Genomic DNA, 41,047 nt, shown 5'->3' with positions numbered 1-41,047 from the left:
CGCACACTGATCCCGGACCGCTCCGCCAGCCCCTGCTGGCTCAACCCGGCGTCACGCCGGTACCGCAGCAACAACTCGCCAAAGGTCGCCTGGCCATCCGAGACGCGCATCGGCCCAAAGTAACCGCCACTTTTAGGCCGATCGAGCGTGCCGCACCCGTTCAGACCAGTCCGTCTTCATCACACTCGGATGTGCGGTGCTCCGTCAGCCCGGCCAGCTCGGCGTCCACCCGTTCACGATCGGTCCGGTAGACCGGACCGTCCAGCAACTCACGGGCGAGGAGCAGGCAGCACCGCGCGCGGTCCGGTTCCCCCGCCGCGCGCCACGCGAGTCCCTCCCTGATCGCCTGGTCCGCCTCGCGGTGGGCCGCCTCGTTCTCGACGCACAGCCGGCGCGCCTCGTGATGGCTCGCAGCCGCCTCCCGCCACCTGCCGAGGCCGGCGAGGCAGAGACCGATGTTCTCCATCAACAGCATCATCACCCAGCGCACCACCTCCGGACCGGCCTCGTCCCGGTGCCGGCACGCCTCGGTGAGCAGCGCCTGGTGCACCGCGAGCGCGTCTCCGTAGCGGCCGGCGTCCTGCAGGGCGACACCGAGGGTGCTGCACACCCAGTACCGCAGTTCGAAGAAGTCGTACTCCGCCGACAGGTCGTGGGCCGTGCGGAGGTGCGCCATGCCCTTCTCCCCCTGCCCGAGCCGGGTCAGCTCGACCCCGATGTAGCAGTGCGCGAAGACCCTCCCGCGGTGGTCGCCGATCTCCTCCGCGAGCGCCAGCGCACGGGAGTTCGTCCGGAGAGCGAGCTCGTTGTCGTTGCGGCACAGGTACTGCGCCCAGCCGAGCTGGTTGAGCATGTCCACCTCGGCCACCTGGTCACCGAGGTGCCGTGCGGCCTCGAGACCGAGCCGGTAGACCTCGTCCCAGCGATAGTCGAACTCCTGGCTGTCCGCGAACCAGTGCATGGCCTTCGCCAGACCGAGCACCTCGGTGTGCCAGCCGAGCGCCGCCGCTTCGCGCTGCGCGGCCGACCAGTTCGTGCCCTCCCGCACCAACCAGTCCCCCGCGTGTTCCTGGGAGTGGAACGGCGAGCCGTCCGCGCCGGCCGGGCCGCGGTGGAACGTGGCCGCACCCGCGGCCGTCGCCATGCCCAGCAGGTGCCGGAGTGTGCGATCGCGCAGCAGTTCCCGCTCCTCCTCGGGTTCCTCCTGGGCCAGCCGCTCGGCGGCGAAGAGCCGGAGCAGGTTGTGGAACCGCAGGCGTCCCGGCGTCCGCGCGGTGTCCAGCAGGGATGCCTCGACCAGCTCGTCGAGCAGTGCGCCGACCTCCGGCTCCGGCGCACCCGTGGCCACCGCGGCGAGCGCCTCGTCGAAGTGCTCGCCGGGGATCACCGCGAGGCGCCGGAGCACCCGGCGGGCGAACGGGGACAGCCGCCGGAACGACACCTCGAACGCGGACCGCAGCTGGAGGTCGCCCGCCGACAGGGAGCTGAGCCGCATCCGCTCGTCCCGCAGCTGTGACACGAGGTAGGACAGCGACCAGTGCGGCCGCGTCGCCAGCCGGTTGCCCGCGATCCGGATCGCCAGCGGCAGGTTCCCGCACAGTGTCACGAGCTCGGTGGCGGCACACGGTTCCCCGCGCACGACGTCGTCACCTGTGATGGAGGCGAGCAGGGCCACCCCGCTCTCCGTGGGCAGGGGCGAGACCGAAACCCAGCTCGCGGCCGCCAGCCCGGCCAGGACACGGCGGCACGTCACCAGGGTCAGGCCGCGGCTCCCCGTGCCGAGCAACGGCCGCACGTGCGCCTCGTCGACCGCGTTGTCCAGCAGCACGAGCACACGCCGGTCGCGCAGCAGTGCCCGGAACAGATCGACGCGGTCCGCCTCGGACTCGGGAACACCCCTGACGGGCACGCCGAGGGCGTGCAGCATCCGCTCCAGCGCCTCGCTCGGCGCCATCGGCCGGTCACCGGAACCGCCCAGGTCGAGTGCGAGACATCCGTCGGGGAAGGCGTCGGCCAGCCGGTGTGCCGCGGCGACGGCGAGTGAGGTCTTCCCGACACCGGGCGGTCCGGTCACCACGACGACACCGGCGGGTACCGCGGTACCGAGCCGGGTCAGCTCGCGCAGCTCCTCCTCCCTGCCGATGAGCTCGGTGACGGCGGGCAGCGCGTGGAGCATCGTGGAGTCGACCGGTTTGGCCGTGCGGCGGCGGCCCTCCCTGGCCAGCAGGAGGAAGATCTCCCGGTCCTCACCGGTCAGCTCGAGGGCGTCCGCCAGCACTGCGGCCGAGCGCTCCTGAGCGGAGTTCGCCCTCCCCCGTTCGAGATCCCGCAGGGCGCGCACGCTCATTCCGGACGAACGGGCGAGGTCGGCCTGCGACAAACCGGACGCCCGCCTGAGCCTGAGCAGCACCTGACCGAAGGCGGGAATCGCGTCATCCGAGACGCTCACGGTCGACATTCGAAAGAAAATAGTGACTTGACAATTACTTGAGGTTCACGCGAATTGTCGCCACCATCGGCTCTCCGCACGGCCCCTAACAGCAGAAATGCCAGCGGGACCAGAGCCGTGCGCGCGACGATGACCCATTCGGGGTGATTCCACTCTGCACGTCCACACCATGATCGATGTACGTTCGGACACGACTCGCGGGCCAGAGCGGCGGATGAGCGCGTGCCGCATTACTCCTTTTCAGTGAATTTGTCCGGGGGCCGGGGGAATCTCTCCCCCACCGTTCTCCGGCTCCCACCGCACCACCCTCAGCTCCGGCTCGCGCAACCGACGCGCGTACAGGCCGGCGACCTCGTCGCCGGCCTGTACCAGCGTCTCGCGCAGGAAGTCGCCGGTGAGCCGCAGCGAGGCGGGACCGCCCGGGTTGAACAGCACGTCGACGCCGTCCGCGAGCAGGGCCACGAGGTCGTCGAGGTCGATGCGCCGCCACCGCGGTGAACTGATCCGCGTGCGATGCGCCTCACCCGTCGCCACGACGACGCACGGAACGTCGTCCGGCGACAGGGTGACCAACGGCCGGCCGTCCCCGTTGACGGCGATGTCGAAGAGGCTGTCGCGGAGCATCAGCCTGGTCTGCTCCGTCTCCGCCCTGCCCTGCGACACCAGCCGGAACACCGCGTCCAGCGGATCCGACGGCGCCCCGCTGTCCACGGGCACGTGGTCCGGGTTGGGCCGGAACTTGCCGAGCGTTCCGTCGTCCTCCAGGGGCCAGACCCCGACGACCGCCTCCAGCGGCGGGGCCTCGTTCTCGTGCCGGGGACTCCACGCGGGGTCCATCAGCAGGAACCAGTTGCCCAGCGCGCTGTTCTCCGGCCGGGCGGCGGTCGAGTCGGTCATGGTGACCATCCTCGCCGCTCCTCCGGTCCGGCCGCCGATCACGAACCGCACGGGCAGGTGTTGCCGGTGAATCGGGCATCCGCTCACCGCTCGCGGCCCCGCCAGGTCGAGGAGCGCGCGACGAGCGGGCCGAACACCTGGCCGAACACCTCGTCGAGTGCCGCCACGACCGTCTCGGACGCCCCTGCGTCCGGCACGAGCCGCAGTGCTTCCTCCCCGAGTTCGTGCCGGCTCAGCTCGACCGCCACGGTGGTCTGCGCGCTGCGCACGGAGGCCGAGGCGTGCCCGGCGATCCGCAGCTCGACCTTGCTCCGGCCGCACCACCAGCCCCAGCCGGGCCAGCATGCGTGCCGTTCAACGACATGCCGCGTTGCCCCGCGGGTTTTCCGCGAGATCCTCACCGCGGCAGGGTCAGCGGCGGCCGTGGTGCTCGCTGCCGTCTTCCGGCCACTGGCCGGGAATGGTGCCGGGATCAGGCTTGCCGTTGAGGTTCAGCGCGTTCTTGGCGACGTGGGTGTTGTTCTCCTCCGTGGACACGCAGTAGGCCGCGAACTGCTTCAGGCTTTGGCCGAGCATGTCGATGCCCTTCGCCAGTGCGCTGATACCGCCCAGGTACTCCGCCCCGCGCTTGTAGTACTTGGGTGCGAACGCACTCCAGCTGTCGTCGCCCTCAGGGGACGTCAACGGCGCGTAGGAAGCGAGGTCCTCGTTGCCGGTCATGTAGTGGTAGAACCGGGAGCTCGCCGACTGGAAGAGCGCCGCGCACTTCAGCAGCTCGTCGGTGTTGATCGAGACCCGCCCCGAGCCGAGACCGAAGTTGAGCAGGGGAGCCGAGCCGCCGTTGTGCTCGTCACCGCCGGGGACGTCCTCGCCAGGGCCATCTGACTTGATCATCGCATTCAGTCCCTGATGTTCATGACGTCACGGGTGGTGGGGCGCAGCTCGGGTTCGGTGGGCAGCAGCGACTGCAGGTCCACGTCACCGGAGAAGAGCTTGCGGGCGTCGACTCCGGGAGGGAGCGTCGGCGCGATCACGTCGGCGGCCTCGTTCGCCACCTGCTGCTGCGCGTCCATGATCGTCTTCAGGACGGCGGACTCCAGTTCTGCCGGCGTCATGCGCTTGTAGGCGCCGCTCGGGAACTTCACGTCCTTCACCACGCCGCCGTGCCCGACGGTCACCGCCACGACCCGCCGGGGGGCGCTGACCGTGCACGACAACTCGCTGAGCCGCTGCTGCGTCTCGCGCAGCTGGGCGAACTGCTGCTCGTACTGGCTCTTCAGCTGCTCGATCTGCTCGGACTGCGGATAGGACACCGCACGCCTCCCTCGGCCTGCTCGGCGTGACCCGACATCAGCAGTAAACGGGCGAAAGCGGAGGGCTTGACACGAACGACCTCGTTCCGAACCTGAAAGGAACCGCATGGTGCCCTAACGCACCCGATGTCGCGTCACCGATTGAGACACGATCCGCGAACGGGCAGGGTTCGAGGCGGAAGGTCCGGCCACCGCGCGGCCGCCACCACTCGTGCAGCTCGCCTTCTCGCCGGTCGCCACAAGTGGAATGGGTCCGAACGGCCGCGTTCGCACCGTTCGACACCGGTGTAGGTTCGGACATCCGGCAGACGCGTTCGGGCAGGTGCGGTGCACCGGCGGCAGACAGGCAGCTTTGTCGTTTCGCAAACCTGCCCCCCGTTCTGACTGGCCTTCCGCGAGGCTCGCACGGTCTCCTGAGAGCATGACTTCGCAGACCGCCTGGCCGGACGGCCGGCGCCCCCTGGCCCCAGGGCACGCAAGCCGCACGACCATCCGGGTCTTGGTTCACGCGTCCGACCCGCTGATCGCATCGGGCCTGCTCACGATGCTGCGGCCGACACCCGGCATCGAGATCGTCACGGACCCGCAGCAGGCCGACGTCACCGTGGCCGTGGCGGACGCCTGCCTGCACGAGGTGCTCCAGCCCGGCACGTCACGCCTGGTCCTCATCGCGGACGAGCTCCGCCAGGCGGAGCTGTGGACGGCCATCGAACACGGGTTGATCGTGCTGGTGCCGCGAGCGGAGGCCACGGCCAGGACCAGGCTGCTGCGCGCCATCGCCGACGCACGCGAGGGACGGGGTGACCTGCCCGCCGAGCAGCTGGGCAGCGTCCTGCGCGGACTCAAGCAACTGCAGGAGACGACGCTCGGGCCGCGCGACCTCACCCTCGCAGGTCTGTCCCTGCGCGAGACCGAGGTGATCAGGCTCCTCGCGGACGGGCTCGACACCGCCGAGATCGCCGAGAGGCTCATCTACTCCGAGCGCACGGTCAAGAACGTCCTGCACAACCTGCTCAGCAGGCTCAACCTGCGCAACCGCGCCCACGCGGTCGCCTACGCGTTGCGCCACGGTCTCATCTGAGGCCCAGCTCGGCACCGGTCTCGCACCGCGGACGGTCTCGCACCGTCCGCGGGTCACAACGCCGTGGCTCCGACCAGGAGGGGCCTCAGCAACGACTCCAGCCACGTCTCAGCGCTCGTAGGCCCGTCCTCGGCATCACAGCAGTCGCCGTGCGGGTGGAGAGCGGCGAGCACGTCGCCGATCAGGCGGCACCAGGCGTCGACGTCCTGGGCGCTCTCGAGCAGCACCACGGTTCCGGACTGCGGCAGCGTGCCGAGGACCCGCCGCGCCGCCGCCGCGGTCTCCGGCAGGCACACCGGCGCCCACCACGAGATCTCCCAGTCGGCAGCACCTGCCGGAACGTGCTCACGCACGATCGCGGCGATCCGCTCGTCGTGCACCGGTTCGTCGGCGAACAGCCGGCCCGATCCGCGGGTGCTGCCGGTCACCCACCGGCACCGGGCCAGCCACCGCTCCGCCAGCAGGACGAGGCCGTCCGCGTAGGACCGCAGCAGTTCGATCTCGTCCCGGGACATCACTCCGATCATGCCTTCGCCGCCACATCGGTCCCAACGGTTCACCGCTTCGTCTCCTCGCAGCGCGTGATCTCGGCCTCTCCGCGTCCACCACGTGAGCGGACCAGGTCTTCCGGGGTGCGGAGAGATCAAGTTAACCGGTGGCGAAGGCCCAAACGAGACCCGAGGACGCGATCGGCCTTTCCACCCTTCGAAACCTGCACTGAAGATCGCGCTCCGCCACAAACCCGTGGCGGAAGCCGGGTGCGCCGACGGACGGCACGCCAAACGGAAAGGCTCGCTCGTGGACGGAGACACCCCGTCGCCCAGCGGAATCGACCCCCGGTCGCTCCGGCGCTGCGCCGCGGAGCACCGAGGCCCGCCGGACGCCCCGCAGACCGATCCCGCGCAGGCCACGGCTGACCCCGGACCGGAACCCCCGGCCCCGGAACTCTCCCGTCCATCCTAAGAGGACGGTCCGGCTTCCGCGATCGGCAAGGTCTCGGTGAGCACGCCGAGCCCGCTGTCGCGGAGGGTCGCGCACACCTCGGCCGCTTCCCGGTCGTCCAGGAGGCCCGCGGCGCGGACGAACTCGCCGACGAGCCGGACCGACCTGACCCCGCCCGGGTTCACCAGCACGTCCAGGTCGCCCAGGTGCTCGACCAGCTCCTCGAAGCCGACCGGCAGCCACCCGGCCGCGCGGGTGCGCCGGTGCACCGCGGACGTGGCGGCCACGACGCACGGGACCTCGTCCGGCGACCACGCGACCAGCGGGCGGCCGTAGGCGTTCAGCGCGATCTCGCAGGTGGACTCGCGCAGGAGCAGCTGGAACTGCCGGGCGTCGAGCCGGCCGTCGAGCAGGAGCGCGAGGGCGGCGTCCACCAGGTCGGACGGCGAATCGGGACGGCCGGGCACGTAGCCGGGGTTGCCGAGGAACCGGACGGGCCTGCCGTCGTCGAGCAGCCAGCCGCCCAGCACGCTCCGGATCGGCGGGACCTCGCCGGCGTTCTCCCGCACCCACACGGGATCGACGAGCAGGAACCAGTTCTCCCGCACCGCGGTCACGGCCGTTCCGCCTCCGGTGCGGGCGGTGCCTCCGTTTCCGTGCTGAACCGCGGCGCGGTGGCCTGCGCGGATTCCCAGGGAACGATTCGCGCGCCGGACTCCTGCCGATACCTCTCGTAGGCGGCGGACGCGTCGTCGTCGCTCATCATGAAGGTCTCGCGCATGAAGTCGCCGGTGAGCCGGACGGAAGCGGGACCTCCGGGGTTGAACAGCACGTCCACGCCGTCGGCCAGCGTCATCACGAGCGCGTCGAGGTCGATGCGCCGCCATTGCGGCGAGCTGACCCTCCTGCGGTGCGGCTCCGCGGTGGCCACGACGACGCAGGAGATGTCGTCCGGCGACTGCACGACCAGCGGCTTGCCGTCCCCGTTCATCGCAATGTCGAACAGGCAGTCGCGCAGCATCAGCTGGATGTGCTCCGCCTCCGCCCCGCCGTGCAGGACCAGCCTCAGCACGGCGTCCAGCGGGTCCGTCGGCGAGTGCTCGTCGGCGGGCACGTAGTCCGGGTTGGCCCGGAACCGGCCGACGCGGCCGTCGGCCTCCACCGGCCACAGCCCGACGACGGCCTCGACCGGCGGCAGTGCGTCCTCTTCGGACGGAGCCCACGCCGGGTCCATGAGCAGGAACCAGTTCTCGAGCGGTCCGCTGTCCTGGGCGTCCTCGGTGGTGTCGGTCGTGTTCGCCATCCTCGTCCTCACGTTCGCGTCGCCGGTGTGCCGACGCCCTGTTCCCGGAGCATTCGCGCACGGCGGAGGTGCACGAAGCAGTGCGACGACGCGGTTCAGAACCCCGAGTGAAGCAAAGAGTGCCTCAACGCGCCGGATCGAACTCTCCGCGGCCCCGGCTCGGCCGTCACCGCGTCGGACCGCGCCACACGCTCAGCTTTCTTCCGGTTCTTCCTTGATCTGCGGGTCGGCCCTGCGCTTGGCCTTGGGGGCACCGACCTTCAGGATCATCTTCGTGTCCTGGCCGTAGTGCACCCAGAGGATTCCGTAGGGGTTCTTGAGGGGATCGGCGAGGTTGTCGAGCCCCACGAAGGTGGCGAAGCCGTGGGTGATGAAGCCTTCGGGGTCGTTCGGATCCGGGATGTCCAGCTCACCCTGGACCGGCAGGGTGTTGATGTAGTTGTTGTCGACCGTGCCGCGGGCGTTCAGGGCGGTGTTGGCGAAGGCGAGCGAGTTGCCGGCTCCTTCGGCGCTGATGAGGACCTCTTTGGGGTCCTTCGGACCCGGGATGCCGGCTCCTTCGGCGCTGAGGACCTCTTCTTGTTCGTTGGCCTTTTTGTTCTTCTTTTCGCGACCACCACCCGCGATCCGGTAGGACGGGAAGTGCTCGTGATCTGCCTCGTACCGAGCCTGCTGGAGCTCACGATCCTCGGGGTTCAGGAGCGTGTTGGGCACGGCACCCGCGTAGAAGAGGATGTTTCGTCCCTGGCTGAACAACGGCTGCTCCTCCACCGGGACGCTGCCCGGTGCTTTGGCGAGAACAGTCTGGTTCTGGCCGACCAGAACACCGTCCTTGCGCCTGACGTGGCTCGGCTTCACCCGGCAGACGTAGACCGGGCTGTCCTCGTGCGTGGGCCGCATCGGCGCGATGGTGACCTCGCCGGGGTTCGGGTTGACCGAGCGGAGCACGTGACGGCGCGCGCTCTCGGTCACGTTGCGCTCGGTCCTCTCCCACAGCTCGTCGAACTCGGCACGGCTCATGTTCGGCAGACGGTCGTCCCTGGGGTTGTTGGCGATCGCCCAAAGAGGTTTCTTGCCCACGGTGAAGCGCGCGACGATCTCGGCGGCACGCCGGCGGATCTCGGGGTGGATGTCGCCGTCCGGCCCGGCGAAGAGCTCTGCGACCCGGAAGAGCGGATCGGCAGAGGAGCGGAACATGAACATCCGGTCCATCCCCACGATCGGGAGCAGGCCGTGGGAGACGAGGAACAGCTCCGGGGAGGGCGTTTCCCCGTCGGGGCCGAGAACCCGTTCTCGCCGCCCCTGGTCCACCCACCTCATGCCCGCGACGTCAGGCGGGGTGTCGTCGGAGGTGTTGTAGAGATGCGCGACCTGGTGGGCAGCGATCAGGCCGCCGGAGAGCTCCGCGACCTGCGCGGGCCGGTACGTGGGTGATCGGCGTTCCAGCATGACCAACGCCCACTGGCCCACCAGCTCACGGGTGGCGGGATCAGCCGGGGCACCGCTGTCGTCCCTCGTCAGGTCCAGAGCAGGGTACTCAGTGGCTTTGACGTGGATCAGCGCATCGAGCAACGTGCCCAAGCCCTCCGCAGATGGCTCAAAATCGATCACCTGCTCACGCACCACGACCGGCATGCCGGTGTTCACCGGTTCAGCGGGTTCGGCGACGGCCTCAGCCGGAGTCCCGTACAGGTAGGCGCGGATGCTCTCGACCTCATGCGCAGCGATCAGACCGCCGGAGAGCTCCGCGACCCGCGCGGACGTGAACCCGGACGGTTGCGCCAGCATGCCCGACACCCACTGACCCACCAGCTCACGGGTGGCGGGATCAGCCGGGGCACCGCTGTCGTCCCTCGTCAGGTCCAGAGCGGGATGCGCAGTGGCTTTGACGTAGATCAGCAAATCGAGCAACGTGCCCAAGCCCTCCACAGGCGGCACAAAAGCGATCACCTGCTCACGCACCACATCCGATATGCCCGTACCCACCGGTTCAGCGGGTGCGGTGACGACGTCGGACGGGGTCTCGTGCTGGAGGTTGGGGATGTGCCCGGCCAGCTCCTCGGCGAGCACCAGACCGCCGGAGAGCGCCGCGACCTGCGCGGGCGTGAACCCGAGCCGGTGCTTCAGCATGGTCGACGCCCATTGGCCCACCAACTCACGGGTGGTGGGATCGGTCGGGACACCGCTGGAGTCCCTCGTCAGGTCCAGGGCCGGGTGCACGTTGGCTTGGACGTGCTCCAACGCATCGCGCAACGTGTCCAGGCCGTGTGCAGGGGGCACGAAAGCGACAACCTGTTCGCGCACCCAGTCCGGCAGCTCCGCTCTCACCGGCACAGCGGACTCCACAGGGTCAGCCGCGACATCAGCCGGGGTGCTGCCAGGGACGTCGCGCATGCGTTCGTCCTGCCGCACAGCGATCAGGCCGCCGGACAGTTCCGCAACCTGCGCGGGCGTGAGCGCGGGCTGGTGCTCCACCATGGACGACGCCCACCGGTCCACCAACTCACGGGTGGCGGGATCGGTCGGGACACCGCTGGCATCCCTGTCCAGCCCCAGAGCGGGAAACGCCTTGGCTTTGACGTCCTTCAGCGCATCGAGCAACGTGGCCAAGCCGTACGCGGGCGGCACGAAACCGATCACCTGCTGACGCACCGCGGCCGGCATCTCCACGAGCTCGGTCGCCCGGTAGTTGTCGTCACCGTCGTAAACGACGTAATGGGTGGGGGCGCTTTCGCCGAAGGCGTTGTGGGTCGACAGCCGGCCATCTTCGCGGATCGCCCTGAGGTTGCGGCCCAGCACCTCCATCACCAGCTGCGGAGCGAAGAAGGCGCTCTGCCTGTTCGATCGTCCCGAGGTGCGCAGACCGGTCTCGACCTCATCCGCCGGGAGCCTCAGCTCGTCCAGGCTCCGCCGGCCCAGCTCGGGCAGCTTCACGCGGCGGTAGGCGTCCGCCGTGGCGTTGCGCAGACCCGTCACGGACGGTTCCTGGCCGAGGCGCCCGAGCCGATCCGACAGCACGGCCTCGGGCACGGACCTGAGCACGGCTTCGTAGAAGGAGTCCGGACCGGTTGTGACGTCGACGATGCGCAGCCCGAGCCCCACGGCGGCGGCAGACTGCTCGGCGTTCTCGATCCGGGCTGCACCGGGGTCCTGCTGACGCGGGGCCTGCTGACGTGGGGGCTGGGTTTCCGGCGCCGGCCGGTTCCCGTCGTGCGAGCCGCTCTCCACCGCGGGGGGTGGTTCCGCGTGCGATGGGGCGGGGCCGGACGGTTCCGGCGGAGTGTGAACGGCGGAGGTCCCATCGTCGACCACGGTCACACGCGGCAGGTCCGGTGCGTGGACCGAGCCGCCCTGGACGACGTCGAGCGGAGCGGTCGCGTGGTAGTGATCGGCACCGACGTGAACGACGTGATAGGTGGGGAGGCTGCGAACGAGGGCGACGTTGGTGGCCAACCGGCCGTTCTTGCGGATCGTCTTGACGTTGACGCCCAGCACTTCGGCGATCAACTGCGGGACCAGGTCGTGACCCGGAACGGGCGAACGCTCCAGGGCGAGCAGTCCTTCCTCCACCTCGCCCGCCGGAAGCCACATGCGGCGGTAGGCGCCCGCCATGGCGTGGCGCAGACCCAGCGCCGTCGCTTCCCTGCCGAGTTGCGTGAGCCGGCGCGACCACACGTCCTCGGGCACGGACCTGAGGACGGCTTCGTAGAAGGAGTCCGGGCCGGGAGCGACCTCGACAACGCCCAACCCGAGCTCAGCGGCGGCGACGGACTGCTTGACCCTGTGGATCAGATCCGCCAACCGCCCCTTCCTGATGGCCACACCCGGCACGCGAAGAGCCAGGACGATCATCTTGTCGGTGTCGCCGGGGTACTCGGCGAGATGCACACGGATCAACTCCTCGATCCGCTCATCACCGAGGTTCTTGACAGGTACCGGCGCTGCGACGACCTCGTAGACCAGGGCACGCACCCGATCGGGGTCGACCTCGGAAACCTGACCGCTGACAGCGTTCACGATTTCCCGGACCGCGCTACCAGGATGACCGCCGTGGTACTCCTTGATCAGATCCTTGATCTGGTCGTCGGTCCGCACGCCGTGACCCCGGCTCCCCGCGTTCTCCTGAGCGGGAGGCGGGGCGTCCGGCGCTGACCGGCTCCCGCTGCCCGTCGCCTCGTCGTTCCGCGGGGCGGCTTCGAGCCGGATGGTGGCTCGGTAGTGGCTGCCACCGTCGCGAACGACGTAGAAGGTCGGGAGCTCGTCGTTGATCACGACGTTCTCGGACGCCAGCCGGCCACGTTTGAGAGTCAGCGTCTCGACGTTGACGCCCAGCACCGCGGGCATCAGCTTCGAGACCCAATGGCTGTTCCGCACGTCTCGAGGCCCCGGGTCGCGCACGCCTTGCTCCACCTCGTCCGCCGGGAGCCCCAGCTCGTTCAGGCTTCGTGACTCCAGGTGGGGCAACGGCATGTTCCGGTAGGCGTCCGCCGTGGCCTGGCGCAAACCCAGCACCGTCTGTTCCCTGCCGAGTTGCCTGAGCCGGCGCGACCACACGTTCTCGGGCACGGACCTGAGCACCGCTTCGTAGAAGGCGTGCGGGCCGGTGGTGACGTCGACGACGTCCAGCCCGAGCTCAGCGGCGGCGATCGACTGCTGGACCAGGCGGAGCAGGTTGAGCATCTCCTTGTTGTCGAGGGAGACGCCTTGCTTGCGAACAGCTGCGGCAGTGGAGACCTGGTCGTCACCGGGATGCTTCTCGAGGTGCTCGCGGATCAAACCCAGGATGTGGGTTTGAGCGAGCTTGTTGCGATGCCGGACCTCGGTTCCCATGACTTCGTCGAGCAGGGCGGCCACTCGCGCGTGGGGAGCTGCGACACCCTGAGCGAGGACAGCGTCCACGGCGTTCGTGACGCTGATCTTGGGGTGGGCCTCGTGGTAGTCCTTGAGCACGTCCTTGATCTGGCCCGGACTCCACGCACTGCCGTCCTGCTCACCGGTGAGCTGGAAGAGCAGGAGTCGCAACTTCCCTTCGGAACCGGTGGCGTGCGGACCGACAGCCTTGAAGATCGCCGCGAAGTCGTCTCCAGGATGCTCGGCGAGATGCCTGCGGATCAGTTCCCCGTCCCGCGCGTCGTCCGTGTTTCCCTGAGCGGGAGCCTGGGTTCCCGGCACCGGCCGGTTCTCGTCGTGCGAGCTGCCCTGGACACCGGCGGATGATCCCGCAGCGATCACGAGCGGTCCCGGTCCACCGACCGGCGCCTGGGCCGAGGGATCCGGGACGGTCGCCTGGTAGCTGACGCCACTGTCGTGAACGATGTAGTGGGTGTCCCGGTTGTCGGAGAAGACGTCGCTGGTCGACAGTTTGCCTTCTCTGCGGATCGTCTTGAGGTTGATGTTCAGCACGTCGACCATCAACCGTGGAGCCAGGTCGTGGATGCGCGCGTCCCAGCGCCCTGGAGTGCGCAGGTCGGTCTCGAGCTGATCCACCTCCAGCGCATCCGGGTGCTGCTCGTCCAGCTCGCGCAACCTCAGGCGGCGGTAGGCATCCGCCGCGGCGTGACGCAGACCGCGCACGGACGCTTCCCGGCCGGCTTGCCAGAACCGGGTCCACCACACGTCCTCGGGCACGGACGCGAGAACGGCTTCGAAGAAGGCGTCGTTGCCGGGCGCGACGCGGACGATGCGCAGCCCGAGCGCAGCGGCAAGGGCAGACCGCCTGACCTCCCAGATCAGGTCCGACATCCGCGATGTCTGAACGGCAACACCGTAGGCACGAGCAGCAAGACTGATCATCTTGTGGAGGTCTTGGGGGTACTCGTCGAGATGCTTGCGGATGAAGTCCTTGATCTGGTCGTCACGGAACTGCTGGCGCCGCACCGAACTCGCCATGACCTCGTAGATCAGAGCGCGCAGGTGGTTGCCCTTGGGCACACCACCACGTTGGGCAACGGCATCCGCGATGGCGTTGACACCGCTGCCGGGATCACCGTCGCGATACTCCTTGATCCAAGCTTTGATCTGGTCGTCACTCGGCGGTTCCGCAGCCACCGGTGCAGCGGATGGGGCAGGCACGGCGGGTGTCACAGGCACGGCGGGTGTCACAGGCGCGGTGCCGCCGGAGGCACGGTGGATGCGCTCGACCACGTCCGCGGTGACCAGGCCGCCGGAAAGTTCCGCTACCTCCGCGAGCGTGAACGCACCCCGGCTCCCCAACATGGCCACCACCCACTGGCCGACCAGTTCCTGGGTGGCGGGGTCGGCCGGGACACCGCCGGCGTTCCTCGTCAGGTCGAGAGCGGGGTACTCGTGGGTTTGGACGTACTCCAAGGCATCGAGCAGCGTGTTCCAGCCGCGGTCAGGTGGCACGAAAGCGATCACGCGTTCACGCACGGCGGTCGGCAGGTCCTTGTGCTCGGTCGCCTGGTACCTGTCGTCATCGCGATGGACGACGTAATAGGTGGGAAGCTCGTCATCGAAACCGACATGGGTCGACACCCAGCCGCTCTTGCGGATCGTCTTGAGGTTGATGCCCAGCACGTCGGCCACCAACTGCGGAGCCCAGTAGCCGCTGTGCGCGTTCTGATGCTCCGAAGTGCGCAGACCCTCCTCGACCTTGTCCGCCTCCAGCTCATCCGGGCGTTGCTCACCGACGTCGTGCGACCTCAGGCGCCGGTAGGCGTCGGCCGTGGCCTGACGCAACCCCGCCACAGATCCTTCCTGGCCGAGCCGGTCGAGCTCAGCGGACCACACACCCCTGGGCACGGACCTGAGCACGGCTTCGTAGAAGGAGTCCCGGCCGGCTGCGACGTCGACGATCCGCAGCCCGAGCCCATCGGCGGTGATGGACAGCCTGGTGTCGTCGATCAGTCTCGCCAACCTCGTGCTTCCGAGGAACACACCCTGACGGCGAACAGCCCGAGCAGTCGACTCGTTGTCGTCGAGGGGGTTCTCGACGAGGTGCTGGTGGATCAAACGCTCGGCGGCGCGCTGCTCCTCGACCGTTCCCGGCTCATCCGACCCGTGCCTGACGAAGTGCGTCAGACGCTGCAAGCGTTCTTTCCTGACCTCGCCGACCAGCGCGCGCAGTCGATCGTCGGAACCGGTGGCGCCCCACGCTTGAATGATCGAGACAACCGCACTGTCATCGTCGTCGGGATGATCGGCGAAACGCTCGCGGATCAAATCCACGTCCCGCTCGTCATCCGACTTCTCCTGAGCGGATGCGAGGGGTGGTTCCGCGCGCGACGGCCCCGGTTCGCCGACCGGTGCGTGGATCAAGGCGTCCTGGGCGGCGTCGAGCGGGACGGTCGCCCGGTAGTGGTTGATGCCGTCGTGAACGACGTAATAGGTGGGGAGGCTGTGATCGATGTCGACGCCGTTGGTCGACAGCCCGCCGTCGTTCGTGATCGTCTTGAGGTTGATCTTCAGCACTGCGGGCACCAACTGCGGAGCGAAGTCACCGCTTTCGCTTGCCCAGTGCCCCCGAGTGCGCAGCCCGGTCTCGACCGCGTCCGCCGGGAGGCCCAGCTCGTCCGGGCTCTGCCAACCCAGCTCCACCCTCCCCAGGCCGCGGTAGGCGTCCGCCGTGGCCTGGCGCAAACCCAGCACTGTCGCTTCCCTGCCGAGTTGCGTGAGCCGGCGCGACCACACGTCCTGGGGCACGGACCTGAGCACGGCTTCGTAGAAGCAGTCCCCGTCGCGTTCGATGTCGACGACCTGCAACCCGAGCCGAGCAGCGGCCGCAGCGGACTGCGCGGAGGGGCCGTGCTCCTCCGATGACGGAGTCCCCGGCCCCTCCTCCACGGCACCCGCTGCGGGGACGGACGACCTGCTCCGCTCGTGCTGTGAAGTCACCATGCCGTCGACGGAGGACGCCGGGCGCTCCTCCCCGACGCCGTGCTCCCCGGCCGCCCCCGACGCATTCCGCTCTTCCCGCACAGCTTTGACCAGCTTCACCAATTTCCTGGTGCTGCCGGTGGCGCCACGCTCACGAACAGCCTCGATGATCGCCTTGACGTCATCACGGGGATGGTCGGCGATGTGCTCGCGGATCAAGTCCTTGGCCTGCTCCTCCTCCGACCCGCCCTGGATTCCGGTGACCTGGCCAACCAGGAGCCGCAACCTCTCCCCGGTGCCGACGGCGCCCCGCGCGGTGACAGCATCGACGATCGCCTTGAAGTCGTCTTCGGGATGCTCGGCGATGTGCTCACGGATCAAACCGGTGTTCCACTCATCAGCGACCTGGCGAACCAGGTTCGCCAACCGCTTGTCGCCGCCACTGGCGCCCCGCGAACGAACAGCCTTGATGATCGCCTTGACGTTGTCGCGGGGATGGTCGGCGAAATCCTCGCGGATCAACTCGATGATCTGACTGTCACTCAACTTGTTACGGGCCTCGGCCTGGGTTCCCCTGGCGTCGTGAACCAACGATGACAAATACTGGTCGGCGCCAGTGGCGCCCTGCCTGCGAACAGCCTTGATGATTTCTCTGACGCGCTCGCCAGGATTTTCGTCAAGACGCTTCCGGATCAAATCACTGATTTGATCTTCACTCAACTCACCATAGGCCTGGACCCGGGTTCCCCTGACCAGGTGAACCAGGTTCCGCAACTTCCCGTCGCCGCCGATGGCACCTCGCAGACGAATGGCGTCCCTGACCGCCACGACGCCGGCATCGGGATTCTCGGCAAGATGCTCCCGAATCAAACTTTCGATTTCCTCTTCACTCGAGACACCAGAAGACTGGGCCTCGGTTCCCCTCGCCTTGTGAACCAGGTGCCGCAGCAGCTCCTCGCCGCCGGTGGCGCCCCGCTGACGTACAGCCTCGACAAGCAGCAGGATGTCGGCATCAGGATTCTCCGCAAGGTACTCCCGAGCCGCAGCGATGACCTGCTCGTCGCTCAACCCCCCGCGGGGACGGGACAGCGTTCCCGGCGCCGGCGGGTTCTCGCCGTGCGAGCTGTCCTTGGCACCCGGCACGGGCGGTGGTTCCGTGAGCGACGAGGCGGGGCCGGATCGCACCGGCAGATCCCGTTCGGCGAGCCCCGCATCCGGCCCGGCGACCGATGACCTCGTCCGCTTGTGCTGCGGAGACTCCACACCGCCGTCAGACGCCGGGCGCTTCGACCCGGTGGCCCCTTGCCTGACAACGCCCATCAGACGCTGCAACCGCTCTGCCCTGACAGAGGCGACCAGCCTGTGCAACTGGTCGTCGGGACCGGTGGCACCCCATGGACGAACCGCCGCGATGATCGCACTGTCGCCGTCATCGGGATAACTGGCAATACGCTTGCGGATCAGGTCCTTGGACTTCTTGACGTCAGCGGAATCATCCACCGCCTGGCGATTCGACGCTTCCGAAGGCAGGCCGTCTCCATACAGGACCCTGTCGTACAGGGTCTTCATCCGATCGTTGCCGCCGGTGATGCCCTGCTCACGAACTGCCGTGAGGACATCGTCCAGGGTGTGGTTCCCGGCGAGATTCCTCTCGATCGCGGCCATGATCTGCTCGTCGGAGAAACTGGGGCCGGGAATCCCCTTGATGTCATAGATCTGACGCCGCAACGAACCGTCGGGATCGGAGCCACCCTGCGCCAGAACAGCCCTGTAGATCCTGTCGACGCCGTCGCGGGGACGCGTCGCCAGATGCTCGCGGACCAGGCCGAGGGTCTCCTCTGTGCTCAACCGCGGGTGAGCGGAGGCCTGGGTAGCCGGTGCCGACTGGTTCTCGTCGTGCGAGCGGACCTCGGTACCCGGCATCGCGGAGGACGGTCCCGCGGACGAACCGGAGCCGGGTCGCACCGGCAGGTTCCGATCGGCGGGCGCCCCACCGTCGAGCCCCTCCCGTTGCGGCAGTTCCAGGTCCCTCACCAGTTTGCCGGCCAGTGCGTCCGGGCTGAGGTCGGGGATCGCCGATGAACCCTGGTTCGTGGTGTAGATGTGATGGGCGACCATCTCCACGGCGAGGTCGTGCTTCTCCCGTTGCTCCCGCTCCTGCTCGGTGGGCTCTCCGATGACCAACGGCGGCCGCGAACGCCTGTTCACGATCTTCCGCGCTTGCTCGTGAACCGTGGTGAGCGCGTCGGCAGGCATCTTCTGCCACCACACCGGCGCCGGCTGCCGCGCTTCCGTCCACGAGGGCCGCTGCTCAGTCCCGGCCGGGCCGGAGTCCACAGGGGACGGTGTGTCGGCGCGGGCGCCGGGAGGAAGGTCCTCCGCCGGTGACCCTTCCACCGCTCCCGGCAGGTCTCGCGATCCGTCCGTCCGGCTGGCGGCCTCTGTTCCCTCGGTGTCACCGTGCGGGTGCACGGTCTCCCCGGCCACGGGGATGGGCACGGCTTCGTCATGGGCCGGCGGGAACATCCGACCCGCGGTTCCCAGCTTGGCGTTGGCCTTCCGGTACGCGAGCAGGTCGGCGCCGCCGGACACCGGCGGAGGCGACGGAACGGGCTCGTTGTCGTCGGCGGCGGTTGGAGCGTCGCGTTCTTCGGCGGCGGCCGACACGTCGCGCACATCGGCGACGGGCGGCACGTCGTGCTCTTCGGCTGCGGCCGGATCCACCGGCGCGAGCCCGGCGGCGACCTTGCCCGGCTCGCTCGTCGTGGCCGTCTCCGGCCGACCGGAACCGTGCAGCCGCGCCACGTCGTCCGCCTCGGAGGTGTCCTCGCTCTTGACCTCTTCCGGCGAGACCACGACCGGGGCGCCATCACCCGGCGAGTCGAGCGGTGGGGGCGGCGGAGCGGGCTCGCTGTCGTCGGCGGCGGGTGGAACGTCGCGTTCTTCGGCGGCAGGCGGGACGTCGTGCACATCAGTGGCGCGTGGAGCGTCGTCCTCAGCAGCGGCGGGTGGCACGTCGTGCTCTTCGGCGACGGTCGGCGCGTCGTGCACGTCGGCAGGGGGCGGCACGTCGCGCACATCCGAGACGGGCGGTGCGCCGCGCACATCCGCGACGGGTGGCACGTCACGCTCATCCGCGACGGGTGGCACGTCACGCTCATCCAAGGCGGGCGGTGCATCGTCCTCACCGGACACCGGCGGTGCGTCGTCCGCAGCGGTCACGGCCCGCAGCTCCAGCCGGACGTGCTCTGCCTCCGCGACGTGCCTCATCTCCACCTCGACCGGCGGGCGTGGCGCCCCTCCCCCGACTCGTCGGGCCGCGCGCGTGATCTCCGCGATCACCGCCGTCACCGCCGCGGCCGGTGCCGCGCCTGTCAGGTCGCCGTGGGCGACGATCTCCAGACCGGTCGTGGCGGGGGACGTGTCCTCGCCCGGCCGTCCGAGGACCCGGCCGACGCGAACCCGGTCGGCGAGGGTCAGCACGGGCGCCGCGGTGGACAGGCGGAGCTCCGTGGTCCGGTCCGGGCGCGGATCGGCGCTCGGCGCGTCGGTCCACCGGCCCGGCACCCGTGCACCGGATTCGTCCACCGCGACGTCGAACCAACCGGCCACGTGGTCCGGCCGGACGGGAACCGGGAAGACGACCTCGGACGTGTCGTGCCGGAGTCCGGCGTCTCCCTCGTGCCGGGCGAAGGTCGCGGAGACGTCGACACCACCCGGCACGTCCAGCGCGTACAGGTGCCCGTCCGGCCCGTGGGCGAGCGCGGACGTGGCGTCCTTCCACGCGCTGACGAAGCCGGACGCGTGCGCGGGGTCGTCGCGGAGCTCGGTGTGGGCGTACAGGTCCAGGTCCGTGCCGCGCGCGGTGAAGCCCTCCTCCAGCACGGCACGCGGCGGCCTGGGGTCGACGACGAACAGGCGCTCGGAGGTGGGCCTCGTGACCGGCACGGGAGCCGCGGGCGCGCTGTCGGCGGGTGGTCCCGTCGTCTCGGCGGGGTCCGCGACGAGATCCCGCCAGTCGGCCGGGGTGTCGTCGGAGCCGAAGTCGAGCGGTGGCAACAGGTGCCCGCCAGCCGGCTCGGCGTCCCGGCCGCCCGATTCCGCATCCCTGCCGGCCAACTCGACATCCCCGCCAGCCGACTCGGCGTCCCCATCGGCCGACTCGGCGTCCTCGGTGAGCGCGCCGAGCTGAGCTTCGTGCGCGTGCATGGCGTCCCACCAGGCGTCGAGTGCGCTCTCGTGGGCGTTCTCCGCCTGCGCCAACGCTTCCGCCGAGCCCTCGACGCCACGCCGGGCGGCATCGCGGGCTCCCGTGAGCGCCTGCACCGCGGCCACGAGCGCCGCGTCGGCCGTCGCGAGGGCGCGCGCGGTGTCGGCGAGCCCGGCGGGAATCCGGTCCTGGCCGTCGTCATCGGCGAGCACGACCGCGTCGCGGACCTCGACGTCCACGACGGCGGCACGGTCGGGGTTGCTCATGCGGCCCTTGGCCCGGCCGACGAACCGCACCTCGACGTCGTTGAGCCACAGGCCGGTCAGGCCCGCCGACCGCGACGCGGGGACGGACTCGCCGTCGTGGTGGTGCTCGCCCTCGGCCTCGCCCTCGGACCCGACACCGCCCACCACCCGCAGCGGCACCGCGAACGTGGCGCCGCCGCCGAAGGTCTTCTGCTCGCCGAAGTGCTCGTGTCCGGGCGGCTGCGTGCCGCCGGGACCGAGCAGGGGTCCCGCGGCCAGGCCGAACTCGGCGGCCGACTCCTCCGCGACGGCCTCGGTGCCGGAGCTGTTGCCGTGTGCCGAGAGTGTGGTCCGCGCGGAGACACCGGTCAGCGTCGGCGTGCCGGTGCTGCGCACGTGCAGCTCCAGTGACAGACCGCCGTCGAGGGGGATCTCCAGGGGCGTCCCGGTGGCTGCGTGCAGCGGCAGCAACGCCATGAAGCGCGGCGCGGTGAGGGTGGTGCGCAGTGCGCGGCGGACGTCCGCGGGGACCTCGCGCTGCCCCGTCACCTCGCGGTGGGCGAGCTCGGCCGCGGCGACCAGGTCGTCGACGTCGAACCGGAGGTGACCGGCCCAGCCGCGCCCCAGGCCCGTGCCGCCGCGCCAGCGCGTGAGGGCGTCGGGTTCCGCTTCCTCCTGCGGCCGCACGACCGGGGCGGCGACCGCGGCGGGCCGGGCGGGCACCGTGTCCTCCGGCACGTGCAGGATCGACACGTCGTGCGCGGTTCCGGCCTCCGCCACCCGCCGGCCGTGCCGTTCGATCGCGACGGTGAACCCGACGGGAGCCTGGAACCTGGCGAGCGTGCCGGTGGTCTCGGCGCTGCTCTCGCGCACGACCTTGTGCGTCGTCTTCGTCGTCTTCTTCTTGCGCCCCAGCAGGACGTCACCGATGACGCCGCCGCCCATCATCGCGTACGGGTTGCTGCGCGAGACGTTCTCGTCCGGAGCCGGGCCGCCTGCCTGGAGGGCGGGCAGCACCACCGGCTCCAGACGCAGCAACGTCCTGGTGAAGGTGCGGACCCGGGAACCGAGCGTCGTCGTGCCCCTGACCTGTTTGACGTCACCGTGTTCGAGGCCCGCGAACACCGGCCGGTCCAGCAGCTCGTTGGTCATGACGACGTCGTAGGTCTCACCGGTGGTCCGGTCCTCCAGGCGCAACGGCCGGGGAACGCCACCGCGCGCGGAGTCCTCCAACGTCGTCTGCGCGTCGGAGAGCCACGAGCTGATGGCCGCGAAGTTGTCGTGGCCCGTGCTCAACGGTGAGAGCGGGATGAGCCGGAGGGCGCGTTCACGGCCGAGCGAGCGTTCGAGGTCACGGCGCAGCTCGGGCAGCACGGACCGCAGGTCGACCACGCCGTCCACCACCCCCAGGCCCACCGACAGCGGCTCGCCGGTCCGCAGGAACGCGGGTGCCGCGACGACCCGGTCCCGTGCCGCGTCCTCGGTCTCGTCGTCCACGGCTGTGGTCGAGTCGTCGTGGTCCGCGAACGCGTCGGTGACGGCGGAGGGAGCGGCCGGTGCCGTGACGGCCAGCGTGGTGACCGCGAGCGCCGCGAGCGCGGACGTGGCCGGATCCGTTCTGGTGGCCAGGTCGCGGACGCGGGCGTCCTCTTCGGCCTGCTTCGTGCGGATGGCGTCCAGCTGCGCGGTGGTCACCCAGGCCGTGACGGCTCGATTGAGGTCGAACTGCTCGTTGGCCGTCGCCGGTGCGGCGGGCCGCAGCAGTCCCCAGGCGTTGCGCCAGCGGCGCGACCGCACCTCCGCGACGATCGTGGTCCGCACGCCGAACCGCACGAGGTGCAGGCGCTCGGGCTGCCGCGCGATGGAGGTGCCGGTCGCGACGTCGGTGGCGACGTCCTCGGTGCTGGACTTCTCCAGCACCATCGGGTCGCCCTCGATCACCAGCAGCGCGCCGGGTTTGACGGTCGCGCCCTCCTTGCCGTCGGTCGTGACGTCCTTGTAGAAGGCGAACGCCGTCAGGTCGGCCGCGGCGGTCACCGCCGCGGTGAACTCCTTGCCGGCACCGACGCTCGTCTCGACCGCGGCGGACGTCGCCGGCTGCCGCCAGCCCTCGCCCAGCACCTCGACGTCGCGCGGCTGGAAGGAGACCTCGGCCGCCGCGAACCGCTTGACCCGGCGGCGCGCCCACTGCAGCCCTCGGACACCGGTGGTGCGGCTGAAGACGCGCTGGTCGGCCATGACCGCGTCCGGCGACAGCACGGTGTCGACCAGCACGCTGTTGTCCGACTCGGCGAAGGAGAAGGCCGGGTCTCCCGAGGCACGGGTGAGGGCGTTCTTCACGGCGGCGCGCACGTGCGCCAACCCCTCGAAGCTCAGCACCTCGATGCCGTCGAGGTCACGGGAGAGGCCGCGGCGCAACGGATCGGCGGACACCGGGGCGTCCGGATCCGGTCGCAACCGGACGTGCGGCAGGTCCTCGGACCCCTCGGTGCGGTCCACGACGACCGGGGCGGGCGGCGCGGCCGACACGTGCGCCGCGGGTACCCACACGTCGGCTTCGACCCGGATCGTCGTCTCCTGCGACGTGGCGCCCGAGACCGGGTCCACCAGGGTGATCGGCTCCGTCCGCGGCACGTGCAGTCCGGGCCGGCCGACGCTCACCCCGCGCACCATCGCGTTGTGGCGCTTGTAGGTCTGGCCGCTGAGCGTCCAGTCGACCGTGGCGGTGAAGCGGTGCTTCGGCTCGGCCACGACGGCGCCGGAGGCGTCGAGCGCGCCACCCTTGCGCCGTTCCTCCCCCCGCTTCGCGGTGACACCGGTGAGCCCGGACCTGGTCCAGGCGAAGGCGCTGTAGATCGACGCCACGACGACGACAGCGCGTTCGGTGATCGTGGCGGTGACGCGGCCCGCCGCACCGACGCCCGTCGACCTGGTGCGGGACTTGGTGTGCCGGGTCGTCTGGGTGTCGGAGGTGGTGACCACGTCGGGTTCGGCGGATGTGCGCACCTCCGCGGTGTCGCGCAGGTCCGACATCGACGCCTTGAGCGTGAACGACACGTGGTAGTCGTGGCCCCAGCCGTGCTTGGGCAGCAGCGGGATGCGCAGGCCGTCCTCGGACAGCGCCCGGTCCGCGAGCAGGCCCAGTTCGCGGTCGGTGAGCAGGCCGCGCAGGGCGTCCCTGCGTCCCAGCGCCTCCTGGAGCTTGCGGCCGATCGTCCTGCCCGCGGAGGGGTCGTCGAACTGGGACAGGAACCGGTCGCCGCTGAGGTACCACCGCTTGTGGCCGGGAACGGTGCGGACCGAGTTCTCGATCAGGTCGAGGACCTGGGACGCGACCTGCGACACCTCCAGCGACGCTCCCGCGAGCGCCCGGCCGGACTCCAGCGCCTCGGGGCCGTAGAGGACGCGCGGCGGCGGGGCGGGCGTCGGGCGTTCCTCCTTCGGGACGCGGGCAGGCGACTCGGCAGGCCGCGGGGCGTGCTCATCCGACTCGTCCAGCGCCTCGGTGCGCGGCCCGACGACCGAATCCTCCGCGTGCTCGTCCGGCGAATCCGCCCGCGGCACGGCGGGAACGTCGGCGCCCGACGGCGAGTCGCTCTCAGCCGGCGGCACGGGTGCGGTCTCCGGCGTGACCTCCGCCCCGGCCTCACGCCACTCCACGGCGCGCACGTCATCGGCGAAGGTCATCGCGGGCTTGCCCGGCACCCGCACCTGGAGGTCGAAGACGCGCTCGACCTGCTGCGCACGCCCACGCCGGGTGCTCGTGTGCTTCACCTCGCCGGAACGGCCGGTGGTCTGCTTGTGCGCGCTCTCCAGCCCGCCCATGACCACCGGACCGGCGACCAGGCCCGCGACACCGAGGTCGAACCCGGGGCCGGCCATCATCTTCGAGTTGACGCCCCGGCTCGCGTCTCCGGAGTCGGAGACCTCCGCACCGATCGACTCGACCTCGGTGAAGGTGACGTCGTCGACCGTGCGGAGCACCACCGGTTCCCGGCGCTCGACCAGACGCATCTCGACGGCGCTCGGCGTGTGCATCCATGAGACGAACGGGTGCTTGCCGGTGAACAACATCTCGGACCGGACCCAGCCGAGCCCGCGGTCGGCCTGTTCGGCGGTCACGGCCATGTCGGGGTACCGCTTCTTGAAGGTGCTGTCGTCGAGGAACTCCCTCAGGTTCCGGCGTCCGGGACGGCCCGGCTTCACCAGCGAGCCCGGCAGCGCGGAGACGACCTTGGCGAACAGCCGGTGCTCGCCGTCCGCGTCCGGCGGCAGCGGCCTGCCCCGGTAGCTGCCCGGCGCGTTCCGTCCGATGTGGACCGACTCGACGAAGGCCGGGCCGTCCGCGACAACGCCTCCCGGCTCGCCGACCGGCACAGCGGGCACCGAGAGATCGGCGACGACGTCGTCCACCTCGACGGGGTCGCCGACGACCCGGCCTCGGGCGTCGCGCAGGGTCAGCTCGATCCACACCGGCACCGACACGTCACGCGCCGGGATCGCCACGGCCAGCTGCCGGCCACCGCTCGCCGTCGCACTGGCGCCCACCGCGACCGAGTTGCTGACGTCGGTGGAGGCCCCGACGGTGCCGACCGCGGTGAAGCCGGGTGTGGCGGGGACGAGGACCAGTGCCAGCGCGAAGTTGGCCTGGGTGGCGCTCGACGCGGCCTTGAGGGTCGCGCTGCCCGCGGGACCGTCCAGCTGGACCGACTTCGAGGCCGTTCCGCTCTCCGTCGCGTCCTCCCAGCGGAAGCGCGCCCTGGCGTGCAGCTCGTAGTGCCTGCCGCCGACCTCGACGTCCTCCGACCGCCCGTCGCCGCGGAAGCTCTCGACGCCGGTCTTCAGCGCCTGCACGAAGTGCTCGACACCCTTGCGCTCACCGCCGGGCAGCAACGCGTCGATCGCGGCGTCCACCGCCGCGCCGCCCGAGATCTCACCGCGCTGGGTGACGAGTCCCGAGGACCGGTCGTCGGGGAGGTCGAGGCCTCCGACGGTTGAGGACTCCTCCGCGGAGGGTGTGCCGTCATCGGCCGTGTCACTGTCCACTCCGGACCTGTCCAGGGTGACGAGCGGGATGTCCTCGACTGTTTCGACCCCGGTGCCCGGCAGGAGGGAGGCCGCGTCCTCCGGTGTGCCGCTCGGCTCCGGCTCGACCGCGCGGGAGGACTCCAACGCCTCGCTCGCCTCGTGCGTGGCCGGCCCTTCCTTCGGGACGGACGTCCCGCGCCGCGGCGCCACGTCGTGGTGGGACGGGTTCTCACCCTTCGGCAGACCAAGCCGGATGCGCTGCGGTTGCCCGCCGGGGGCGCTGTGACCGAGGTCGGGGTTTTCGCTCGGCGCCGGCGGTTGCACGCTCCCCGGCCTGCGGTGGGCAAGCGGCGCGAACGCCTTGTTCATCTCGCTGATCGCCTGCACGGAGTTTCGATCCGCCTCCACGGCAGCCAACTCCCAGCCACCGAGATCTTCGGACGTGAGGTTCACGAAGACGCCGGCGTCGGAGACCGAGCCGGGCGCCACGACGTTCGCGGTCACGCTGACCGCGATGGCGCTGGGGTCCACATCGAGGCCGAGCCTGCGGAGCTGCTCGCTCTCCGCTTTCACCTCCGCGTCGAACACCTCTCTGATGGCCGCGGCCCGCGCTTCGGCGACCGCACGGTCCGCGCCGCCGGGAGCCGCCTCGTTCACGACGATGTCCACCTCGGGGAGGGCGGCCTGCTTGAGGCCTCTCCACGCGGCCGCGCGGGTCACCCGGCGCGCCGTCTCCTGCACGTCCGAGACGTGCGAGGGCGACAGGGACGTCTGGCCAGGAGCGAACTGCACGGGGGTGTCGTCGATCTCGTCCGCCGCGAGGTCGGAGAGCGGTACCTCGGGAACCTGTGGTCGTTGGTCGGGCACGGCCGCGGTGAAACGCCCGTCCTCGACGACGGTGTTGCTCCCGTGGAGTGCCGACATCATGACCATCTTCGTGGCGGCGAAGACCTGGGGCCGGAGGTTGTGCTCCGACTCCAGTGTCCGCTGGAACAGCTCTGCGACGGTGGGCTGCCCGGTCGCGCGCGGAGAGTTGAGCGAGCAGTGCCCCAGCGCGACCGGTGTGCCCGAATCCGGTGCCGCCGCGGCGAAGAGCGCCGTTCCCGCCACCAGCCGGGCGCTGTGATCGCCGTCGAGGCCCACCGGATCGCCGAAGACGAAAGGACGATCCGCCCGGCGACCGAACCAGAACCTCCGCTCGGAGCCGTGTCCCTCGATGAGCCACGGAGCACGGCTGGAGCCTGCCCACGGGGTGAGGAAGGCCTTGAACTCGGAGGTGCCGTTCGGTCCGGTCGTGAGTTCGCGGAAGTAGTACTGCAGTTCCACCTCATTCCTCCGACGCCCGGCGGAGGACATCATGAAGTCGTCTTGCGCGTTGAGCGGGAAGTACTGGCCGTGCTCGCCCAGCCGGTCGCTCACCAGGGACCGGTTGATGACGTCGGCGGAGGACGGCAATGGCGGCGCAACGGAGATGAACCCATGACCTTGCAGGGAGATCGTCCCGTCCCGGTGCAGCGTGACGACACCGTCGGGCGTGTGCGTCCACCTCTGATACCCACCGGCCGCGAAGACGCTGGAGAACGCGTCGAGGTCGCCGACGACACCGTTGAGCGCGATCAGCACAACGCTGCGGTCAAGGCTCCCTCCGGTCTCGGTGCTCAGCATGCCGCGCAGGCGGTCGTCCGCGCGCACCACCTTGGCAAGAGTCTCGAGGCTCAGGTCCACGACGGCCTGGTCACCGCGTATCGCCTGAACTCCACGCCTGCCGGAGCTCACGATCAGGAAGGCTGGAAGCACGTCCTGCCACGGCCCTTGCACGCTGCCCTGAGCGTGGCCGGACCGGTAGTCGAGCCACTCCACGGTGCTCGCGGTGACGTTGTCCGCCCACCGCCTCGCCCGATCGAACTCGACCTCGTCACCGGGAGCCCTCAGGCAGACCGCCACAACGGAGCCGTAGCGGTTGTACAGCACGTTCGTTCTGAGATCTCCCGCACGCAGGGGGGACACGAGGACGAACTCGGTGGTGGGGTCGTGGGTGAGCGAGTCCTCCGCGATCTCGACCGCACCGTTGGGGGCGTAGACGTCGTTGAAGAAACCCTCCTCGCGCAACGCTCCGGCGAAGTCGAACCCCAGCCAGCCGAAGTTCGCCTCGGCGCCGGCGAAACTCGCGAGCAGCACCACGGGACGGCTCGGATCGGCCTCCAGCGCGGCGCGGAACTCCAGGTCGGACAGCCTCACCCGGGCCAGGTCATCGCCTCCGAGCTCCAGCACCGTCCCGGTCCACGCGGTCACCCTGGCGAACGTGCCGTCGGGAGAATCCACCACGACGACCAGCGGTGAATCGGGTGCCCACGGACCCACTGGACCTTTCGCAAGGTCCCTCCGCACGGAGTCGACGAAGGCCTGGACCGTCGCGGACTCCAGGCTCCCCGCGGGGAACCCGATCACCGGGTCGCCCCCCACGCTCACCACGTCGGCGAAGGACGGTATTCCGCTCTCCACGATCCGGTCGCCGTGGGAGATCGTCAGCGAGCCCGAGGGGCTGAGATCAAGCGAGCCCTCGAAGTCGTGACTCTGCACTGGTCCGATGAGGTCTCGGAGCTTGTCCAGCAGCTTCGCGTTCTCCCCGGCCGCTGAGCTGTCATGGGTGAACAGCAGCACCTGAGGGCGCACCGGCCCGCCCACCGCCTTGTGGAACAGCGTCGAACCCGCCAGCAAGGACGCCGCCGTCTCCGGGACCGCGGATATCACGGAACCGTCCACCAGGGGCATGACGTACCCGTCGTCGTCGTGTTCACCCACCAGGGTCATCGGACGGAGTCGAGCGCCCGCCGTCGCGGGAGCCCACCGCGCGATGCGGACGTACTCCTCCACCACGTCCCCTCTGGCGTCCTTGAACTCCTCGAACACGACGCGTTGGGACTGGTCGGTGGACCAGGTGAACGATTCCAGCCTGTTTTCGTCCAGAACACCGGGAGTGGCGAACCCGATTCCCACCAGGCTGCCGTCGTTCCTCTTGAACGGCGTCCAGTTGACATCGTCCGGCCGGACCTCGGAGACAGGCTCGAAATGGCCGCCGTCGCGCACGATGGTGGTGTCCCACGGGTCCAGCTCGAGCAGGTCGGTGGCCCTGCTCATGAGATGGCGCGCTCCTGCTGCCCACATCGCTTCCGCGAACTCCTCCGCCGTGAACTCGGACGTCGCGCGACGGTTCGGATCGACGCCGACGAGCCGGATCGGTGTGGAGGGGACGACCCAGCGCCGGTAGGCAGCAGAGCTCAGGACCCGGGACGCGAGGGTCGCCGGCGTGATCAACAGGCCTTGTACGAGGAACCTGTCCCCCACGAGTGTCGCGTAGACGTAGAAGGGCTTGCGGGCTCGGGCGTTTCCCAGGTGCCCCGCGTGCAGTTGGCCCCACTCCGGCTGGTCCGGCAAGCCGGAGTCGAAGCTCAAGCCTCCTGCCGTGGCGTCGTTCGGAGCGTGCTCGTCGCTCCCGGCCTGGTTCGGCAGGCCCACGACGACGGTGACCTCGGCGGCCGGCAGAACGTCCACCAGCACCCTGTCCGGCGCCGGCTGGGAGGGATCTGCCGCCTGGTCGTCCCACACCATGGACGCGATGACGCTCGTCTGATCGGGTGGGCCGGCGATCAGGACGACCGGCGCCGCCAGACCGAGGTCCTGCTGAAGCGTCACGGACGTGGACAACCTGGACTTCAGCACCGCCAGATTCGCCTGCTCCGCGAAATCGGCGAGCTGGTTGGACACCGGATCGACGTGGAAGCGACTTGCCTGTGCCAGCTGCTCCTCGATGACGTCGCGCAGTGTGGGCATGACCGATGGGCGCGTGGGTGGCTGCACCAGCTCGAACCCGGCCGGGATGGATCCAGCGTCGCTCGCGGTGTCCGAACCGGAGTCGTACTCCTCCGCGCCGGGGATCGGCGTCCCGGGGCGCGACAGGAGAGAAACCGACGCCACGGTGTCACTCCCGCGCGTGGGAACGTCCAGGCCGCCCGTCGTGCGAACGCCGTCCGCGTCGATGGTGTGGAACGTGCCGGACCCCAGCGGCGTGACCGAACCGTCCTCGGCCACCTCGACGCGGCTGTCCGGACCGGTCACCCTGCCGCGATAGCCCCCGTCGCGCAGCAACGACGAAAGACGTCCCAGCCGGCCGTCCACCTCGCAGCTCAGGAACACCAGGTTCGAGGCCTGCCGCCAGTTCTGCCCGCCCGGCAGGCCGGTGGCGGTCAGCAACCGCATCACACCGGCCTCGTCGAGCCGCACCACCCCGCCGTTCACACCGCGCCACGGCAACGCGAACCCGTCCTCTCCGTGGTGCACGACCACGGAGAACCGGTCGTGGCCACCCGCGCCCCTGCGGAAGGCCTCGCGGACGACCGCGCCCTCGGCCTGACCGAGGAAGGCGACACCGGCGACCACACCGTTCTCGTCCAGCAGTGGCGATGGGTCCACTTCGGACAGAACAGGACCGACCAGCCGGGCGAGCGGGATGGGGCGGTCCACCGTTCCAGGTGGACTGTGGAGGGTCACGCGGGAGCCCGCACCGTCCTGCCCACTCTGCCCGGTGAAGGGCGATCGCGTCACCGCGACGGTGGCCCGCCCGCTGCCGGAGTTGCTCATCGCGGGGAAGACCGCGCCGACCGAAGTACCCCGCCGGTTGCGGAACAGCTCCCGGATGGCCTCCTGGTTCCCGGTGCTGACGACATCCGAATCGGGTCGTTCCGCGAGCGCCACCTCGATCCTGACCTCGTGCGGCCCGACACCGTGGTCGCCCTGCGGCCCCCGGACCGTGATCCGGACGTGGCCGACGTCCACGGGCATACCGCGGTGGGCCATGTCCTGCGCCTCGTCGGCCAGCGCCGCGCGGAACCGGCTCTCGACCTCGGCCACCCGCGCGGACGAGAACAGCCCACCGGTCTGCGGGTGCACCGGACCGCGGCTCGTTCCCCCGCCCTGGATCGTCACGGTCGGCATCGCCGTGACCCACTGCCCCTGCGGAAGCCTCAGCTGCCGCCACGCGGCAGCCCGCACCACGGCACGAGCGGTCGTCTCGATCTCGGCAACCGAATCGGTGCGTACATCCGTCCCGGTCGGGTCGAACTTCGCGGTGGCCTCGGGAACGTGGTTGGCCGCCAGTTCCCGCAGTTCGACGGGCGGGCGTGTGCGGCTGCCGGGAGGGACGACCTCGACGATGTCGCCGCCGTTGTCGATCACGTAGTTGGTGCCATCGCCGAGCATCAGGTCCTCGGTGGCCGCGAACATCCTCGGGACAGCTCGCTGCGGCGCGACCGTCCGCCACGCCCGCTGGATCGCGTTGGCCGTGCTCCCGCCGAGGTGACCAGGTTCAACTCCACCCACTGAGCACATCTCGAGCATCAGGGCCGGAGTGGTGTTCGGATGCGCCTGTGCGAACAGGTGGTGGCCGCTGAGGACGGCAGCCGCCTCTCGCGGGCCCATCAGGACCCGGTCACCCAGCAGGTAGGGCCGGTTTCCGCGCAGCGCCACGAACATGCCCGACTTGTTCCCGTGTGCCCCGGCGTACCACGTGTCAAGCCCGAAGAACGGGCTGAGCTTCGGCACCGAGGTCTTCGTTCCGGCGCCGGACGAATCCGGGAGCACGCGGCTGGAGAGGTAGAAGTCGCGGTAGCCGGTGCTCGCCCTGATCGCGTCGATCCCCTCCTTGACCAGGTCGAAGTCCGCTGACGGGAACAGCACACCGCGGAGGTCGCTCATCAGGGGGTGGGACACGAGGTCGGAGGCCGCCGGCGGTGGCGTGACCGCACTGCCGAACCCCGGCACGTCCACGACGATCGAACCGTCGGGCGAGAACCACATCCGTCCATCGGACCAGTGGATCCTGCGCGAGTAACCGCCTCCGGCGAGACCCGCCGCCAGCTCGTCCTGCCCCACCACGGGGCCGTCGACCGAGGCGAAGACCACCGACGGTTCCACCAGACCCGTTTCGACGATGGCATTCGTCCCCCTGCCCAGGACGAACCGCAGCCTCAGGTCTGCCCGCAGCACACCCATCAACACCCGCGGGGTGACGTCGACATCGCGCAGCCCCCGTGAGGACGCGCGGTAACCGGCCGGCCCGGTCCGCAGGAGGACGAACACCGGCGGGCTGTCGTCGTCCTCCCAGCTCGCCGTGACCGGGGTGCCGTCCGGAAGTTCCGGGAACCACAGCGAGTCGTCCTCCGCGGCGGCGGCCGACGCCTGGACCTCGGCGAAGTAGTCGTCGTCACCCACGGTGCGCACGACCAGGACCCTGGGGTTGCCCTCCTTGTCCAGCACCGGCGTCACGTCGAGATCACCGGCCCGCAGCTCCGACACGTCCGTGTACTCGGTTCCCGGGTCATCGATCGTCGTGAGGTCGCCGCCGCCCTGCAACGCGTACACCGTCGGGAACAAGCCGGACTCGTGCAGCCGTGTGACGAGGTCGAAGGCGAAGGTGCCGAAGTCCTGATCACCGGACAGGTGCGGTTTGATGATCACCACGGGACGGCTGGGATCGGCCGTCAGCGCCGAGAAGAAGTCCTGGTCGAACAACAACGCCGTTCCGCCCCAGGCACCGTCCACGTCGACCTGCGCGCCATCGCCGAGAGTCGCGCGGGCGGCACCCGCGGCATCACCGGGGGTGGCCACGAAGAACGGCCGTGCGGCGCCCCACGGCCCCGGAACCACGAAACGACCGCTCTCCACAGCGTCGGAGAACGCCTGCACCGTGTCACGTGACCACGGACCCGCCTCCTCCCCGCCGGGAAGCCCGAACACCGAACCGGAGCGGAACACCGACGTCGCGTCGACCGGCATCGGGTGGTGGGCGAGGTGGGCGTCCGTCGCCACGATCAGGACGCCGTTCGCCCTCCTCTTGAGCTTCCCGGCGACGCTGTAGGTCTCGAACGTCTTCCCCGTGGCCCTGGAGAGCTCAGCCGCCAGTTCAGCGGTGAGGCCGAGCGCCTGTTGCTCGTTTCCCCAGTAAGTCCGGTTCAGCAGCACCAGAGCCGGTTGTTCGGGTCCCTCGAACGCCGCGAGGACGTCCGGCCTGTTCACCAGGAACCCGGCGGTCTCCCGCGGGGTGAGCCGGAGCTCCCTGCCGCCTGAGCCGGGGCTGAGCTCGAAGTGCCGCCCATCCTCCGTCGACGACAGTGCCAGGACCAGGGGGCGCACCCGTCCCGGTTCGGTGAGCGCTGCCCATGGAAGCGGCAGCACACGTCCGTCCACCTCGGGCTGTCCCGGAGAACGCACGTCCGAGATCCGTTCCGCATGGACCGTCCGGACGCTTCCCGGTGGAGGGGTGTACCAGCGTGTGCTGGAGAGGTCGAACCCGATCAGATCGCCGGAGGAGTTCGAGAGGGCACCGGAGACCACGGTCCCAGGGGTGATCGGGTACCACTTGTCGAACAGCAGTTCGTCCGGCGTCAGCACGGAGACGAGTTCTCCCGGCTCCTCCACCTCGACCCTGGTCCACACCTGCCGATTCGGCGCGTCCTCCCGCACCACCTCGGCGAACCGGTGGACGAAGGCCTCAGCGGCATCCACCTCGTCGGCCGGATCTTTGGTCGATGCGTCGGGCGAGCTGAACAGGAGGATGATGCGAAGGGGCAGATCCCGGTCGAGCAACCGGAAGGTGTCCGAGTCGCGCACCAACCGGCCGGCGATGTCCGCGTCGAGCATGTAGTCACCGGAGAGGACATGACCGTCCTCGAACTCCAGCAGGACGAACGCCGATGAGGTCGCGGTCCAGTCGCCCCCTCCGAGCCACTTGTGCACGCCCTGCGGCCACCCGTCCGACTTCGCCTCGTCGGACACCAGGGCGATCGCGTGACGTGCATTCCCCGTCGGCGGGTAGGTGACGACGTCGTACGGGAGTGTCGAGGGGCTCCCGGCGGTTCCGGCCGGACCGGCGGGAGGGGCGCCGCCGGGCAGTCCCTCGCGCTCGCGCTCGACCAGCTCCGTCCCGGTGTCGACCGCCAGCTGGGCCGCCAGGGCCGACGGGCCCTCCCCGTCTCCCAGCAGGCCGCGGAGCTCCTGGTACCTGCGGTAGGCCACCAGCCGGACGATGGCGTCGTGGTCGAGGTTCTCCTGCGCGGGGACCTCGATGAACAACGGCGGCCTGCGCACGTGCCGGTCGACGATCCGGCGCGCCTCCTGCAGCAGCGAATCCACATCGCTTTGCCGCGCCTTGCCCCAGAAGCGGTCGACCTCGCCCACCTCGTCGAGACTGGAGAGCAACCGCGTGCGCGGATCGGTGTCGTCGTCGCTACCGGTGGGCGGGAAGTGGACGCCGAACTCCGCACCGAGGTCGACGGTCAGCGGAACCGCGTCAGGGGGAGCCGGCAGCTCCCGCGCAGAGTCGATCTCGGTCGTGGGCGGGCGCGGCGTGGTCCGCGGCGACGGGGACGACGTGCGCGGCCCGACCGCATCGACGGCGTCACGCCGTTCGGCGTCGACAGTCTCCCGGCGCTCCTCCTCGGCTGGCTCGCTGCGCTCCTCCTCGACCGCCGCCCGACGCTCCTCCTCGACAGCCTCCCGGCGCTCCTGGTCATCCGCCTCCCGGCGCTGCTCGGCGACGATCTCGCTGTCGTGGTCCGCCTTGGCCTGCCACCACTCCTGCTTCGCCTGCTCCTCCGCGAGCACGGCCGCGCGTTCCGCCTCGACGGCGTCGTTGTAGGCGGCGCGGACCGGGCCGAGTTCCTCGATGACGCTGGTGAGCCGCCTGTCGACGTCGACCAGCTTGCGCAGGCGCGCCTCGGCAGCCGCCCACTCACCGCGTCGCTGCCTCACCTCCGCACGGCTGCGCTCCCTGGACTCGGTGGGGGTGTTCCTCCACGCCTGGCGCGACTGCGTGAACTCGGCGTGCAGCGCGCGCTCCAGTTCCCGCTGGGCGTGGATGACGGGCTGGAGCTCCTCCCTGTCCACGATCGCCCGGGAGAGCCGCTGGTCCTCGGCGTCCAGCGGCCGGGAAGCGGTGTCCAGCCGGGCGGACGCGGCGATCCTGGTCCGCTCGGCCTTCAGCCAGGCCTCGGCCTTCTCCGCCAGCTGCTTCGTGGAGTCCACCAGCGGGGCGGGCAGTTCCCTGCCGGTCAGTCGCGAGGCGTCCGCGTCGTACATCCGCACGGCGAACGCGTCGTGCACGCGGCGGTCCTTGTAGACCACCGCTGTCGCATCGCCGTGCCGCGCCTGCGTGCGGGGCCGGGCGACGACACGGGTGTCCACGCTGGTGACCAGCGCTCGGGTCAGCTCCTCGTCCGTCCTGGTCTCGGAGCTCATCGGGTCGGCGATCTTGCTCTCGTCGGTCCGGGAGAGCTCGCCCTCCTCCGGCTCGGGGCCGAGCGCGGTGTGCGTGGTCCTGGTCGTGGACCCGCCCTTCGCGTCGAAGGGGCTGCGGAACGGCTTCGGCCCGGGCTCGCTGCCCTTCACCGGGTCGGTCGAGGTCGCCTGGCCCGCCGCGCCGAACGGGGCCGTGTGGAGCAGCTCCGCCTCGGTGCCGCTGGTGACGCTGACCTCGGTCTCCTCCGACTTCGTGCGCTGGGCGTCGATCCGCACCCCCGCGCTCGTGCTCGCGAACCTCGGCATGCCCGACGGCCGGACGTGGATCTCCACGTCGTGGTCGAGGCCGTCACGCAGGGAGAGGACGAACCGGCCGTCCAGCGCGGCGTGGAACGCGGCGCGCACGCTCGTGGGGGTGATCGCGGTCCGGAGCACGCGCAGGACCTTCGGAGTGACGTCGACGCCCGCTTCGCGCAGCACGTCCGCCACGTCGCGGCGCAGGACCTCGATGTCACCGAAGTAGTGCTCCGCCCAGTGGGTGCCGACGTCCGTCATCGGCGGGACGGGCGTACCGTCCGGCAGCCTCGTCCGCCACGCCGCCATGTCCTCGTCGCTCAGCGGGCCGGTGACGACACCGTTGTCCGCCTCCGCCGAGCCGAGCCGGCCTCCCCGCACCGGTGGGGGGAACGCCTCCTCCGCGAGCTTGGTGACCTCGGCCTCCTCGGTCACCTCGACCGAGCCGTAGTCGCGTCCGTGGCGCTGGATCCGCAGCGAGACGTCCAGGCGTCCACTGTGGACGGCGACAGGGCCCTCGACGGTGGCCGACTGGCTGTACTTGGTCCGGTTCTCCGTGGTCTCGTTCAGCTCCGTGCGGCCGAAGATCCCTTCGAGACCGGGACCGGCGCCCACCTGGCCCTCGGTCCGCCGGGTCTTGGTGAACCCGTCCTGCGCACTGTTGGGGTCGACCGGGTCGGGGTTGCGCAGGGCGGCCACCGCGCGGGACGACGCCACGGCCGTGAACAAGGTCCGCACCCGGCTCTTCACGCCCTGCGCACCGAGCTCCGCGCTCACCCCGGCGACGAGCTTCGTCACGTTCCGCACGCTGCCCGGCGAGGGTTCCTCGGTGAACGACGCGTCCATCGTGAGCTCGAAGGTCTCGCCGTCGAAGCGGTCCTCCAGCCTGATCGGGGCCACCTGCCCGCCGTTGATCAGGCTGTTGACCATGCGGTTGCTGTCCGACAGGAACTTCTTGACGCTCGTGATGTTGGCGTTCTCGGGGTCGAGGGTGGAGTCCGGCAGCAACCTGCGGGCCTTGTCAGGGCCGATGGCGGGGTGGCGCGCCAGCTCGTCGCGCAGGGCGTCGACGTGCCGCCGGAGGTCGATCGGCCGGCTGATGCCACCCAGCCCGATCGACTGGCCCTCGGTCCGGCCGGGGCTCAGCGACGGTGGCACGGCGAGCGTCCCGTCCGAACGGGGATCGGCCGAACGGGGATCGGCCGGAGGTGTGCCGGTCGTGAGCTCCGCGAGCTGGTCCGCCGTCACCCAGGCGAGCACGGACTCCGGCAGGGGGACGACCTCACCGGCCCTGGTGAGCGGTTTCGGAGCGGTCAGCCCGAAGGTGAGGTTGCGCTTGTGGACGGCCTCCGCCACGACGGTCGCGTCGACGTCGAGGCGGACCAGGAACATCTTCCTCGGCAGCTCGCCGATCGAGAACGTCTCCGTGGTCTCGACGTAGCCGGAGTCCGACCTGCCGTCGCTGCCGCTGTACGGCGATCCGACGAGGACGAGAACGCTGCGGGGCAGCGCGTGCGTGCCGGGCTCGCCGCTGTTCACGTTCCTCTCGGTCAGCACCGGAACTCCGACGACGTAACCGCCGAAGGTGTCGACGGGGCCGCCGAGACCGGTGGCCTTCGACGTCCCCTGGATCTCGCGCACGACCTCCTGGTACTCCTGCGCGGTCACCTGGTTCGCCGACAGGCGGGGTTCGAAGGTGACCCCCCAGGCGCCGAACAGGTCGTGCGCACGACGGCCGTACAGCTTCTTGGCTGAGTCGATCACCTTGACGTCGCTGAACAGGCGCAGGTCCTGAGAGAGCTTCTCGGTGGCGAGCTCCTCGCTGATCGCCTGCGCGATGACGCCGGTGTGGCTGCGCACCACCGGGTCGCGGCCGGACGCGATGCTCATCATCTCCAGCGCGGACTGCTGGAGCTTCTCCGCGCCGTGGAACGACACGATCTCGATGTCGTCGAAGCGGTGCGACATCGGCGGGCGCAACACGTGCGGTGCGGGCGGATCGGGCAACGGGCGCGTGGGGCGGGGCACGGCCGGCACGCCGGGGTCGGCGTCGAACGGGTTGCCCGGTGCCAGCAACGCTTCGGGGACCAGCGTGCGCATCTCGACCGAGATCTCGCCGGGCACGCGGGGAATCACCGCGTGTGCGGGCAGCTGGCGACCACTGCGGCCGGGGATCATCCGGCGAATGGCTTCGCTGTGGCGGCGCTCCGACTCGACTCTGGTGGTGATCGTCAGCGTGGACTTGAACTGGCGGATCCTCTTGTCGCCGATCTCGCCGTCCTCGGTGAGCGAGTCGCCCTTGCGCCGTTCGACCCTGCGCTTCGTCTTCGAGCCCAGGGTCGTCTCCTTCGACCAGGTCCGCGCTCCGCGCACGCCGAACAGCAGAACGCCGAACGTCGTGGTCGAGGGCATGGAGCCGGGGAGCAGGCCCATGAACCGCAGCTGGGGGCCGCCGCCGAGCTCGACCGTCTTGGAACCACCGCTCTCGATGCCGTCCGTGGCCTTGCCGACGTAGACCTCCGCGAGCTCGTCGGCGGTGAGCGGCTCGCCCTCCCGGATGTCGCCGACCCGTGCCGCCACGATCACCGTCGTGCGGTAGTCGTGGAACCAGCCCCTGCGCCGCAACGGGATCCGCAGGCCGCCGTCGCTCAGCCGCCGGGTGAGGCGGGCGATCTCGTTCTCGTCCAGCGCGTCTTTGAGCAACCTGCCGCGCTGGATCGCCTCGACCGCCTTCGCGGTGAGCCGTCCGTCCTCGACGTCGCTGTCGGTGAACTCCCGGATGAACCTGGACCTGCTGACGTACCAGTGCCTTTGCAGCGGGACGTGGTGCAGCAGCGGGACGAGCGCCTGTTCGAGCAGCCGGCCGCTGTCGACCTCCTCCACCACGCCGAGGATCGCCTTGCCGCGCTCGAACTCGGGTGGCCCGTGCACGGTCCTGTCGGCACCGCCGCGGAAGCTGTCGTCCTCCGGGCTCGCCTCGACGAGCCCGACCCGTGCCGCGTTCCGCCGGGAGGTCCAGTGGTGGGCGTTGACGTTGCCGTCCAGCTTCCAGGGCTGCTGGCCCTCCCTGCCGACCTGGCGGACCTCGATGTCGTAGACCATCTCGTAGCGGACGGCGTCGCCCGTGATCTTGAGCGCCTGCTTGGCGGCGTTCGAGCTGGAGACCTTCCCCGACGCGCCCTTCTCGATGCTCGCGCTGCCCGTCACGCCACCCGCCGCCATGACACCGGGAACCGGCTCGCCGCCACCCCCGATGAATCCGGACAACGCGAGCTTCCGCTTCACCGCGTACTTGCCGGAGTGCTCGTAGTGCGCGTGCGTCCGCTCGGTGATCTTGACCTTGTCCCTGACCTGGTCGACGCGAACCCACCGCGCGACGGCGCGCATCTCCAGCTGCGTCCTGCGCGGGCGCCACTCGAACCCGCGTCCGTGACCCTTGAAGATCGGTGGTGAAGCGACCCACCCGGCTTCCGGGTTGGCCTCGCCGTCGTAGACCGCCATCTCCGGCAGGTGCTCCGCGATGCTGCTCTCGCTGAAGAACTCGTTGACGGCGTCACGACCGGCCGAGCCGAGCGCGGCCGCCTTCGCGAAGCGCGGTTGCAGGCGGGCCAGGACCTGGTCGGCGAAGGTGGGCACGCCATCGCGGTTGACCACGGCCGACTCGGTGGCGACGCCACGCGGCAGGCCGGTCATCTCCGGCAGGCGGGTGGTCTCGTCACTCTGCTGCCCCCGCCACACCGGGTCGTCGGCGACGAGCCGGTCGCGGTCGGCCTGGGTGACCGGGGCGATGCCCGCTCCGGTGATGTCCGCGATCCTCGACTCGGGCGGGGTCTGCCCGTGGCGCACCGCACGGCCCGCGTCGTCCTTCGTCGGCAGGTCGGCCGGCACCGTCAGGGTCACCCAGCCGTCGACCTCGACCTCCTGCTCCCCCTCCGGTGACAGCACGCCGCGGCCGTCCTCGTCGAAGAGCCGGAACGACAGGGTGAGCGGAACGTCGACCTTCACCGCCGGGGTGTGCTCGACTTTCGTGGACCTGCCCAGCTCCTTGTTCTGCTCGCTGCCCACCTGCTCGACGGGCGCGACGGGGATCGAGGGCATGACCTGGACCACGACGCCGGGCAGACCGGTGAACTGCATGGGCGGCGCGATGGTGTTCTGCCGCGTGCCGTCCTCCTCGACGGAGGACGACGTCTTGGTCTTCGACGAGGCGACCTGCTTGCTCTCGGCTTCGCCGAGGACCACCACGCGGTCCCAGTGCAACTGCGACTTGATCTTCAGCCCGTAGAACCGGTCGTCACCCTTGACGACGGGACGTTTGCCGTTGGCCTCCAACGTGCCAGCGAACGCGTGCTCGATCGCCTCGGACAGCTCGGCGGCACCGTCCCACCGCTTCACCGCGGGTGCGATACGCCGCACGCGTGACTCGACGTCGATGCGCGCCCCGTCGTCACCGCGCAGCACGTCGATCTGACGTGCCGCACCGAGCGCACGGCTGTCGCGGAGGTACTGCGGGAGGTTGTCGCGCAGCCGTTGCTCCGCCGACGGCTCGGACTCGGGCTGCTGCTCCTGCGGTTGCCGCTCCTGCGGTTGCCGCTCCTCCGGCTTCGGGCTGCCGCCCTCCTCCATGTCGGGCAGGTCGAACCGCACCTTGCGACCGCCCGGCCCCTTGGGCTTCTGCTCGGGACGCGGCTCATCCGTGCCCCGGTACAGCCGCGGCTCCACCGCGCTCACGGGCAGGTCCGCCGTGACCCGTCCGCGGGGCACGTCGGCCAGCAGGTCGACCGGCCCGATCACCCGCGACAACACGGCCAGGTACCGCGAGGGCACCTCGACCTTCGTGACGGGCCGCGGCTTCCTGTCCGGCCCGGTCCGCTCGTGGCGTCCCATCAGGGTGCCCTCGACCGTCGGCCTGGTCGCGCCACCGGTCTCGTCCACCAGTCCCAACATGTGGCCGACCTCGTGCGCGGAGGCCAACGGCCCCTGCCCCGGCCACCAGTGCGTCTGGTCCACGTCGTGCCCGGGATCCAGGTGCACCACGTGGTGCACCACCGGCGAACTCCCGTCGTGCGGAACAACCCGGAACCGCAGCAGGTCACCGTTGTCCGTGCGCAGGTCCGGACCGTTCAGGTACTGGTCCACCCCTGCCTGGGCGTCCCGCAACGCCTGCTGCCGCACCTCCTCGCCGAAGCGGCCTTCGGGATCGATGTCCACGACGACGGTCAGCTCCGTCGTCCACACACCGTCCTGCACCGCCCTCCGCACCTCGAACGCCGACCGCTGCACCTCGGTCTGCCCCGGCAGCCCGCGAACCGCCCCCCGCTGATGCGCGGGCGCCTGCTCCAACGCGTCACGCCGGTACTGCTGCATCGGCACGGCGGGGTTCTGCTGCGCCTCGATCTCGGGCTCGGGCTCGAACACGGACTCCACGTCGGAGTCGTTCGTCAGCGCGTCATCGAAGACGGACCCGGTCTCGCTGTCGGTCTCGCTGCCGGTCTCGCTGCCGGTCTCGCTGCCGGAGCCGAAGCGGTCGAAGTCGGACACGGACACCGACTCCACCTCGGCCGCGTGCGGCACCGGTGTGTGCGAGTCGAGCGGCGAGGGCGAGCCGAGCGACGAGGCCTGTTCCGGTTGAGGGACCTCCGTCCGCGAACTCTGGAACTCCGTTGCCCCGCGGTCCCCTCCGGGCTCGCTCGGCGCCTCGACCACCGAGACCACGTCCGGCCGCGGCGACACGTGCTGGGGCGCGGGCATCTCGACCTGCGAGGACACGGGCGGTCCAACGACGTCGTCCCCACCAGGTCGCCCCGGAGACTGACCCGGCGGAGACTGACCCGGCTGAGACTGACCCGGCTGAGACTGCGGCGTGCTGGGCTCCGGCGTGCTGGGCTCCGGCCGTGCTTCATCCGCGACGCTGGCATCGGTGCGTGCCTCACCCGACACAGTGGGCGGCAGCGGCGACTGCACGGCCCCCGGCGGAGGAGCTTCCGACCGCACCTCGGCGGGATCCGGCGGACTCAACGCCGGTGAGTCCAGACGAGGCGCGTCCACCGGTGAAACGTCCCCACCCCGCGCCGGAGGCGAGACGACACCTGGCTGTCCCTCGTTAGGCTGCGCACCCGGCGACTGCGCACCCGGCGACCTGTCTCTTATACACATCT

10 protein-coding genes are annotated in these 41,047 nt (G+C 70.3%); 1 reads left to right on the top strand and 9 read right to left on the bottom strand.

What is annotated here, in order from left to right; translation table 11 throughout:
* Positions 1-160: 160 nt before the first annotated feature.
* The 5 genes from UK23_RS26655 to UK23_RS26635 form a co-directional block, all read right to left on the bottom strand.
* Positions 161-2,458, bottom strand: coding sequence for a helix-turn-helix domain-containing protein (locus tag UK23_RS26655; RefSeq protein ID WP_045314388.1), 2,298 nt, complete (start codon positions 2,456-2,458; stop codon positions 161-163).
* Between the two features lie 231 nt (positions 2,459-2,689).
* Positions 2,690-3,346, bottom strand: a complete 657-nt coding sequence (locus UK23_RS26650; RefSeq protein ID WP_052685074.1) for a type VII secretion system-associated protein — start codon at positions 3,344-3,346, stop codon at positions 2,690-2,692.
* Positions 3,347-3,429: 83 nt separating this feature from the next.
* Entirely contained in the window at positions 3,430-3,747 is a 318-nt protein-coding gene (locus UK23_RS51925; protein WP_156213393.1) for a hypothetical protein, read from the bottom strand.
* A 10-nt stretch (positions 3,748-3,757) separates the two neighbouring features.
* A complete protein-coding gene (locus UK23_RS26640; RefSeq protein WP_045314386.1) occupies positions 3,758-4,240 on the bottom strand; it encodes a hypothetical protein in 483 nt (160 codons plus the stop codon).
* A gap of 5 nt (positions 4,241-4,245) precedes the next feature.
* Positions 4,246-4,659, bottom strand: coding sequence for a YbaB/EbfC family nucleoid-associated protein (locus UK23_RS26635; RefSeq protein WP_045314385.1), 414 nt, complete (start codon positions 4,657-4,659; stop codon positions 4,246-4,248).
* A gap of 499 nt (positions 4,660-5,158) precedes the next feature.
* Here UK23_RS26635 and UK23_RS26630 point away from each other — a divergent pair, with 499 nt between their 5' ends.
* A complete protein-coding gene (locus tag UK23_RS26630; protein WP_231114682.1) occupies positions 5,159-5,740 on the top strand; it encodes a helix-turn-helix transcriptional regulator in 582 nt (193 codons plus the stop codon).
* 53 nt (positions 5,741-5,793) lie between these two features.
* Here UK23_RS26630 and UK23_RS26625 read toward each other — a convergent pair whose 3' ends face one another.
* The 4 genes from UK23_RS26625 to UK23_RS26610 form a co-directional block, all read right to left on the bottom strand.
* Positions 5,794-6,255 carry a hypothetical protein gene (locus tag UK23_RS26625; RefSeq protein WP_156213392.1) on the bottom strand — a complete coding sequence of 154 codons (462 nt, stop codon included), beginning with the start codon at positions 6,253-6,255 and terminating at the stop codon, positions 5,794-5,796.
* A 444-nt stretch (positions 6,256-6,699) separates the two neighbouring features.
* Positions 6,700-7,299 (bottom strand): type VII secretion system-associated protein, encoded by a 600-nt coding sequence (locus UK23_RS26620; protein WP_045314383.1) that lies wholly within the window; start codon positions 7,297-7,299, stop codon positions 6,700-6,702.
* The gene (locus UK23_RS26615; protein WP_045314382.1) at positions 7,296-7,985 is read right to left on the bottom strand and encodes a type VII secretion system-associated protein; all 690 of its coding nucleotides are present in this window, start codon (positions 7,983-7,985) and stop codon (positions 7,296-7,298) included. The genes UK23_RS26620 and UK23_RS26615 overlap by 4 nt, the downstream gene beginning before the upstream one ends.
* 192 nt (positions 7,986-8,177) lie before the next feature.
* Entirely contained in the window at positions 8,178-40,658 is a 32,481-nt protein-coding gene (locus UK23_RS26610) for a scabin-related ADP-ribosyltransferase (RefSeq protein WP_045314381.1), read from the bottom strand.
* Positions 40,659-41,047: the final 389 nt, after the last annotated feature.

Origin of the sequence: Lentzea aerocolonigenes (assembly GCF_000955955.1) — a bacterium.
Taxonomy (GTDB): Bacteria; Actinomycetota; Actinomycetes; order Mycobacteriales; family Pseudonocardiaceae; genus Lentzea; species Lentzea aerocolonigenes_A.
This window is presented reverse-complemented; position numbering and strand designations above follow the sequence as displayed.

What these genes read in the sequence shown, in the direction of transcription:
- UK23_RS26655 (WP_045314388.1), bottom strand. Translation starts at nt 2,458, where the DNA reads ATGTCGACCGTGAGCGTCTCGGATGACGCGATTCCCGCCTTCGGTCAG.
- UK23_RS26650 (WP_052685074.1), bottom strand. Translation starts at nt 3,346, where the DNA reads ATGACCGACTCGACCGCCGCCCGGCCGGAGAACAGCGCGCTGGGCAAC.
- UK23_RS26640 (WP_045314386.1), bottom strand. Translation starts at nt 4,240, where the DNA reads ATGATCAAGTCAGATGGCCCTGGCGAGGACGTCCCCGGCGGTGACGAG.
- UK23_RS26625 (WP_156213392.1), bottom strand. Translation starts at nt 6,255, where the DNA reads ATGTCCCGGGACGAGATCGAACTGCTGCGGTCCTACGCGGACGGCCTC.
- UK23_RS26615 (WP_045314382.1), bottom strand. Translation starts at nt 7,985, where the DNA reads ATGGCGAACACGACCGACACCACCGAGGACGCCCAGGACAGCGGACCG.